Origin of the sequence: Adlercreutzia wanghongyangiae (assembly GCF_035989245.1) — a bacterium.
GTDB lineage: Bacteria > Actinomycetota > Coriobacteriia > Coriobacteriales > Eggerthellaceae > Adlercreutzia > Adlercreutzia wanghongyangiae.
Genome location: NZ_JAYMFF010000008.1, coordinates 1 through 57,494 on the forward strand (window position 1 = coordinate 1; position 57,494 = coordinate 57,494).

General features: G+C 65.5%; 53 protein-coding genes (1 of these 53 running past the window's edge). 18 read left to right on the forward strand and 35 right to left on the reverse strand.

The features are described from left to right. Window positions 1–89: 89 nt before the first annotated feature. From VIN30_RS04765 to VIN30_RS04775, 3 genes are read left to right on the forward strand one after another with little or no spacing between them, the layout of a single operon-like run. On the forward strand, window positions 90–383 hold the full coding sequence (locus VIN30_RS04765) for a hypothetical protein (RefSeq protein WP_338209719.1): 294 nt from the start codon (window positions 90–92) through the stop codon (window positions 381–383). A 2-nt stretch (window positions 384–385) separates the two neighbouring features. Beyond that, window positions 386–832, forward strand: a complete 447-nt coding sequence (locus VIN30_RS04770; RefSeq protein ID WP_326424282.1) for a PIN domain-containing protein — start codon at window positions 386–388, stop codon at window positions 830–832. Window positions 833–841: 9 nt separating this feature from the next. After that, window positions 842–2,464 (forward strand): DNA repair protein RecN, encoded by a 1,623-nt coding sequence (locus tag VIN30_RS04775; RefSeq protein WP_338209721.1) that lies wholly within the window; start codon window positions 842–844, stop codon window positions 2,462–2,464. A gap of 186 nt (window positions 2,465–2,650) precedes the next feature. Here VIN30_RS04775 and VIN30_RS04780 read toward each other — a convergent pair whose 3' ends face one another. Continuing rightward, the gene (locus VIN30_RS04780; protein ID WP_338209722.1) at window positions 2,651–4,264 is read right to left on the reverse strand and encodes a polysaccharide deacetylase family protein; all 1,614 of its coding nucleotides are present in this window, start codon (window positions 4,262–4,264) and stop codon (window positions 2,651–2,653) included. 159 nt (window positions 4,265–4,423) lie between these two features. Next, complete coding sequence (gene uvrB, locus VIN30_RS04785) at window positions 4,424–6,541, reverse strand: excinuclease ABC subunit UvrB (protein WP_338209724.1); 2,118 nt, start codon at window positions 6,539–6,541, stop codon at window positions 4,424–4,426. A gap of 254 nt (window positions 6,542–6,795) precedes the next feature. Between uvrB and VIN30_RS04790 the strand changes: the two genes are divergently transcribed. Continuing rightward, window positions 6,796–8,349, forward strand: a complete 1,554-nt coding sequence (locus tag VIN30_RS04790; protein WP_338209726.1) for an FAD-dependent oxidoreductase — start codon at window positions 6,796–6,798, stop codon at window positions 8,347–8,349. Here the strand turns inward: VIN30_RS04790 and VIN30_RS04795 are convergent. Next, window positions 8,346–9,227 (reverse strand): LysR family transcriptional regulator, encoded by an 882-nt coding sequence (locus VIN30_RS04795; RefSeq protein WP_338209727.1) that lies wholly within the window; start codon window positions 9,225–9,227, stop codon window positions 8,346–8,348. The genes VIN30_RS04790 and VIN30_RS04795 overlap by 4 nt on opposite strands. Window positions 9,228–9,372: 145 nt before the next feature. On the opposite strand from VIN30_RS04795, the gene VIN30_RS04800 reads away from it, so the two are divergent. Continuing rightward, window positions 9,373–10,884: an FAD-dependent oxidoreductase gene (locus tag VIN30_RS04800; RefSeq protein ID WP_338209729.1), complete on the forward strand. Its 1,512-nt coding sequence runs from the start codon at window positions 9,373–9,375 to the stop codon at window positions 10,882–10,884. Window positions 10,885–10,976: 92 nt separating this feature from the next. Further along, window positions 10,977–12,047 (forward strand): YeiH family protein, encoded by a 1,071-nt coding sequence (locus VIN30_RS04805; RefSeq protein ID WP_338209732.1) that lies wholly within the window; start codon window positions 10,977–10,979, stop codon window positions 12,045–12,047. A gap of 237 nt (window positions 12,048–12,284) precedes the next feature. Here VIN30_RS04805 and coaE read toward each other — a convergent pair whose 3' ends face one another. Continuing rightward, the gene (coaE, locus tag VIN30_RS04810; protein WP_326424286.1) at window positions 12,285–12,884 is read right to left on the reverse strand and encodes a dephospho-CoA kinase; all 600 of its coding nucleotides are present in this window, start codon (window positions 12,882–12,884) and stop codon (window positions 12,285–12,287) included. 107 nt (window positions 12,885–12,991) lie between these two features. After that, a complete protein-coding gene (rpsA, locus tag VIN30_RS04815) occupies window positions 12,992–14,218 on the reverse strand; it encodes a 30S ribosomal protein S1 (RefSeq protein WP_338209734.1) in 1,227 nt (408 codons plus the stop codon). A gap of 375 nt (window positions 14,219–14,593) precedes the next feature. Between rpsA and VIN30_RS04820 the strand changes: the two genes are divergently transcribed. Next, entirely contained in the window at window positions 14,594–15,178 is a 585-nt protein-coding gene (locus tag VIN30_RS04820) for a LysE family transporter (RefSeq protein ID WP_338209736.1), read from the forward strand. Between the two features lie 14 nt (window positions 15,179–15,192). Here the strand turns inward: VIN30_RS04820 and VIN30_RS04825 are convergent, their stop codons facing one another. Next, the gene (locus tag VIN30_RS04825; protein WP_326424289.1) at window positions 15,193–15,441 is read right to left on the reverse strand and encodes a TIGR03905 family TSCPD domain-containing protein; all 249 of its coding nucleotides are present in this window, start codon (window positions 15,439–15,441) and stop codon (window positions 15,193–15,195) included. A 122-nt stretch (window positions 15,442–15,563) separates the two neighbouring features. On the opposite strand from VIN30_RS04825, the gene VIN30_RS04830 reads away from it, so the two are divergent. Further along, a complete protein-coding gene (locus tag VIN30_RS04830; RefSeq protein WP_338209740.1) occupies window positions 15,564–16,610 on the forward strand; it encodes an inorganic phosphate transporter in 1,047 nt (348 codons plus the stop codon). A gap of 15 nt (window positions 16,611–16,625) precedes the next feature. On the opposite strand, the gene VIN30_RS04835 is transcribed toward VIN30_RS04830, so the two are convergent. The 7 genes from VIN30_RS04835 to VIN30_RS04865 form a co-directional block, all read right to left on the reverse strand. Next, window positions 16,626–17,480, reverse strand: coding sequence for a PhzF family phenazine biosynthesis protein (locus VIN30_RS04835; protein WP_338209742.1), 855 nt, complete (start codon window positions 17,478–17,480; stop codon window positions 16,626–16,628). Between the two features lie 61 nt (window positions 17,481–17,541). Further along, window positions 17,542–18,558: an ornithine cyclodeaminase family protein gene (locus tag VIN30_RS04840; RefSeq protein WP_338209745.1), complete on the reverse strand. Its 1,017-nt coding sequence runs from the start codon at window positions 18,556–18,558 to the stop codon at window positions 17,542–17,544. 75 nt (window positions 18,559–18,633) lie between these two features. Continuing rightward, window positions 18,634–19,710 carry a pyridoxal phosphate-dependent aminotransferase gene (locus VIN30_RS04845; protein WP_338209747.1) on the reverse strand — a complete coding sequence of 359 codons (1,077 nt, stop codon included), beginning with the start codon at window positions 19,708–19,710 and terminating at the stop codon, window positions 18,634–18,636. A 36-nt stretch (window positions 19,711–19,746) separates the two neighbouring features. After that, the gene (locus VIN30_RS04850) at window positions 19,747–20,877 is read right to left on the reverse strand and encodes an aminotransferase (protein ID WP_338209749.1); all 1,131 of its coding nucleotides are present in this window, start codon (window positions 20,875–20,877) and stop codon (window positions 19,747–19,749) included. Window positions 20,878–21,095: 218 nt separating this feature from the next. After that, window positions 21,096–22,211 (reverse strand): helix-turn-helix domain-containing protein, encoded by a 1,116-nt coding sequence (locus tag VIN30_RS04855; RefSeq protein ID WP_338209751.1) that lies wholly within the window; start codon window positions 22,209–22,211, stop codon window positions 21,096–21,098. Between the two features lie 140 nt (window positions 22,212–22,351). Then, entirely contained in the window at window positions 22,352–22,690 is a 339-nt protein-coding gene (locus VIN30_RS04860) for a P-II family nitrogen regulator (RefSeq protein WP_326424291.1), read from the reverse strand. An 87-nt stretch (window positions 22,691–22,777) separates the two neighbouring features. After that, window positions 22,778–24,103: an ammonium transporter gene (locus VIN30_RS04865; RefSeq protein ID WP_338209753.1), complete on the reverse strand. Its 1,326-nt coding sequence runs from the start codon at window positions 24,101–24,103 to the stop codon at window positions 22,778–22,780. 510 nt (window positions 24,104–24,613) lie between these two features. Here VIN30_RS04865 and VIN30_RS04870 point away from each other — a divergent pair. Then, window positions 24,614–25,279, forward strand: a complete 666-nt coding sequence (locus VIN30_RS04870) for a GNAT family N-acetyltransferase (RefSeq protein ID WP_338209755.1) — start codon at window positions 24,614–24,616, stop codon at window positions 25,277–25,279. A 70-nt stretch (window positions 25,280–25,349) separates the two neighbouring features. Here VIN30_RS04870 and dxs read toward each other — a convergent pair whose 3' ends face one another. Genes dxs through accB form a run of 6 tightly spaced genes read right to left on the reverse strand, consistent with a single transcriptional unit; the run spans window position 25,350 to window position 31,831 of the window. Beyond that, a complete protein-coding gene (gene dxs, locus VIN30_RS04875; protein WP_338209757.1) occupies window positions 25,350–27,227 on the reverse strand; it encodes a 1-deoxy-D-xylulose-5-phosphate synthase in 1,878 nt (625 codons plus the stop codon). A gap of 10 nt (window positions 27,228–27,237) precedes the next feature. Beyond that, window positions 27,238–27,624, reverse strand: a complete 387-nt coding sequence (locus VIN30_RS04880) for an exodeoxyribonuclease VII small subunit (RefSeq protein ID WP_338209759.1) — start codon at window positions 27,622–27,624, stop codon at window positions 27,238–27,240. 3 nt (window positions 27,625–27,627) lie between these two features. Continuing rightward, a complete protein-coding gene (gene nusB / locus VIN30_RS04885; RefSeq protein ID WP_338209761.1) occupies window positions 27,628–28,236 on the reverse strand; it encodes a transcription antitermination factor NusB in 609 nt (202 codons plus the stop codon). 9 nt (window positions 28,237–28,245) lie between these two features. Next, window positions 28,246–28,596, reverse strand: a complete 351-nt coding sequence (locus VIN30_RS04890; protein WP_338209763.1) for an Asp23/Gls24 family envelope stress response protein — start codon at window positions 28,594–28,596, stop codon at window positions 28,246–28,248. Then, a complete protein-coding gene (gene accC / locus VIN30_RS04895; RefSeq protein WP_338209765.1) occupies window positions 28,593–29,945 on the reverse strand; it encodes an acetyl-CoA carboxylase biotin carboxylase subunit in 1,353 nt (450 codons plus the stop codon). Before accC ends, VIN30_RS04890 begins: the two co-directional genes overlap by 4 nt. A 2-nt stretch (window positions 29,946–29,947) precedes the next feature. After that, window positions 29,948–31,831, reverse strand: a complete 1,884-nt coding sequence (accB, locus tag VIN30_RS04900; protein ID WP_338209767.1) for an acetyl-CoA carboxylase biotin carboxyl carrier protein — start codon at window positions 31,829–31,831, stop codon at window positions 29,948–29,950. 437 nt (window positions 31,832–32,268) lie between these two features. Between accB and VIN30_RS04905 the strand changes: the two genes are divergently transcribed. From VIN30_RS04905 to VIN30_RS04920, 4 genes are all read left to right on the forward strand, one after another. Next, the gene (locus tag VIN30_RS04905; RefSeq protein WP_338209769.1) at window positions 32,269–32,901 is read left to right on the forward strand and encodes a cytochrome c3 family protein; all 633 of its coding nucleotides are present in this window, start codon (window positions 32,269–32,271) and stop codon (window positions 32,899–32,901) included. Continuing rightward, window positions 32,891–34,615: an FAD-dependent oxidoreductase gene (locus tag VIN30_RS04910; protein ID WP_338209771.1), complete on the forward strand. Its 1,725-nt coding sequence runs from the start codon at window positions 32,891–32,893 to the stop codon at window positions 34,613–34,615. The genes VIN30_RS04905 and VIN30_RS04910 overlap by 11 nt, the downstream gene beginning before the upstream one ends. 147 nt (window positions 34,616–34,762) lie before the next feature. Continuing rightward, window positions 34,763–36,193 (forward strand): helix-turn-helix transcriptional regulator, encoded by a 1,431-nt coding sequence (locus tag VIN30_RS04915; protein ID WP_338209772.1) that lies wholly within the window; start codon window positions 34,763–34,765, stop codon window positions 36,191–36,193. A 431-nt stretch (window positions 36,194–36,624) separates the two neighbouring features. Next, on the forward strand, window positions 36,625–37,497 hold the full coding sequence (locus VIN30_RS04920) for a DegV family protein (protein ID WP_338209774.1): 873 nt from the start codon (window positions 36,625–36,627) through the stop codon (window positions 37,495–37,497). Window positions 37,498–37,727: 230 nt separating this feature from the next. Here VIN30_RS04920 and efp read toward each other — a convergent pair whose 3' ends face one another. The 5 genes from efp to VIN30_RS04945 form a co-directional block, all read right to left on the reverse strand. Then, on the reverse strand, window positions 37,728–38,291 hold the full coding sequence (gene efp / locus VIN30_RS04925) for an elongation factor P (protein WP_326424308.1): 564 nt from the start codon (window positions 38,289–38,291) through the stop codon (window positions 37,728–37,730). 135 nt (window positions 38,292–38,426) lie between these two features. Beyond that, entirely contained in the window at window positions 38,427–39,233 is an 807-nt protein-coding gene (locus tag VIN30_RS04930; RefSeq protein WP_338209777.1) for a YczE/YyaS/YitT family protein, read from the reverse strand. A 222-nt stretch (window positions 39,234–39,455) separates the two neighbouring features. Beyond that, entirely contained in the window at window positions 39,456–40,667 is a 1,212-nt protein-coding gene (locus tag VIN30_RS04935; RefSeq protein ID WP_338209779.1) for an ABC transporter permease, read from the reverse strand. Next, entirely contained in the window at window positions 40,654–41,841 is a 1,188-nt protein-coding gene (locus VIN30_RS04940; RefSeq protein WP_338209781.1) for an ABC transporter permease, read from the reverse strand. Before VIN30_RS04940 ends, VIN30_RS04935 begins: the two co-directional genes overlap by 14 nt. Window positions 41,842–41,849: 8 nt before the next feature. Further along, window positions 41,850–42,824 carry an ABC transporter ATP-binding protein gene (locus VIN30_RS04945; RefSeq protein ID WP_338209783.1) on the reverse strand — a complete coding sequence of 325 codons (975 nt, stop codon included), beginning with the start codon at window positions 42,822–42,824 and terminating at the stop codon, window positions 41,850–41,852. Window positions 42,825–42,942: 118 nt separating this feature from the next. Here VIN30_RS04945 and VIN30_RS04950 point away from each other — a divergent pair, with 118 nt between their 5' ends. The 4 genes from VIN30_RS04950 to VIN30_RS04965 all read left to right on the forward strand — a co-directional run bounded on the left by VIN30_RS04950 (window position 42,943) and on the right by VIN30_RS04965 (window position 46,572). Beyond that, window positions 42,943–44,061, forward strand: a complete 1,119-nt coding sequence (locus tag VIN30_RS04950; RefSeq protein ID WP_338209785.1) for a sensor histidine kinase — start codon at window positions 42,943–42,945, stop codon at window positions 44,059–44,061. Continuing rightward, window positions 44,058–44,759: a response regulator gene (locus VIN30_RS04955; protein ID WP_338209787.1), complete on the forward strand. Its 702-nt coding sequence runs from the start codon at window positions 44,058–44,060 to the stop codon at window positions 44,757–44,759. The genes VIN30_RS04950 and VIN30_RS04955 overlap by 4 nt, the downstream gene beginning before the upstream one ends. Window positions 44,760–44,920: 161 nt before the next feature. Beyond that, on the forward strand, window positions 44,921–45,703 hold the full coding sequence (locus VIN30_RS04960; RefSeq protein WP_326424322.1) for a helix-turn-helix domain-containing protein: 783 nt from the start codon (window positions 44,921–44,923) through the stop codon (window positions 45,701–45,703). Further along, entirely contained in the window at window positions 45,700–46,572 is an 873-nt protein-coding gene (locus VIN30_RS04965) for a DMT family transporter (RefSeq protein ID WP_338209790.1), read from the forward strand. Before VIN30_RS04960 ends, VIN30_RS04965 begins: the two co-directional genes overlap by 4 nt. A gap of 30 nt (window positions 46,573–46,602) precedes the next feature. Here VIN30_RS04965 and VIN30_RS04970 read toward each other — a convergent pair whose 3' ends face one another. Beyond that, window positions 46,603–47,625, reverse strand: a complete 1,023-nt coding sequence (locus VIN30_RS04970) for a DMT family transporter (RefSeq protein ID WP_338209792.1) — start codon at window positions 47,623–47,625, stop codon at window positions 46,603–46,605. Window positions 47,626–47,870: 245 nt separating this feature from the next. Here VIN30_RS04970 and VIN30_RS04975 point away from each other — a divergent pair, with 245 nt between their 5' ends. Then, window positions 47,871–48,770, forward strand: coding sequence for a LysR family transcriptional regulator (locus tag VIN30_RS04975; RefSeq protein WP_338209794.1), 900 nt, complete (start codon window positions 47,871–47,873; stop codon window positions 48,768–48,770). Between the two features lie 7 nt (window positions 48,771–48,777). On the opposite strand, the gene VIN30_RS04980 is transcribed toward VIN30_RS04975, so the two are convergent. The 10 genes from VIN30_RS04980 to VIN30_RS05025 all read right to left on the reverse strand — a co-directional run. Then, entirely contained in the window at window positions 48,778–49,725 is a 948-nt protein-coding gene (locus VIN30_RS04980) for a sensor histidine kinase (protein WP_338209796.1), read from the reverse strand. Further along, complete coding sequence (locus tag VIN30_RS04985; RefSeq protein WP_338209798.1) at window positions 49,722–50,573, reverse strand: ABC transporter permease; 852 nt, start codon at window positions 50,571–50,573, stop codon at window positions 49,722–49,724. Before VIN30_RS04985 ends, VIN30_RS04980 begins: the two co-directional genes overlap by 4 nt. After that, on the reverse strand, window positions 50,566–51,522 hold the full coding sequence (locus VIN30_RS04990; protein ID WP_338209801.1) for an ABC transporter ATP-binding protein: 957 nt from the start codon (window positions 51,520–51,522) through the stop codon (window positions 50,566–50,568). Before VIN30_RS04990 ends, VIN30_RS04985 begins: the two co-directional genes overlap by 8 nt. Before the next feature lie 229 nt (window positions 51,523–51,751). Continuing rightward, window positions 51,752–52,453, reverse strand: coding sequence for a response regulator transcription factor (locus VIN30_RS04995; RefSeq protein ID WP_338209803.1), 702 nt, complete (start codon window positions 52,451–52,453; stop codon window positions 51,752–51,754). A gap of 4 nt (window positions 52,454–52,457) precedes the next feature. Further along, a complete protein-coding gene (locus VIN30_RS05000; protein WP_338209805.1) occupies window positions 52,458–53,606 on the reverse strand; it encodes a M24 family metallopeptidase in 1,149 nt (382 codons plus the stop codon). Between the two features lie 200 nt (window positions 53,607–53,806). Continuing rightward, window positions 53,807–54,238 (reverse strand): type II 3-dehydroquinate dehydratase, encoded by a 432-nt coding sequence (gene aroQ, locus VIN30_RS05005; protein ID WP_338209807.1) that lies wholly within the window; start codon window positions 54,236–54,238, stop codon window positions 53,807–53,809. Beyond that, window positions 54,235–55,344, reverse strand: a complete 1,110-nt coding sequence (aroB, locus tag VIN30_RS05010) for a 3-dehydroquinate synthase (RefSeq protein WP_338209809.1) — start codon at window positions 55,342–55,344, stop codon at window positions 54,235–54,237. Before aroB ends, aroQ begins: the two co-directional genes overlap by 4 nt. Next, on the reverse strand, window positions 55,326–55,931 hold the full coding sequence (locus VIN30_RS05015; RefSeq protein WP_326424334.1) for a shikimate kinase: 606 nt from the start codon (window positions 55,929–55,931) through the stop codon (window positions 55,326–55,328). Before VIN30_RS05015 ends, aroB begins: the two co-directional genes overlap by 19 nt. A gap of 2 nt (window positions 55,932–55,933) precedes the next feature. Beyond that, window positions 55,934–57,100: a chorismate synthase gene (gene aroC / locus VIN30_RS05020; RefSeq protein WP_338209812.1), complete on the reverse strand. Its 1,167-nt coding sequence runs from the start codon at window positions 57,098–57,100 to the stop codon at window positions 55,934–55,936. A gap of 127 nt (window positions 57,101–57,227) precedes the next feature. Next, a protein-coding gene (locus VIN30_RS05025; RefSeq protein WP_338209814.1) for a shikimate dehydrogenase family protein crosses the window boundary here: on the reverse strand, window positions 57,228–57,494 show its end. It continues 666 nt past the right edge of the window; only the last 267 of its 933 coding nucleotides appear in the window; the start codon falls outside the window, past its right edge — the gene reads right to left on this strand; its stop codon occupies window positions 57,228–57,230.

Here is a 57,494-nt window from a genome sequence, read left to right on the forward strand (position 1 = left end):
CGTGTTATTGTTGTATTTCTCACGCCAATCCCCTATACTGGCGCAAACAGCCGATCCGGGCCCCGCGCCCGGTCAGACAAGGAGGGCCCATGCACGCGATGGTAACCGCCCGCGTTCCCGTGGAAATCCGCGACCAGGTAAACGCCCAGCTGCGCGAGATGGGATCGTCGGCCACTGAATTGGTGAACGCCGCCTACGACTACGTCCTGAAAACCGGCGAGCTGCCCGATGTAAACCGCGACGGGTCGCCGCTGCACATCGCGCTCACCGACGCCCAGGTCAACGAGCTGCGCTTCCGCCTGCGCCACGCAACCTGCGCCGTCCCCCGCTCGTTCTGGGACGAGCGGGCGGCCCTGCTGCGCGCTGAAGAGAAGGAGGGCTAGTCATGCGTCTGCTCATCGATGCCGACGTGCTGCTGGAATTCGTGGCCGAGCGCCAAGCGTCCGCCGAGGAATGGGGCAAGCTGCACGCCCTGGAGCTGACGGGCGCCGCCGAGCTGTGGGTGATCGCCTCCACCTACGACACCCTGCGCCGCGCCCTGGACGCCGTACTGCCCGACGAGGAGGTGCGGGGGGTGCTGCGCTCCACCATGAGCTTTTTGTCGGTGTGCTCGGTGGACGGCCCCGATATCCGCTTCGCCCTCGATCGCGGCTCCGTCCCCTTCCAGGCCGCTCTCACCGAATCCTGCGCCCGCAAGATCCAGGCCGACTTCATCATCACCCGCCAAGGTCCCATCGACCTGTCGCGGGCCATCCGCCGCGTCGCGCCCGATGAGCTGTTCTCGGTGCTGGAACAGGAACGCGGCATCGTCTTCGACCTTATAGAATGGTAGGGATCTCCCATGATCGACGAAATCAACGTGCGTGATATCGCCCTCATCCGCGCGGCGTCGCTCGCCCCCTCGCCACGTCTCACCGTGCTCACCGGCGAGACGGGCGCGGGCAAGACGGCCCTGGTGTCGGCTTGCAAGCTGCTCATGGGCGCGCGGGCCGACAGCTCCGTTGTGCGCGAGGGCGCGCCCGATGCCGAGGTGGCCGGCCGTATCTTCCGCAACGACGACCCCGCCGACGACATCGTCGTCAATCGCAGGGTGGGCGCCGACGGGCGCAGCCGGGCCACGCTGAACGGGTCCATGGCCAGCGTGGCGGAACTCGCGCGCACCGTAGGCCCCCTCATCGAGCTGTGCGGCCAGCACGAGTACCAGGCCCTGCTGAAAACTTCCGAGCACGGCCGCATTCTGGACAGCTGGCACGACGGCGCGGCCGAGGCCGGCGCACGCTACCGCGCCGCCTTCGAGGCAGCCCGCCAGGCCCAAGCCGCCCTCGATGAGATACAGGCCCAGGCGAGCGCCTCAACGGCCCAACTGGACGAGGCCCGCTTCGCCCTGCAGCAGATCGAGGCGGCAAACCCGCAGCCCGGCGAGTACGACGAGGTGCGCGACTGGCTGGCCAAGGCCGAGCACGCCGAGCTGCTCGCCCGCAACTCCCACGGTGCCGCCGAGGCGCTGTCGGGCGACGGCGGTGCCCTTGACGCCTTGAATACCGCCATCGCGCTCATCGACGAGGCATCCCGGGCCGACGAGGATCTGGCCCCCTACGCCCAATCCCTGCGCGAGACGTGCTTCGTCGTGGAGGACGTGGCCCGCGACATGGCCGGCTACTGCGACGATATCGAGTTCGATGCCGCATCCCTGGCCCAAGCCCAGGAGCGGCTGGGAGTCCTGGCGTCCCTCATGCACTCCTTCGGCCCCACCATGGAAGAGGTGTTCGCCCGTTGGGACGAGGCAAGCCGGCTCGTCAGCGCCGTCGACGATGCCGACGAGTGCGTGGCAGCGGCCACCGCGGCTCTCCAAGAGGCCGAGGAGGCCCTCGCCCGCGCGGCAGATGTCTACAATGAGCAGCGCATCCAGGCTGCCCCCGCTTTCGCCGAGGCCGTGGGAGCCGTGCTGAGCCAATTGGAAATGGGCGGTGCGGCCCTCGTGTGCACCGTGGCGCCGCTGCCCCGCGCCCAATGGACACGCCAGGGCGCGGCATCGGTGGTATTCGAGTTCAAGCCCGGCAAATCCATGCAACCGCGACCGCTGACCCGCATCGCATCCGGCGGCGAGATCAGTCGTGTGATGCTGGCCGTGAAGGTGGTGCTCGGCGCGAAGGACGGCACCGAGACCCTCATCTTCGATGAGGTGGATGCCGGCGTGGGCGGCAGCGCCGCCAACGCCCTGGCCGACGTGCTCGCCCGCCTGGCCGAAAGCCACCAGGTCATCGCCATCACCCATCTGGCCCAGGTGGCCGTGCGAGCCGACGCCCATTACGTGGTAAGCAAAACCAATGGCGACGAACCCCGTACCGAGCTGACGCTTGTGGAAGACGACGCGCGCGTGGCCGAAGTCGCGCGCATCCTATCGGGCAGCGCCACCGAGGCCTCCCTGGCCCACGCCCGCGAGATGCTCGCGCCCCACGCCTAACCCCGTCCCGTCACCCCCCCCGTAGGGGAGGGCTTCAGCCCTCCCTCATCCCGCCAGCCTCAAGGCGCCCTATCCGTAGGGGAGGGCTTCAGCCCTCCCGCAGCTGCCGGCACTCTTCCACCTCCAACGCAAAAAGGGACCCGGCTTTGGCCGGATCCCTTCCAATGCTCATCCCATCCGGGAAGCCTACTGGGCCTGCTGGCCCTCCTCCAGCGACTGGGCGATGGCCTTCACGTCGTCGTAGGCCATCAACTCGTCGATGGTCACGAACTTGAAGCCCTGCTCCTTCAGGTAGGGCAAGGCGATCTTCAGCGCCTCGATGGTCTGCGTGCGCGGACCGCCACCGTCGTGCATCAGCACGATGTCGCCCGACTTCACGCTCTCGATGCGCTGCACGATGGCATCCACTCCGGGACGGCGCCAGTCCTCCGTGTCCACGTTCCAGCCGATCTCTGCCGTCACGTAGGGCTGCAGCGTCCAGATGATCTCGTCGTGGTAATTGCCGCCGGGCGAGCGGAACACCTTAGACGCCTCCTGGCCCGTGGCATCGGTGATGGCCTGCTGGCCCTTCTGCACCTCGGCGATCTGCTCCTCGGTGCTCATGCGCGTCATATCGACCCCGCGTCCCGAACCCGCCGCGTGATCCCAGCTGTGGGTGGCAATCTGATGACCCGCCTCGGCCATCTGCTTCATGGTATTCGGCTGGTCGGCGATCTGCTCGCCGATGGTGAAGAACGTCGCCTTCACGTCGTATTCCTTCAGCACGTCCAGAAGCTCGCTCGTCGTGGCCCAGGGGCCGTCGTCGAACGTGAGGGCCACCACCTTCTCGTCGCCGGGGTTCGCGTCGTACTGCAGGTACACGTTGTTCTGCACCGGCTTGACCACCTCTTCGACGGTCTTTCCCGACACCTTGCCGGTGCGCTTCTCGGTCTGGCCGGCCTCGCCGGGAATGTACACATGAATGGCGCCCTGTCCCAGCTCCGCCTGGCCGGGTGCCGTCTCGACGGTTTCGGTGTCGTAGTCCTCGGTTATGTCCGATCCGTCGACGATCTGCACGGTGTCGCCCTTGTGGAGCGCCATGTTGGTATCGGTGATCTCGTTGCCGTTCACCGTGCCGCCGAACGGCGTGCCCGAGCCCTCTTCCAGCACCTCGCCGTCCACGGCCACCAAGTTGCCCGCCTTGGGACTCACCACACCATCGGCCACGATATCAGCTGTCGTGGTGCCCTGGTTCACCGTGCGCGTCATACCGTTGACCGTCACGTTGAACGTGGGCGGGTTCAAATAGAGGTAGGCGCCCACGCCGCCGCCCACCAGCAGCACCGCCACCAGCACCAACGAGATGATGCCGGCCTTCTTTTTGTTGCCCTTCTTCTTATAGCGGTCGAAATCGGCATAGGGAGCCGCCGGAGCGCCTACCTTATGGGCCGGCATCACCCGCGGGTTGCCGGCAGCCGACTGGGCGTAGCCCGCATAGCCCCCCTGCTGCTGGTAGCGTGAGCCGTATTGGGGCGGCACGGGCCCCGAAGGATGTGTCTGGGCCGGTGCCGCGGGATGGGGCTGGGCCGTCGCGGCCGCGTACTGCTCGTAAGCCGCCCGGGCGGCCGCCTCCTGGGCGGCGGCGTCCTGACCCGGGGCCACGCGGGCCGCATCGGGCGTCGGCGGCACTCCCCCCGCCGCAGCCGCTCCGGCCGCCGAGGGCGCTGCACCGTCGTGGCGTCGCACGGGCTTGCGGTGGTTGCGGGGATTGTTGCGCGGATTGTTCGCCCCGCCGGAGGCGGGCATCGGTTGATCGGGCATCGCTCTTCCTTCACGCACGGCTCAGGGCCGTTCGACAGCAGACAACAGGTAAGGGAATTATACGCGCTTCTCCCCGTTCAAGGTCATTGCGGCTGCTTACATTTCCGTAAAGTTCGCAAACCGTGCGATCTCCACAAAAATTCGCTGAGCGACGCCCTCCTAGTTGGCGCGGCTGCTGCCGTAGGCGGCGTGCTTGCGGTTGCCGTAGGCGCTCCCCTTGCGGGCGCTCTTCTTCAAATCCTTCAGCACGTCGTCCTCCGACTTGTCCTCCACGGTGCTCTTCAGCTTCACCACCTGGTCGCGCAGACGAGCCGCCTCCTCGAAGTCCATGTCGCGCGATGCGGCCGCCATATCGTCCTCCATGGACGAGATGAGGCGCAGCACCTCCTCGCGCGACAGCTCCGCGAGCTCCTTGTTCACCTGCTCGGCCGTGGTTCCCTCCACATCCTCGGTGATGAATCCCATGATGTCGTTGATGGCCTTGCGGATAGTCTGGGGCTCAATGCCGTGCTCCTCGTTGTAGGCCATCTGGATGTCGCGGCGCCGGCGCGTCTCGTCGATGGCCCGGCGCATGGAGTCGGTGATGCGATCGGCGTACATGATGACCTCGCCCGACACGTTGCGGGCCGCGCGCCCGATGGTCTGGATGAGCGAGCGGTGGTTGCGCAAAAAGCCCTCCTTGTCGGCGTCCAGGATGGCCACGAGCGACACCTCGGGCAAGTCCAGTCCCTCGCGCAGAAGGTTGATGCCCACGAGCACGTCGAACTCGCCGCGGCGCAGATCGCGCAGGATCTCGGTGCGCTCCAGCGTGGCGATGTCGGAGTGCATGTAGCGCGCCTTCACGCCCTGGTCCAGCAAGTGATCGGTCAGATCCTCGGCCATCTTCTTCGTGAGCGTGGTGATGAGCACACGCTCGTCGCGGGCCGCGCGCTCCTTCGCCTCGTCGATGATGTCGTCGATCTGGCTTTTGCTCGTGCGCACCACGATCTCGGGGTCCAAGAGGCCCGTGGGGCGAATGACCTGGTCCACCTGGGCCAGGCTCACCTTCTCCTCGTAGTCGCCCGGCGTGGCCGACACGTAGATGAACTGCGGGATGCGCTCCTCGAACTCGTCGAAGCGCAGGGGGCGGTTGTCCAGGCAGCTGGGCAGGCGGAAACCGTGCTCGGCCAGGGTGATCTTACGGGAGCGGTCGCCCTCGTGCATGCCGCGAATCTGAGGCACCGTGACATGGGACTCGTCGATGATGCAGAGGAAGTCCTTCGGGAAGTAATCGATGAGGGTGTAGGGCGGCTCGCCCGGCTCGCGCCCGTCCAGATGCCGCGAGTAGTTCTCGATGCCGGAGCAGAATCCCATGGTCTCCAGCATTTCCAAGTCGTAGTTCACGCGCATCTCCAGACGCTGGGCCTCCAGAAGCTTTCCCTCTTCCTTGAACTGCTGCAAGCGCTCGCGCAGCTCGTCCTGAATGGTGGTAAGCGCCTTGTCCATCTTGGGACGCGCCGTGACGTAGTGGGAGGCCGGCCAGATGGGCAGCGCCTCGAAGGAGTTCAGCACCTCGCCCGTGACCTGGTCGATCTCGTCGATCGACTCTATCTCGTCGCCCCAGAACTCGATGCGGATGGGATGGTCGGCGTAAGGCGGGAACACATCGAGCGCATCGCCACGCACGCGGAAGGTGCCGCGTTTCTGCTCGTAGTCGTTGCGGTCGTACTGGATGTCGATGAGCTCGTGGATGACCTCGTCGCGATCCATCTCCTTCTGCTTGTCCACGAACACCGCCATGCCGGCGTAGTCCATGGGGCTGCCGATGCCGTAGATGCAGCTGACCGACGCCACCACGATCACATCGCGGCGAGACAAAAGCGCGCTCGTGGCCGCGTGGCGCAGCTTCTCCACCTCCTCGTTGATGGAGGCGTCCTTCTCGATGAAGGTGTCGGAGGCGGGCACGTAGGCCTCGGGCTGGTAGTAGTCGTAGTAGCTGACGAAGTACACCACGGCGTTGTCGGGGAAGAACTCCTTCAGCTCGGCGGCCAGCTGGGCCGCGAGGGTCTTGTTGGGGGCCATGACGAGCGTGGGCTTCTGCACCGCCTCGATGGTCTTCGCCATGGTGAAGGTCTTGCCCGAGCCCGTGACGCCCAGCAGCGTCTGGTAGCGCAGGCCCTCCTCCACGCCGTGGGCGAGCGCGGCGATGGCCTCGGGCTGATCGCCCGACGGCTCGAAGGGCGAGACGACTTTAAAGGGGGTGTTGGCCAAGCGCACCTCGGGGAGCTTCCCCTCCATGGCCATGCCTTCTATATTGGAAAGATGAGTAGACACGCCCATCCCTTTCTCACGCAGTTTCGCTATAAGGAGAACAGTCTAGCACCTTCCTCAAGAAATGAACAGATGTTCGTTTGATTATCATGGTTTTGTTTGAGCAGCGTAACCGCCCGACACTTTGCTTGGGCACTAATCTCGAATCCCAATCGAATGAAGGAAGCCCCTAAAACGAATAAATAATACGGTAATTCCTCCTTTTGTAGACCGCTCCTACAATGGCAAAAGTTAGCGATCGCTTATTCAAGGAAAGGAAGAGACCCATGGACAGGAACCTATCGCGACGCAGCTTCGTGGCCACCTCTGTATTGGCGGGCATCAGTGCTGCTCTGGGCCTGCAAGGCTGTGCCCCGGAAGAACGGCAGCAAGCCGCTGAGGGCGAAGCGGCCGGCTCATCAGAGACGGCTGATGCAGTCATCGTCGGCGGAGGATTGGCCGGAATGATGGCCGCCATTACGTTGTCCGACCTTAAGCCTGAAGCAAAAATCATCCTTCTTGAGCAGCAAGACTCGCTTGGCGGCTCTTTGAAACTCTCGGATGGATACTTCGTCGGATTCTCGAAACGCTACAACGAGAGTCCCGCGGACTGCGCTTCCGCAGACGAGATCATCACCATGATCGATGCCGCAGCCAACGACGTGGAACGCCATGGCTACGCCGAGGAAAAAGGCTGCCTGAACAGCGCACTTCAGGAGAGCTACTTCAGCAGAACAGCAGAGGTAATCAAGGCCCTTATGGCCATGGGCGTCCCCTTCCCCGATTCCATCGACGTGGACGTCCCTTACGCTGCCGGCGCCTATGCAACCGACATCTTCGCCGCAGCTCCCGAAGGCAGCGGAGGCGCCTTCGCTGATGCCGTCATCAAACAACTCGAGAAGACCAGCGTCGACGTACGAACCGACTGCCAGGCCACGGCCCTTGTGGCCGAGGGAACCACCGTAACCGGCATCGAGATTGAGCAGGCAGGCAAGACCTCCGCCATCTCCTCCCGCGCGGTGCTGCTGGCAACCGGCGGCTTCGCGGCGAACCCGGACAAGATCAGCGAGCACTTGCCAGCCTTCAGCAAGTGCAACTTCTTACCCAACCCGGGCGCAACGGGAATGGCCATCGATTTCACGCGCCAATTCAATACGCCTCTCGTCTCCGACGGCGTCTACGGCGGAATGATCGCAGACGATGACACCATTGTCGTCACGGCATGCAATTTCCTCGTGAATGAAAAGGGCGAGCGCTTCTGCGACGAGACGGAGAACTGGTACCTCATCATGTGGCCCCTGGTGCAGCATACCGAGAACTCGTATGCCTGGTGCATTTGCGACAGCGACTACGTCGAGCAAAACGAGGAGGAGACCCGGCCGAAAATCGATGCAGGATCCCTCGTACCCTTCGACACCATCGAAGAGCTTTGCGCTGCCACGGGGATTGACGCAGACGCCCTCAAGGCAACGATAGAGACCTACAACGCAGACGCTACAGCAGGTCGAGAGCTCCCCTATGGCTTGCCGGCCGAATACGCTCACAAAGTGGAGCGCGCGCCATTTTACGCGGAAAAGGCAACCACCTATTGCTTCGGCACCATCAAAGGGCTGAAGATCGACGAAAACTGCCAAGTCGTGGCCGGCGACGGCGCGCCCATTACGGGTCTCTACGCCGCTGGCGAGGTGGCGGCCGGAAACGCGTATTTCGGTCAGTACCCCGCAGGAGGCGCGGGCAACAGCCTCGCCAGTCTCGCAGGGCACTTCGCCGCCATTCGCCTCTGCGACAATCTCTAGCTTTCGGCAAAGTAGCTCTTTGCATAATCGGCGAACGCACGCGCCGCTTGCCCGCAATCAGCCTTGGCGACAATGCCATAGCTGGCTTCGCCCCAATCCAAGGGAACGCAGGTAAGCGGCGGGGTGCACGCCGGCGCATACCGGGTCGGCACGGGCACAACTCCCCCCTCGAGTGCCACTCTCATAAGAAGCGCTGTACTGAAAACCGACTCGTCGAAAACGATGTCGAGGCGCTTTTCGGCGACCGTGCTCTCGAAAAGCCTCATCTGCGGCTCCTCGCGGTACATCGATTCGACGTAAACCGTCTCGCCGTCCAAGTCCTCAAGGCGAACGGTCTCGCGTTTCGTCAACCGATGACCTTCGCCGACGGCGCAGCAATACGTATCGCGGTACAGCTCGGTATAGCAGAACCCCGCATCCGCCAAACGCTCCATCCAAGGGAGGAAAACGATATCTATCGTTCCTTTTTCCAGCTCATCGAGTTGCTGGTCGTAAGGAATATCGACAAATTGGCACGTCACGCGTCTCTCTTCCCGCTCAAAACCCGAGCACAACTCGAGCAGCGAGATCGATGCGTCCCCATCGGCGCAGGCGATTCGCAGAACCTGGGATCGTTTTTTCTCCAGCGCTTGGCCCGACGCCCGACCTTCCTCGTATAGACGCAAGATTTCCCGAGCCGTTTGGTAGAAAGAGGCACCTGCCTCGGTAAGGGTCACGCCACTGGGACTTCGATCGAACAAGCTGAACCCCAGATCCCTCTCCAGCAAAGTGATCTGTTGGAGCAACGCGGGCGCCGAGATGAAGGACTTCGCCGCCGCTTTGGAAAAGCTTCCGTTATCGGCAGCAAGCAAAAAGGACCCCAACTGTCTCTCATTCATTGGCACCTCCTCTCTCTCCGCATTAAGTTTTAACATCATACTACTTAAGAGATGGATTCTTCCTCCCGCATCGGACAATCCCTAGAATCCCAATCGCAGGCTGGGATTCGCCCCACCTGGGAAACCACCAAGTGAGAGGGATATTATGACCATGGATCAGACTCGCCGTACCTTTCTCAAGAGCGGCGCTATCGCGGGAGCCGCCGTCGCACTTGGCGCACTTGCTGGATGCTCGCCCCAGGAAAAGGGGAAAGAAGGCAGCGAGCTCGCGCAAACAGCTGGATCGAACGCAGAGGAGGGCTCCGAAGCACTGCCCGAATCGGCAGACCTGTCGGCCACCGTGCTTGTCATCGGGTCAGGTATAGCGGGTACCGTAGCGGCGCTAGAGGCGGCGGAGAGAGGAATGGACGTACTCCTCGTAGAAAAGAGCGAGAACCTGGGAGGCACATCCGCCCTCTGCAGCGGTGCCTTCATGGCCGCCGGGACAACGCTGACCCAAAGCAGTGGGGTCACCCTCACGGTAAATGATTTCTACAACACGCTCATTTCCCTGGATGCCTCGTCAACCACCGATCGAGATATCATCCAGCGTTTCGCCTTCAATGCCGCCTCCGCCTGCCGTTTTCTCGAGGATCACGGTGTGACGTTCACCGAACTTACCAGCCCGCGGCTCGAGCTGCCCGCGATATCTCACATGACCGAGGGCGGAAGCGTCGTCATGGAAACTCTCGGTGCCCACCTGAGCGACAAGGGAGTGACCGTTGAGACCGGCTTGCGTGTCACCGATTTGGTCAAGGACGAAAGCGGCCGCATGATCGGTGCCTGGGGAGAACAAGCCGGTGATCGCGTCTCCATCCGCTCTCCTTACATAATTCTGGCCACGGGGGGTTTCGCGAGCGCCCAGGAAATGCTCGCGAAACACGCGACGCCACTCCTGTTGAGCAGCAGCACCATGAACCCTAACACCGGCGACGGATACCGTCTGGCGAAAGCGGCCGGATCGGCAATGCTCGATACCGACGCCGCAATCGTCACAACAAGCGACACCCAGGGAGAAAACTGGGTGGGGGCCTTCAGTGAAGACCTATTCTATGTAACAGACGAGGGCGAGCGATACTGCGACGAATCTATCAGCACCTTCGATCGCAGCTTCATCATGATGGCCCGGGGGATCACGACCGAGTACATTATCGCCACCGAAAGCCAGTACGAGGCATTCAAAGCCGATTTCGACAGCGCCGCTGCCGACGGCCGCTCTTTCTCGTCCGATGACCCCCGGGAGCTTGCGCGGCAAATGGGCATCGACCCCGACCGCTTCGCGCAAACCGTGCAGCGCTACAACGAGTTGTGCGACAAGGGCGTCGACGAGGACTACGGAAAAGACTCCCAGTACCTGACCAAGCTCGAAGGCCCTCTGCACTCCCTTACCTGCGCCTTTGATCTCACCGACACCGCAAGCGGACCGCGCATCAATAAGAACGCCCAGGTGATTTCCATCGACGGAACGCCAATCGAGGGTCTGTATGCCGCCGGAGCAGTCACCATGGCACAGCTATTCGGCCATGCCTATATAGGCACGGGATCCTCGATGACCAATGGGGCGGTTTTCGGGCGGGCCGCTGCGCAGCATATTTCCCAAATCAAGGACATTGCCTAAGGACATTTCCCGGCCACCCCGGGTCTCTTCCGCGGAATCCTCCCCAGGCTCTCTGCTACAATCATCGCGTCACCGAGTAGGAGGAGGATTCCGTGAATCCAAAGAACGTGGCGCCCGGCATCGGCATCTGCGCCGCCCTGGCGCTGCCCTGCTGGTTTCTCGGCGAGGCGCTGCCCGTGGTGGGCGCGCCGGTGTTCGCCATCCTGCTCGGCATGGCCGTGGCCCTCGCATGGAAGCAACCGACCCGCGGCGCGGTGCAGGACGGCATTGCCTTCACGGCGAAGAAGGTGCTGCAGTACGCCGTCATCCTGCTCGGCTTCGGGTTGAACCTGGCCCAAATCGCGGCCGTGGGCGCCGAGAGCCTGCCCATCATCTGCTCCACTATCGCCACGGCCCTCATCGTGGGATATATCCTCTACAAGGTGCTGCGCATGGACTCGGCCATCGCCACGCTCATCGCCGTGGGCTCGTCCATCTGCGGCGGCTCGGCCATCGCGGCCACCGCCCCGGTCATCCGCGCCAAGGACGAGCAGGTGGCCCAAGCCATCTCGGTCATCTTCCTGTTCAATGTGGCCGCGGCGCTCGTCTTCCCCACCCTGGGCGGCATGCTCGGCATGTCCAACGAGGGCTTCGGACTGTTCGCCGGCACCGCCGTGAACGACACCTCCTCGGTCACCGCCGCGGCGGCCGCCTGGGACGGCATGCATCCCGGCGCGAATGCCCTTGACGACGCCACTATCGTGAAGCTCACGCGAACGCTCGCCATCATCCCCATCACCCTCGCGCTCGGCATCCTCATGGCCCACAAGGACAATGCGGAGCTGGCCGCCCAGGCCACCGCCGCCGGAGCCCCCATCGTGCGCGAGGGCCTGCTCGGCAACTTCTCGCTCAAGCGCGCCTTCCCCACCTTCATCCTGTTCTTCCTGCTGGCGAGCGTTGCCACCACCGTCGCCGTGGCGCTGGGCGCCGATATCGCCGTGTTCGCGCCGCTGAAAACGGCGAGCAAGTTCTTCATCTGCATGGCCATGGCCGCCATCGGGCTTAACACCGACATCGTGAAGCTCGTAAAAAGCGGCGGCAAGCCCATCCTCATGGGCGCCATCTGCTGGATCTGCATTGCCGCCGTGAGCTTGGGCATGCAGCATATATTAAATCTGTGGTAGCGAACAACCAGGCGACGTAGGTTCGCCCAAGGGAGTCAGCGAGAGGCCCTGCCGCGTTTCAGATTCGTCCGCCTTTGGCCCAAGCGTACTTCGGTACGCGCCGTGGCCAAAACAGTGAACAGCCCGGTGGGCTGTTCAGCGCCTTTCAGGCGACCGAGAGGGAGCGTCCTGCGCAGCAAACTGCGCAGGACATGAAATGCGGCAGGGCCTCGTAGCGTCGGCATTGATCCTGTTGCGTTAGCAACAGGATTTATATTGGTTCCACCAGGCGAGCACTTCGTTGCGCAGCTCGTCGGGGGTGCCGTCGTTGTTGAAGACCACGTCGGCCGCCTCGATGCGGTCGGCATCGGTGATCTGGCGGGCGATGCGGGCGCGCACGTCCTCCTCGGGAAAGCCCGAGGCCACCGCGCGCTCGATGCGGGTCTCCAGCGGCGCCAGCACGGCGATGACCACATCGGCGCCGTAGGCCAGCGAGCTCTGGCGGTTGCGGAACACCGAGTACTCCACCACCACGGCGGGCTTGCCCTCGGCGGTGAACCCGTCGATGAGATCGGTGTAGCGCTCCTCGATGCGGGGCATGGTGATGGTGTTCAGCTTGCGGGTGGCCGCCGGCGTCGCGAAGGCCTTGGCCGCAAGGGCGCTGCGCACCACTTCCCCGTTCTCGTCGAAGATGTCATCGCCGAAAGCACCGCGCAGATCGTCCTTCACCGTATCCCACGTGAGCACCTCGTGCCCCACCTGGTCCAAATCGATCCACGCCAGGCCCTCGTCGGTCAGCGCCTTGCGCGCCGTGGACTTCCCGGCCCCCATACCGCCGATGAGAAACAGCTTCTTCATGTCGCACCTCTCCTTCGGAATTTCGAATTCGCTGGCATCATGATACACGAAAAAGAACGGGCCGCCCCGATGGGCGGCCCGTCAAATTCACGCTTTTGCGCTGGAAGCTACTCGGCGTCGGCGGTCTCCACCTCGACGACCTCGGCCTCGGCCTCGGCCGGAGCCTCGTCCTTCTTGCGGCGGGCCGGCTTCTCCTCGGCCTGCACCGACTCGTCCACGTCGATCTCGAAGCCGAGCTCCTCGGCGGCGGCCTTCATGGACAGGGAGATGCGGCGGCGGTCCGGGTTGATCTCCATGACCTTCACCTTCACATCGTCGCCCGCGTGCACGACCTGCGCCGGGGTGTCGATGTGGCGGCCGGCCATCTCGGAGATGTGCACCAGGCCCTCGATGGAGTCGCCCAGCTCCACAAAGGCGCCGAACGGGACGATCTTGGTGACCTTGCCGTCGACGATGGTGCCCACGGGGTAGTTCTCCACCAGCTTGATCCACGGATCGGGCGTGGTCTGCTTGAGACCGAGGGAGATGCGCTCACGCTGCAGATCGACGTCGAGCACCTCGACCTCCACCTCGTCGCCCACCTTGACGACCTCGGAGGGATGGTTGACGTGGTTCCAGGACAGCTCGGAGATGTGCACCAGGCCGTCGATGCCGCCCAAATCCACGAAGGCGCCGAAGTCCACGATGGAGGACACGTTGCCCTTGAGGCGCATGCCCTTCGACAGCTTGGAGAGGATCTCGGCGCGCTCGTTCTTGCGGCCTTCCTCCAGCAGCACGCGGCGGGACAGCACGACGTTGTTGCGGTTGCGGTCCATCTCGATGACGCGGGCCTCGATCTCGGTGCCCAGGTACATGTCCAGATCCTTCACGCGGCGCAGGTCCACGAGAGAGGCCGGCAGGAAGCCGCGCAGGCCGATGTCCAGGATGAGACCGCCCTTGACCACCTCGATGACCTCGCCGGTGACCACTTCGCCGGCCTTGAACTTCTCCTCGACGGAAATCCAGGCACGCTCGTACTCGGCGCGCTTCTTGGAGAGGATCAGGCGGCCGTCCTTGTCCTCCTTCTGGAGAACCAGAGCCTCGATCTTGTCGCCCAGGCTCACGATGTCGGACGGATCGGCGTCCTTGCGGATGGACAGCTCGCGGGAGGGGATGACGCCCTCGCTCTTGAAGCCGATGTCCACCAGCACCTCATCGTGCTCCAGCTTGACGACGGTGCCGTCGACGAGATCGCCCTCGTCGAACTCGGTCAGCGTGCCGTCGATCATCTCGTTCATCTGCTCATCGGAGATGTCGGAGAAGTCGATCACGGAGGTGTTCTTGATTTCGGTCAAAACGGACCCCTTTCAAAAACTAAATCGGGGACCCTTCGTCATGATGGTTGATACTTACCATGTTCGCTTGCAGAAGCAAGAGATCGCGGTGCAACAAACATGTCTCGGGGGCCAGCAGATACTTTCACTCGCCGGTTTCGGCAAGCCCGCCCAGTATAGCACCGCCGACCCATGAAGAATTGTGAATTTTGCCCGAGTGCCGACATTTTTCGCAGGGCGCCCACAGAGCTCACCGATGCTGCACGGCAAAGCCGCGCCAAACAGCGGGGAGCCCGAACGCAATGGCTATCGCCGCGAGCGATGCCGCTCCATCGCGAACAGGTATTACCCAACGGCAAAGGCCATCGGCTAGCATGGTATCAGGAGGTGCCGAACATGGAAACACAGGCGGCAGGGGCGTTTCTCATCTACTGCCTCGTCAACGCATTTACTCCCGGGCCGGGAAACATCCTCGCCCTCAGCACAGCGGCAAGCCACGGCTGGCGACGCGGGATGCCCCTGTACCTGGGCATTTTCTGCGGCTACTTCGCCGTTCAGGCGATCTGCGCGCTCACGGTGTTCTTCTTAGGCTCGGCCGTGCCCGACGCGCTCGGAATCTTGAAGTACGCGGGCGCCGCCTACGTGGTCTGGCTCGCCGTGCACATCGCGCGCAGTCGCCCCGAAGAGGACGGGTCGGGCGGGAGGCCCTCGTTTGTCCAGGGGTTCCTCCTGCAATTCGTCAACGCGAAGATATACCTGTTCGGCATCACGGCGCTCGTCGGCTTCATCGTCGGCCACGCGAGCGATCTTCCCACGCTCATGGTCGTTGAGATGGTGATCGCCTCCATCGGAACCGTGGCAACCCTCGTCTGGATCGCCTTCGGCGTGGCGCTCCAGAAAGCCTACCTGCGCCACTTCCGCGCCGCGAACCTCGTCTTCGCCGCTACGCTTATGCTCTGCGCCGTAGAGATGCTCGCCTGAACACCGCGCTTCCGCTACTCGGCCGCCTGGGCCTCGCGCAGGGCGTGCACAAGCTGGTCGGCGCAGGACGTGGAGCGCCGCCCGCAGGTGTTGCCCTCCAGAAGCGCGGCCACCTCGTCCACCTTCATGCCGGCCACCAACTTGGAGATGGCCTTCAGGTTGCCGTCGCAACCGCCGACGAACTGCACGTTTTGCACCGTGTCGCCGCTCACTTCAACGTCGATCTGACGGGAGCACACGCCGCGCGGAGTATAGGTATGCATAGCAGGTTCCTTTCTCTTGTCTTCTCTCGCACGCGATTGTACCGCAAGACGAGCGGAATACTTTGCGTTAGAATGATCGGACACGCTTCTTTGAATCGGGTTTCATCGAGATAAGGCTCCGCATGGAATTGACGCTTTCGGTATTCCTCGCACAGGCAGGCGACCATCCCGTTCTGCTCGGCATTCTGGCACTGGTCATCGGCGTGACCGTCATCTCGGGAGCCACTGATGCCCCCAACGCCATCGCCTCGGCGGTGTCCACCCGCTGCCTCTCGCCCGGAGTAGCGCTCGGCCTCGCCGCCGTGTTCAACTTCGTCGGTCTGGTGGGCATGACCTACATCTCCACCGCCGTCGCCCACACGATGTTCAACATGGTGGACTTCTCGGGCAACACCCACCAGGCGCTGCTCGCCCTCATAGCCGCCATGATAGGCTCTATCGGCTGGGGCGTGTTCTGCTGGTTCTGGGGCATCCCCGCCTCGAAATCCCACTCGCTCATCGCCGGGGTCACCGGCGGGGCCATTGCCCTGAACGGCCTGGCGGGCGTGGTGCTCTCCGAGTGGATGCTCGTCATTTACGGCATGGTGTTCTCGCTGGTGGGAGGCTTCATTCTCGGCATGGCAACCACCAAGATCATCGAGTTTCTCTTCTCCTGCGTCGACCGACGCCGCGGCGACAAGGTGTGTGTGGTGCTGCAGGACATCTGCGCCTGCGCGCTTTCGTTTCTGCATGGCGCCCAGGACGGTCAGAAGTTCATGTCCATCGGGCTTTTGGGCATCGCGCTGGCCTTCGGCATGGAGACGAGCGGTGCCACCGACTTCCCCCTGTGGCTGATGATCATCTGCTCGCTGGCCATGTCGCTGGGCACGCTGCTCGGCGGCAAGCGCATCATCAAATCGGTGGCCATGGACATGGTCTCGCTCGAGAAATACCAGGGCGTGGCCGCCTCCGCCTCCACCGTTATCACCCTGTTCGTGGCGTCCATGACCGGCATGCCCGTGTCCACCTCGCACTGCTCTACCGCCTCCATCATGGGCGTGGGCGCCTCGCGCAGCTTCAAGCGCGTGAACTGGGGCGTGGCCCGGCGCATGGTGTGGGCCTGGGTGCTCACCTTCCCCTGCTGCGGCTTCATCGGCTGGGGCCTGGCCAAACTGTTCATGCTGTTCTAAGGGCATCCCCGATCCTCAACCGAGCCAAACGCCCTTTGCAACGGTGCGCGCCTTGCCGCCGACCTCGATGCGACAGCACTCGCCATCCTTCGCGGCCCTGACGTAGAGCCTCGATGGGCGTCCCACATCAGCGCCCTGCGCCACAGTATACGCCAGATCGGCACTGCCGAGCGTTTTGTGGCGCAGCAGATAGGCAGCCAGACAGCCGTTGGCGCTCCCCGTGGCAGGATCCTCCGGAAAGCCCGAATCGTCCATGAATACGCGCACTTCAATTCCCTCTTCCGTCGGCACGAAGACCAGCACGTTGCATTTGCAATACCGCTCGTGCACAAGACGAAGTGCGTCATAGTTAACATGGCTGCGACGCAAGGCGTCCAAAGAGGCCAATGGCGCGATAATGGCCTCCAGTCCCGTTGACACCAGCTCAACAGGCGCACCCGCGACGACATCGGACACTTCCAAGGAAAGAGCGCGTGCTACATCGGCAGAATCAACCGAAAGACCGAACTCTGGCTGGTTCTGAGTCATGAAGAGCAGCTCGCCCTCACCGCGCACAGGAATCTTCCCCGCGGGCAGATCGAGGTAAATCGTCTCATCGGAGGAAATACCGTACACCTCGCGTAGCAGATGAGCTGTGCCCAACGTAGGATGACCCGCAAAAGGCACTTCGACATCCGGCGTGAAGATGCGCACATCGAAGGTGCAATTGCCCTTATCGCCGGAACAGACGAACGTCGTCTCCGAGAAGTGCATTTCCTGAGCGATGGCTTGCATCTCTTCTGTAGCCAGCTCTCCTTCAGAAAAGAAAACGGCCAACTGATTGCCTTGATATTTTTCCTCAGCGAAGCAATCAACGATGTAGAACTCCATGGACCTCCCCTTCTTCTCGCTATCAAATCTGCTGTGAAAGCAAAACCCGCTCGATCCGGCGCTAGAGCGCTGCCACGGTGCCGAGCCCGTGCTCGGCGGCAGCATCGAGGGCCATCTTGGCGCAGGCGATATCCAGCAGCGCGGTGCCAGCTGAGTCGAACACCGTCACCTCGTCGGGGTCGGTGCGGCCCTCCACCTTGCCCGCAAGCACTTCGCCGAGCTCGCCGGCCACGTGGTCGGCATCGAAGACGCCCTGGGCCAGCCCGAGCTCGATCTCGCCGTTGCCGATGCAATTCGCCGTATCGTCGGCGAACAGGCGCCCACCGGCAATGATGGCCGGGTCGATTTCCTGCTTGCCCGGCATGTCGGCGCCCATGCAGGAGAAATGCGTGCCGAAGCGCACCCAATCCGCATCAATAAGCGGTGTTGTGGACATCGTAGCCGTGATGACGATATCGCTCGCATCCACCGCCTGGGCGAGGTCGCCTGCCGCCTCGAAGCGCACATCGGGGCGCTCGATGCGGAACTGGTCGGCCAGCTTCTGCGGCAGCCGCTGCGCCAGATCGCGGGCACGGTCGGGGTTGTGGGGATTGGCAACGCGCACGGTCTTAATGCTATCGAACAGCGAGAGGGTGGCCGCAACCTGGTAGAGCGCCTGGTGCCCCGCGCCCACCATGAGCAGGCTCTCCGATTCGGGATTGGCAAGAACGTGAGCGCCTAGGGCTCCGGCCGCACCGGTTCTCATGCCCGTGATGCCCGCTCCGTCAACAACGCCCACCGGCTCGCCGGTCTCGGCGGAAAGCACGACGATGAGGCCGTACAGGTCGGGCAGGCCGCGGGCGGGGTTCTTCGAGAACCACGCCACGGTCTTGTGCCCGAACACGCCGGCACCACCCAACACACCGGACTTGATGTCCATGTCGGCCACGCCGGGCTCGAAGGCATGGTAGACCATGGGCCACGCCTCGGCCGCCCCCGTCGCCTTCTGCTCGTAGGTCGCGCGCACGGCGTCGATCACCTCGCCCATGGTGAGGCAGGCGGCCACGTCCTTGGCGGACAAAATGCGAATCTCGCTCATGTTCATCTCCTGTTCCGGGACGCAAGCGCGCCCCTTAAGCGGGCGGGACGTCGTGCCAGCGTCCCGCGCAATCGTCTAACGAAGTCCCACGGCCTCGAAGAGGCAATCATCGAGAGCATCAAGCAAAGCTTCGTTCTCCTCCGGCGAGCCCACCGTGATACGCAGCCAGTCCGCGATACGCGGCTGATCGTAATGGCGGACGAGCACGCCGCGGCGCTGCAGTTCGCGGCACAGCTCTGCGGCGCCCATGCCGACGGGCCTCGTGAAGAGGAAGTTGGCCTTCGAGGGAAGCACGGTAAAACGGCGCCAGCGCAGCTCGTCGGCGAGAAAGGCGCGCTGTTTCGCCACCGCCTCCATGCACTGCTCCAAATAGTCCGTGTCCTTCACGGCCGCGATGCCCACAGCGGCGGTAAGCGCGCTCACGTTGAAGGGATTGGTGCTGAACTTGATGTCGCGCATATCGTCGATAATCTCCTTGCGGGCCACGGCGAACCCAATGTGGGCGCCGGCCAGGTTGCGCGACTTCGACATGGTCTGCACGACGATGAGGTTCCTATAGCGCCTCACCAGCGGAAGACAGGTCCCGTCGCTGTAATCGACATAGGCCTCGTCGACGATTACCAACCTGTCCGGCCTCGCCCGCACGATGCGCTCGATATCCTCGATCGGAAGGGCGATCCCCGTCGGAGCGTTCGGGTTCACCAGCACCACAGGGCCTTCGAACGCCTCAAGCGCCCGCACGTTCACCGTGAAGTCCTCGTTCAGGGGCACCTCCGTAAAGGGCGTGCCGAAGGTGGTGCACCAATCGCGGTAGAAGTTGTAGGTGATATCGGGAAAGGCAACCGGCGTCTCGTCGTCGAAAAACGTGCGGAAGGCGATGGCGAGCACCTCGTCGCTGCCGTTGCCCACGAACACCTCCTCGATGCTCACGCCAAGAACCTCCGCCACAGCCTCCCGAAACGCGAGGCAATGGGGATCGGCGTAGCGCCCGAGCCCGTCGATGAGCGCGTCAGTGAGCGCCGCGCGCACGGCGGGCGAGGGCGGCATCGACGTCTCGTTGGCGTTCAACTTCACATAGGGCCGGTCGTGGAGCTGCAGGCCCGGCCGGTAGGGCTGAACGTTGGTGTAACGGCTGCTGAGGAACTGGCTCACGGCGCTCACCGCCTTCCGGTTTCAATTCGGCGTAACTTACTCCAGCGTGCGCAGATACTCGCTGATAGCGAGCAGGCCGCTGCGCAGGGCATCGGGGTCGTCGGAGTAGCCGTAGCCCACGCGGAAGCTCTTCGGCTCCTCGAAGCAATCGCCCGGCGTGACGAACGCGCCGTTGAACTTCACCATATCGGTGCAGAAGTCATAGGAGGGAATATCGTAGTCGTAGTAGACGAGCGCCGTGGTGCCGGCCTCGGGCTTCACGATGGACAGATGCGGCTCGGAATCGACCCACTCCAAGAGAGTGGCGAGGTTCTCGCGCACAATGCGACGGCTGCGATCGAGAATCGCGTCGGCATGGGCCAAGGCGTAGGCCGCCACCGCCTCGTCGAACATGCCGCAGGAGATGAGGTTGTAATCACGGTGGGACAAAAGATCGCGGCGCAGCTGCTCGTCCTTAGTGATGCACCAGCCCAAACGGATGCCCGCCAGCGACCACACCTTGCTCATAGAGCTGGTGGTGATGCCCTTCTCGTAGAGGTCGGCAACAGACTCGGCGTACTCGTCGGTCTGGTTCAGATGACGGTACACCTCGTCGCAGTGCAGCCACGCGTCGTTCTTGCGCGCCACCTCCACGATGGCTCGCAGCGTCTCGCCATCGAGCAGGGCGCCGGTGGGGTTGTCGGGGTTGTTGATGCAGATGAGCTTCGTCTCCGGCGTGCACAGAGCATCGAGCGCCTCGACATCCACATGGTAGCCGTTCTCCTTCTCGAGATGCAGCACGTCCACCTTGGCGCCGCACATCTCGGGAATGGAATAGAGCTGCTGGTAGGTGGGCATAACCGACACCACATGGTCGCCGGGATTCACCAGCGTCGAGAGCACGAGCGAGTTGGCGCCTGCGGCACCGTGGGTGGGGATAATGTGCTCGGGCTCTACCGTGCGGTAGAGCTTCGCGATGCCGGAAAGCAGATCGGGACGGCCCTCGATGTCGCCGTAGGTGAGACGGCGCGTCGCGAAGGCGTCCAGAAACGCCTGCTTGTCGCCACCGGTAAGCTCGAAGAGCTGGTCGAGGGAAAGCGAGTACACGCACGTCTCGGCGACGTTGTAGGTGCACTTGGTCTCCCAGAGGTTCATCCACTGCTCGACTTCGAAATCCTTGATCTCCATGGGTGTTCTCCTTCTGCTGGTTTCCGGTCTCTCCGTTGGGAACGTGGTTCCAGCATAAAAGGCGAAGCAGGAGCAGAGGGTGGAGGTAGTCACAGGCTCTGGGACCAGCAATTGTGAGCAGCCACAACGGCACGCGCGGCCGGCTGGGGTCGGCCGCACACGGCGCGCAGACGAGCCGCGCGCCGTGTCGCTCGCAGCGCTCTGCGAAGGCGCGATGCCTAAAGGAAAATCATCGACAAATAGGCGAACAGCTGCTTGTCCGTGGCATTCTCCATCGCCAGCACCGCGCGAGCGCGGTTGACGCGGTTGCGCACCGAGTTGGGGTGCTGGCAGAGGCGCTCGGCCGCAAGCGTCGTCTCTCCCCCGCACTCCACGTAGGCGCGCATGCTCTCGACAAGATTGGAGCCCGTTTCCGCATCGGAGGCGACAAGCCGGCCAAGGCCCGCTGCGCACGCGCGCTCGAGCAGCAAGCCGTTCCCCCGCGCAATACGGAAGGCATCCGGGCCCAGCGTCCCCCACGACACAACAAGCCGTGAAGTTGCCCGAGCGATAGCGCAGCAGCCGAGAGCCTCGGCTATGGCCCCATCAGCCCAATCGACGCCCAGCGCCTCGGAAAGCCCCGCAGCGCAACGCGTCCCGAACCCAGCCGTCAGCGCCTCCGCATCAGCCTCCCCCAGAGGAGCAAGGTCGTCGCTGGCCAACAGAGCCAGCAGACCGTCCCCGAACCGCGTGACAAAGCACGGGGAAACCTTCGGAAGGACCCAGGCAATCTGGTTTTTCAACGCGGCGAGCACAAGGGGATCGCCCTCGTCGGCGACAAGGGCCACGGCTTGCACCACCGAACCCCCAAGTCCCGTGACGTCGGCAAAACGGCGGCGCAAATCGCACGTCCCGCGCAGCTTCATCAGCTGACGAAGCTGCTCCTCGGCGCGATCATCGCGGGCGTCTTCGGCGATAAGGCTTCTCGCCTCCGAGATGATCTGCTCCAGCGGCCCGGAACCGTAGCGAACGAGGGGCACCCTGCGCCGACAGCTTGCAGCGATAACCCGCTCTGACGGTTCGTAGGGAATGGCGCCCTTTATAAAGATGCAGGCTACGTCGCGGCCGATCAGACCGAGAATCGCCTCATCGATAAACGCCTCGTTGCCGCCGGAGAACCCAAGGGACGAGAAAACGGCATCCCCCGGATAGAAACTGTCGTAATCGCCCGTCAGGGCCTCGGCATCCAGGATGGCAATCTCCTTCACCGCGCGATGGGGCGTAGCCTCGGGCGCCGCGAGGACGACGACATCCCCGATAACAGGCAGGTTGACGAGATCCTTAGGCGTGATCACGAAAGTTCCTTTCGAGCGCGAGCGTTGCGGAGCCATCCTCGGGGAAGGGTCATTCCGATCCTCCTCTTTTACGGGATTGTACCGTATTTTCAGATGTCCCCGAAACCGAGGACATCGCCGGGCTCATCGCAAGCGCGCTCCTACACTGCCGCCGCGCCGCGCTCGCCGGTGCGGATGCGCACCACCTCTTCCACCGGTGCCACGAAGATCTTGCCGTCGCCCACCTCGCCCGTGCGCGCCGCGTCCACGATGATGCCGACCAGCGCATCCACCGCACTGTCCTCAACCACGATCTCAAACTTCACCTTCGGCACCATGTTCAGCAGCACCTCGGTGCCGCGCACGTACTCGCTCCAGCCGTGCTGGGCGCCGCAGCCGTGCACCTGGGATATGGTCATGCCGCTCACGTTCGCCGCGAACAGCGCCTCCTTCAGCGGCTCCATCTTCTCGGGCCGCACAATGGCCGTCACTCGTTTCATGGTATCCTCCTATTGCGCTATCTAACTTTCTTGGCAAAATCAGCGAGGGCCTGACAAGTCCGTTCGTGTCGCAGGACGAACGGACCCTTAGTCCAAGCCCAAGTAGGCCGGATAGGCCGACTCCCCGTGCACGGCGACATCCAAACCCGACGCCTCCTGCTCGGCACTCACCCGCAAACTGCCCTTGAAGCACGCCCGCACGATCAGCGCCAGCACCATGTCCGCCACGGCCACGAAGGCGATCGTCACCAAGATGCCCAGCACCTGCGCGCCCAACAGCGTCCAGTCGCCGGTGTACAGCAGCCCGCCGTGATCGGTCCAGGAAAGACCGGGCACGCAGAACAGGCCCGTTAGCACCCCGCCCACGACGCCGCCCACGCAGTGGCAGCCGAAGGCGTCCAGCGCATCGTCGTAACCCAGACGCCGTTTAGCCTGGGAGATGGCCAGGTACACCACCGGGCTCACGATCAGTCCCATCACAACGGCCGCCCACGGCTCCACGAACCCGGCTGCCGGCGTGATGGCCACCAGCCCCGCCACCAGGCCGGTGGCCGCGCCCACGAGCGTGCACTTCCCCACACGCACCCGCTCCACAACCATCCAGGAAAGCACGCCGGCGGCACTGGCCGCCGCCGTGTTCAGCAGCGCGAGCGCCGCCACGCCGTCGGCGGCGAACTCGCTGCCCGCGTTGAACCCGAACCAACCGAACCACAGAAGCGCCGCGCCCAGGGCCACGAAGGGCACGTTGTGCGGGCGGTAGCTCATGACCGCGAACCCCTTGCGCCGCCCCAGCATCAGGCAGAGGATAAGCCCCGTGAGACCCGAGGAGATGTGCACCACATCGCCCCCGGCGAAATCGAGCGCGCCGATCATCTCTCCGATCAGCGACCCTTCCCCACCCCACACCATATGCGCGAGCGGCGCGTACACCACGATCACCCACACGGCCACAAACGCGCACACAGCACCGAATTTCATGCGCCCGGCCACCGCGCCCGTGACAATAGCGCAGGTAATCATGGCGAAGGCCATCTGGAACACCACATCGAGCAAGGCCGGGTAAGCCGCGCCCAGGGCCGGGTCCACGGCAAGCGCGCCCTGATCGGCCAGTACCGCAAAGGCAGTGGGCACCGCCTGGGCCTCAGCCACCATATCGTTCACCGCCGACAGACAGCCGATCTGATCGAGGCCACCGAAAAACGGCAGGGACCCGTCGCCGCCGTAGGCGAACGACCAACCGCACACCACCCACGCCACACCCACGATGCCGATCACCGCAAAGATCATGACCATGGTGTTCACCACGTTCTTGCGGCGCGACAGCCCTCCGTAGAAGAATGCGAGTCCGGGCGTCATGAGCAGCACCAACATGGTGCACACGAGCATGAACCCGGTCGATCCGGTGTCAAGCATGGCAATCAGCCTCCTTTGCGCGGGGCCCGGTGAGAAGAGGCGGGAAGGCTCCTGTGGCGTTCCGAAAGAGAAAGAGAAGCCGCGCCGGCCTTCCCACCCCTTGCCACCTGTCGGCCCGATAACCAGGGACACGTCGATTGTTCCACGGCGCACGCGAACCTTTCAGGTCATCGATGATTGTTAACCCCCTCAAAAAGAAGTGTTAACACCCGCGACCATTCCTTGTTACTGCGAGGAAACAAATCGACTCCTATCGCGCGATGGACCCCCAATGCCCTACAATGAAGGAGTCGCTTTGCATGAGATCGGCGCAATTTTGGTCACAAAATCGAGTTTTGGTTCTTCGGAAGCGTCAAAATGGAGAGAAAACCCTATGATTTATCGTGATTCGATACATTATAGGGACCCAAAACCTTTCGTTGGCTCGTTTTTCATCCAAAAGAGGCGCAAAACTCGACTTTGTGACCATTTTTTTCAAAATGCTTTGTCATACCGCGGAAGGATGTGCCCATGAGCGTTACATTTCGACAGGTTGAGCGCGACGAGGAAGTCGAGGCCCTGGCCCACATGGCCCATCATATTTGGAACGAGTACTGGCCCGCGTTGATCGGCCAGGCCCAGACCGACTATATGGTGGAGAAGTTCCAGAGCCTGAACGCCTTCCGCGCCGATATTGCCGACAACGGCTACGAGTATTTCTTCATCATGGACCGCGAGAACGCCACGCCGCGAGAACTCGACCAGGCCGTTCACGGGGCCGATATCCACGATGAGGGCCGACCGGCCCCCGCGGGCGCCCCCGATGCTGTGGAATCCGACCGCGACGGCGAGCTGGCCCACGACGCCGAGGACTTCGCCCACGAGGCCGCCAAGCCGCGCATCATCGGCTACACCGGCGGCCACGCCGAGGCGGACACGAACCGCTTCTTCATCTCGAAGATCTACCTGCTGAAGGAGCATCGCGGCCGCGAGCTTGCCGGCTCCGTCGTGCACTTCTACGAGCGCATCGCCCGCGAGCGCGGGCTGGATGCGCTGTACCTCACCGTGAACAAGCAGAACAAGATGGCCATCCGCGCCTACGAGAAGCACGGGTTCAAGACCATCGACGCCGTGGAAACCGACATCGGCGAGGGCTTCATCATGGACGACTACGTCATGGAGAAGAAGCTGAAGTAGCCCGGCACCCCCGAACATGCGAAGGCCCGCGATTACGCGGGCCTTTTCGTGACATAGGTTGTTGCGTGCGCTACTTCAGGCGAGCCCGCACCGTGGTCGCAATGCCCTCGGCGTCAAGGCCGAGGTCGGCGAAAAGCTGGCTCACGGGCCCCTGCCCCACGAACTGGTCGGGGATGCCCAGGGCCACAGCGGGAACGGTCGCGCCCTGGCGCGCCAGCACCTCCAACACGCCCTCGCCCGCGCCGCCGGAGATAACGCCCTCCTCCAAAGTGACCACCAGGCGCGTCCTCGCCGCCTCGGCGATGGCCTCCTCATCCAGGGGCTTCACCCAACGCATGTCCACCACACGGCACTCGATACCATCGGCGGTCAGCAGCTCGGCGGCCTTCTTGGCCTGGCCGACCATGCGCCCGAAGGCGAGCAGGGCCACATCGTCGCCCGCGCGCACCACGCGGGACTTCCCCACCTCCAGCACCTCGGGCCTATCGGGCAGCACCGCGCCCTCGGCCTCGCCGCGCGGATAGCGTAGGGCCACCGGGCCGGGCAGTGCGAGCGCCGTGTGCAAGGCGCATGCCAGCTCGGCCTCGTCGGAGGGAGCGAGCATCCGCATGTGCGGCACCATGCGCATGTACACCATGTCGAACACGCCGTGATGCGTCGGGCCGTCATCGCCCACTAAACCGGCGCGATCCAGCGCGAACACCACGTTGGCATCAGGCAGCGCGCAGTCGATGATCATCTGGTCCACCGCCCGCTGCATGAAGGTGGAGTACAGCGCCGCCACCGGCTTCTTGCCGCCCGCGGCCAGACCAGCCGCCATGCCCACGGCCTGCTCCTCGGCGATGCCCACGTCCACGAAGCGCTCGGGGAACTCGGCAGCGAAGGTTTTAAGCCCCGTGCCGCCGGTCATGGCGGCCGTGATGGCAACCACATCGGCATCGTGGGCCGCCTCGTCGGCCAGAGCCGCGCCGAACACCTCGGTGTAGGTGGGATGCTTGGCAGCCTTCTTTATGGCATTGCCCGTGGCAATGTCGTAGGGCCCCGTGCCGTGGAACGCTTCAGGGTCGCGTCGGGCGGGTTCGTAGCCCTCGCCCTTGCGCGTGACCACGTGCACGAGTGCCGGACCGTCCATCTCCAACACCAGCGAGAGAATGTCGCGCAGCTCGGCGATGTTGTGGCCGTCGATGGGCGCAGTGCACACGATGCCCAGCGCCTCGAACAGCATGCTGTGGGGAATCACCATCTGCTTCAGCGATTCCTTCATGTTCTTCCCCAGGCTGAGGAACCCGCGCGTCACCGGACCGCCGGCCTCCATGGCCTCCTGCAGGCTCTCGCGCGCTTCGCGGTAGTGGTTGTTCGCGCGGATATTGCCCAGATGCTTCATGAGCGCGCCCACGTTGCGCGAGATGGACATCTCGTTGTCGTTCAGGATGATGACGAGCGGCAGCTGCTCGTTGCCCATGTAGTTCAGCGCCTCGAAGGCCATGCCGCCCGCCAAGGACGCGTCGCCAATAACCGCCACCACCTTCTCGTGGGTACCCTTCAGCTGGCGCGCCTTCGCCAAACCTGTGGCGATGGACAGCGAGTCGGAGGCATGGCCGGAGAAGTGCACGTCGTACACGCTCTCCGTGGGCTTGGTGAAGCCGGAGATGCCCCCGTAGGTGCGCAGGGTCTTGAACGCCTCGCGACGGCCGGTCAGCAGCTTGTGGGCGTATGACTGGTGCCCCACATCGAACACCACACGGTCGCGTGGCATATCGAGCAGGCTCTCCAGTGCCACGATGATGTCCACCGCGCCGAGGGACGAGGCCACATGACCGCCCGTCACCGAGGTGGTGGCGACGATCTCCTGGCGAATCTCAGAAGCGAGAATGGCCAATTCCTCGTTGGTGAGCACCTTCAGGTCGGCGGGAGAGTTGATGGCATCGAGAATACGCGGGACATCCATAGCTTATCCTTTAGGCCTCGTTGGGCGCGAGCGGAACAGCGAGAAAGGCCGTATCGGTTGAATCCGTGGGGGCGGTGCTTGCGCCGCCCTCCTCGACTGAGGAAACATCCGCACTCGTAGCCGAGGGGCGACCGAGGTCGCCCCCTACGGGATCGGTCCCGATATCGACCGCCGCGGCGGATTCGACCCCGGTATCGGTCGCCGAGGCGGGCTCGGATCCCCGATAGGCGTCGATGTCCTGCTCGGACAGATCGCAGGCCGAAAGCCCCAGCTTCACGGCCTCCTCGTACAGCTTCAGCGCGTCGTCCAGGGAAATATCCTCTGCGGACACCTCGTCGACGATCTGCGCCAAGCGCGTCTGCACGTCCTCGAAGTTGCGCCCGGCTTCATCGGCCATGGCCTACACCCCCACCTGAACGCATGCGGCGGCGCCCGAGGCGCCCACAAGAGCGCCCGCGGTCTCGGTGGAGACCTCCGGCGCACCCTCCACGGCAGTACCGGCGACGCCCTCGGGCGGCATTTCGTCCATGGTGCGGGCGATACGGCCCAGCACGCCGTTCACAAAGCGCGGCGAATCCTCCTCGCCGCCGAAGTCCTTCGCCAGCTCCACCGCCTCGTTGATGGACACCGACACCGGCACGTCCTCGCAGTGCAGCATCTCGTAGACGGCCAGGCGCAGGATGGAGCGGTCCACGATGGGCATGCGCGAGAGCGCCCAGTTCTCGGACGCCCCCTCGATACGCGCATCGACGGCATCCTGGTTCGCTTCCACCCCGCGAATGAGACCCAAGGCGTAATCGGTCAGCGCGCCCTCGCGGATGCGTCCGAACTCGGAAGGCGCCTCATCGGGCGCCGCCTCGGGGGCGGGCTCGGGGGCCATCTCGGTGGCCACCAGGCAGCGCCCCTCGTCCAGCAGCTTCGAGGGCGACTCGCCCTGCAGCTCGCTCGTGTAGAGAACCTGCACCGCGAAGGCGCGGTCGCGAGTCCTCTCGTGTTTCCTTGAAGCCATCGACGCTCCCTAGGATTTGAACTGGATGCCGTCGACGTACACATCCACCGCCGACACCTCGACGCCGGCCTGAGTGGCCAGCGACTCGGCGATGGCGGTGCGCAGGGCGCTTGCCAGCTCGGGCAGCACAAAGCCGTAGTACACTTCCACGTGCACGGCCACGTACAGCTTGCCGTCGTCGCCCATCTTCGTCTCGATGCCGCTCGTGGAGGGCTTGCTCGCCAGCATGGAGCGGATGCCGCTCGTGGCGAAGTTGCCCAGCGAGGCGACGCCGTCCACCTCGCTGGCGGCCACGGAGATGATGGTCTCCATGACGCCCGGGGCAATCGACAGTCCCTCGACGTTCATTTCATTGGTCATAGTACGTCTCCCATCTGGGTTTCGATGAAGTCCGTCGTGGCGTCGCCGGCCAGGAACACCTCGTTTTCCAGCACGCGCTGGTGGAACGGGATGGTGGTGGCAATGCCCTCGATCACGAACTCGTCCAGGGCGCGGCGCGCACGGGCCACGGCCTCTTCGCGGTCCTGTCCATGCACGATAACCTTTGCGACGAGGGAATCGTAGTGCGGCGAGATTTTAGAACCAGGCCGTAAATAAGTTTCCACGCGCACGCCCGGGCCCGCCGGCGGGATGAAGGCGGTCACCGTTCCCGGGCACGGGCGGAAGCCGTGGGCCGGATCCTCGGCGTTGATGCGCAGCTCGATGGCATGGCCCGCAGGCGCAAAGGGCGCGCGGGGGGCGCAGCTCATGGGCTCGCCGGCGGCGATGCGCAGCTGCTCCTTGATGATGTCGGTGCCGGTGATCTCCTCGGTGACGGGGTGCTCCACCTGCACGCGGGTGTTCATCTCCATGAAGTAGAACTCGCCGCGCTCGTCCAGCAGGAACTCGATGGTGCCGGCATTGCGGTAGTCCACGGCGCGCACGGCCTTCAGGGCCGCCTTGCCCATGGCGCGGCGCAGCTCGTCGGTCAGCGCCGGCGAGGGGGCCTCTTCCAGAAGCTTCTGGTGACGGCGCTGGATGGAGCAGTCGCGCTCGCAGAGCGCCACAGCGTTGCCGTGGTCGTCGGCCAGCACCTGCACCTCCACGTGGCGGGGGCGCAGCACGAGCTTCTCCAGGTACACGCCGTCGTTGCCGAAGGCGGCGCCCGCCTCGGTGCGGGCGGCCTTGTACTGGGCAGCCAGATCGGCCGGGTCGTGCACCTCGCGCATACCCTTGCCACCGCCGCCGGCCGTGGCCTTGATGAGCACGGGGTAGCCCACCTGCTCGGCAAAGGCGGCCGCCTCCTCCACGGTATCCAGGCAGCCGTCGGACCCGGGCACCGTGGGTACGCCGCAGCCCTTCATGGTCTCACGGGCACTGGACTTGTCGCCCATGCGCTCGATGCACTCGGCGGCCGGACCGATGAACACGATGTCGTTGTCGGCGCAGGCGCGGGCGAAATCCGCGTTCTCGGCCAAAAAGCCGTAGCCGGGGTGGATGGCCTCGGCGCCGGTGTTCTTCGCCGCCGCAATGATGGACGGCATCACCAGATAGCTCTTGGCCGACTGAGCAGGGCCGATGCACACGGCCTCGTCGGCGTACTGCACCGGATAGGTGTCCGCGTCCTCGGTGGAGTACACGGCCACGGTCTTCACGCCCAGCTCGCGGGCGGCGCGCATGATGCGCAGGGCCACTTCGCCGCGGTTCGCGACGAGAATCTTGTTGAACATGATTAGTTCTCCGGCAGGGTCGGCACGGGCTCGTGGGGCTCCACGTAGAAGAGCACGGTGCCGTACTCCACAGGCGTGGCATCCGACAGGCACACCTCGCGCACGGTGCCCATCTCCTCGGCGGTGATCTCGTTCATGAGCTTCATGGCCTCCACGATGCACAGCGTCTCGTTGGCGGCAACCTCGTCGCCCACCTTCACGAAGGGCGGCTCGCCGGGAGCGGGGGCCTCGTAGTAGGTGCCCACCATGGGGGCCACCACGGGCTTCCAGCTGGCCGGGCGGTCGTTGGCCGGCTCGGCGGCAGGCGCCGGGGCAGCAGGCACCGGCGCGGCCTGGGCCACGGGAGCCGCGGCAGCCGCGGGGGCGGCAGCGGGCGCGCCCTGACCGGGCATGCGCACCGCGATGCGGACGCCCTCTTCCTCAACTACGATCTCGCCGACGCCGCTCTCCTCGGCAACGCGAACCAGCTCGCGAATCTGATTGATATCCACGTAATCGTCCTCCTTGGTGCCGCTGGATTCCTGCTCCAGCATGAAATCGACCTTCTCGGAAACACGGTGCTTGGAAAGGTAGGTGCGGGCCTCGTTCGGGAACAGGGCGTACATGAGCACGTCCTCCTCGCTGTGGGCCAAGTCCCCGATCTCCGCGGCCACCTCGTCGTAGGTGGTAGTCACCAGCGTGCCCGGCGCGATGTTCGGATCCAAGATCTCGGAATCGCCGGCCACCTTCGCCACGATCTCCTTGTCCATGTGGCCCGGCGCCTTGCCGTAGTAGCCGCACACGTAGTCCTTCATCTCCTTGGAGATGACGCTCCAGCGCTTGCCGGTGAGCACGTTGAACACCGCCTGGGTGCCCACGATCTGGGACATGGGGGTCACGAGCGGCGGGTAGCCCACCTCGGCGCGCACCTTCGGGATCTCCGCCATAACCTCGGGCAGGCGGTCGACGGCCTTCTGCACCTCCAACTGGCTGATGAGGTTACTCATCATGCCACCGGGCACCTGGTGCGAGTACACCTGCATGTGGATGAGCGACGACACGCCGCGCTTGTAGTGGCCGCGCTTGCGCATCTCCTCCCAGTACTCGGAGATCTCGAACAGCAGGTCCAGGTCCAGGTCGGTGTCGTAGCGGCTCTCCTTCAGAGCGGCCACGATCATCTCGACGGCCGGATGCGAGTTGCCGAAGGCGAGCGGCGCGTGGGCGGTATCGGCCACGGCCACACCGGCCTCGGCGGCCTTCAGGATGTTGGCCGGGGCCATGCCGCCGACGTAATGGCAGTGAATGTGCACCGGCAGGCCGATTTCCTCGTTGAAGGCCTTCACCATGCGCTCGGCACGGTAGGGCGTCAGCATACCGGCCATGTCCTTGATGGCGATGGTGTCGGCGCCCAGGTCCTTCAGCTGCTGGCCGTACTCCAGGTAGGAGTCCAGCGTGTGCACCGGCGAGATGGTGTAGGAGATGGCGCCCTCGAACAGCCCCCCGTGCTCCTTGATGGCCTCGGCGTTGTCCACCACGTTGCGGATGTCGTTCAGCGCGTCGAACACGCGGAAGACCTCGACGCCGTTGCGATGGGCCGCTCCGATGAAGCGGTTCACGATCTCGCGCGAGTAGTGCTTGTAGCCGACCAAGTTCTGGCCGCGCGACAACATGGCGAGCGGGGTGTTGGGCGTGTTGGCCTTAATGGCGCGCAGGCGCTCCCAGGGATTCTCGTCCAAAAAGCGCAGGCACGAGTCGAACGTCGCACCGCCCCACGCTTCGATGGCCCAATAGCCCACGCGGTCCATCTTCGGCAGAATCGGCAGCATGTCGCCGATCTGCATGCGGGTGGCCCACAGGCTCTGCTGACCGTCGCGGATCGTCGTATCCATGATCTGAAGCCGTGGCATGAACTCACACCTCCTTATAGATAGTCAAAGATCAATTGTTGCATTATAGGGGACGCCTGCCACGGCCCGACCCGCGATGCCGCGATTTGCCGACAAGAAACATCAACGAAGCGGCGGAAGGAGGGCCGCGAGAGAAAAGGAGCAGCCCAGCCCGCCGGCTGAGGGGGGGCCGGCGGAAGGCACGCGGCTGAGGGGGGCCGGCGGCAGGCAGCCCGGGCGCCCGCCTCGTCCCTGCCCGGCGCTCGCGGATGCAAAGGCACCCCGAGCTTTTCCTTCGCTGGGGCCGAAAGGCGTAAGACGAGCATCTTGCATTTTATACCCCGCTCTCATCAGGCTAAACACAAAGTTTACCCCGCTGGGGTAATGGCTTTTCGCCCTCGGGCGGCGCACACTGGGCGCATCGTCTCCGAGGAACATCAGGAAGGGAGGATGCGATTATGAGCATCGAAGAGAACGAGGTCGCGCAGGCGACCGGGACGCCGACGGAGGGAGGTACCTCGCCGCGAAGGCCCCGCAAGCGCGGGTGGATCGTCGCGGGCGTCGTGGCGGCCGTGATCATTGTGGCCGGTGCTGGGTTCTGGGTGTGGCACGAGCAGCCGAGCTTCTGCAACGCCATCTGTCACAGCCCCATGGACTACTACGTGGAAACCTACGAAAGCGACAACCCGCAGCTGGGCGTGACGGCCCACGCCGAGGCCGGCGAGGCGTGCCTCGACTGCCACACCGCTGAACTGACCACGCAGATATCCGAGGTCATGGCCTGGATGTCGGACAACTACCCCATGACCGAGGACGGCACCATGCTCGCCACAGGTAAGGAATTTGCCAGCGAGGAGTTCTGCGCCCGCCCCGAATGCCATCACGCCGCCGGCACCTCCTTCGATGAGATCACGGCGAATCTGTGGGGATTTGCGGGCAACGACGAGAAGTACAACCCGCACGCGAGCCATCAGGACATGGCCCTTGAGTGCGGCGACTGCCACAAGATCCACGAGAACCAGGTGCTCGTGTGCAACGAGTGCCACGACCTGACCCTGCCCGAAGGATGGGAGGCCCCCCATGCAGAGTAACGTTTCCCGTCGCAGCTTCTTCAAGGGCGCGGGCCTGGCGGCCCTGGGCGGCCTTTCCGCCGCCGCGCTTTCCGGGTGCGGCCACGGCTACGCGGCCGAGGAGCCCGCAAACCCCCGCACCGGCGACTTCGGCGGCCCCTCGTGGCTGGGCGCACCGCCCGAGATTCTGGAGTCCGACATCGCCGAGACCCTGGAGACCGAGGTGCTCGTCGTGGGCATCGGCACCGGCGGCATCCCGGCCATGATCTCGGCCGCCGAGAACGGCGCGAAGGTGCTCGGCATCGACCGCCAGGGCGAGCCGAGGAACGTGCGCGAGGACATCGGCGCCATCGACTCGCGGCTGCAGCAGGCGTCCTTCGACGAGTTCCCCCAGTTCTGCATCGACAAAATGGAAGCCATGGAGGACATCGTCCGCTACGCCAACGGATTTGTGAACTACGATTTGGTGAAGCTGTGGGCCAACGAGTCCGGTGCCATGGTGGATTGGCTCACCGACATCGTGCAGCGCGACGGCAAGATGGTCATGGAGTTCGAGGGCGGCGTGGGCGACATCTCCGACCCCGGCCGCGACAAGGCCTACGCCACTGGCCACAGCCCGCAGCTGACCGACGCGGTGGGCGAGGACGAGGAATGGGGCTTCGCGGAGTCCATCCTGGCCTACGCCGCCGAGCAAGGCGCCGAGGTGCGCTGGTACTGCGAGTTCATCAAGTGCGAGACCGATGATACGGGACGGGTGACCGGCGTCATCGCCCGCGACGTGAAGGGCGACCGCCACTACCTGCGCATCAACGCCAGCAAGGGCGTGATCCTGTCCACCGGCGGCTACAGCAACAACCTGGAGATGATGGAGGACCGTCAGGCCTGGAACCAGAAGATCCGCATCGCGGCCCCCGGCTCCGGCGGCAACCCCACCGGCAGCGGCATCAAGGCGGCGCTGTGGCTCGGCGCCACCATGGACCCGCTCGGCGCGGCCTGCACCTTCAACCGCGCCTGCGTGAAGCCCGACCAAACCGCCGGCGACGGCGTGCTCGGCCGCTGGTTCTGGTTCGGCGAGCAGCCCTTCCTCAAGCTGAATTTGAAGGGCGAGCGCTTCTGCAACGAGAGCGGCCCCTACGACTACATGCTGCACTCCACCATCATGCAGCCGCACCAGACCTACGTGGACATCTGGGACGCGAACCACGCCGCCCAGGCCGAGGCCATGGACGAGGTGGGCTGCTGCCGCCTGTTCCCCTTCGACAACGGGGCCAGAAACAACATCCCCATGCAGGTGGTGGACGGCATGATCGAGAAGCTCATCGAGGACGGCTACGTGCAGAAGGCCGACACCATGGAGGAGCTGGCCGAGAAGCTGAACCTGCCCGTGGACGCCACGGTGGCCTCGTGGAAGCGCTACAACGAAATGGCCGCCGCCGGGGTGGACGAGGACTACAACAAGGAGAAGCACCGCCTCATGGCCATCGACACGCCGCCGTTCTACGGCGTGCGCACCGGCGCGTGGTTCCTGGCGACGCTCGACGGCGTCACCATCGACACGAACATGCACCCCTGCGACGAGAACGGCGACGCCATAAAGGGCCTGTACCTGACGGGCAACGACTCGGGCGGCTTCTTCTCCGTGAGCTACCCGAACCTCATGACCGGCCTGGCCTGCGGGCGCACCATGACCTTCGGGCGCCGCGCCGGCATGCTGGCCGCCACCGGGCAAGCCTAAAGCCTGCCTTTCCCCTCTCGCCCTTCCAGGGATGCCGCCGGTTGCCTCCCCCTCCAGTGACCAGCGGTTATAAAACGCAAGACCCCCCATCCCGCGCGGATCGGGGGTCTTCGCGTGTACAATGGAGGAAACGGGAAGGGAGGCGCCATGGAGGCGTTGCAAGAAGAGAAGCGCCCCGCCGGGGCCATCCGCGGGTTCGCGGCGCTGCTGCTGGCGTTGGGGGCCACCACACTCATGAACGGCTCCATCTTCCCGCAGTTCGACGCCATTTTCATGTTCGCCCGCGACATCTCCGTCACCTGCTCGGCGGTCACGCTGCTGGGGCTGGGCCTGGCGGCCTATCGGATGCCCCATATGCTGCGACATCGGGCATTGGTGGGGGCTGCAGCAGGCTGTCTGGTAGTCGGCGGCGCTGTGCTGGCCGCAGGACTCGCGCTCGCCTCGCCGGCAGCCCTGGTGGCCGGAGCGAGCATCGTGGCGGCGGGAAGAGCCGTGGCCACGGTGACGACGGCCCTCTTCGTGGCGCGGCTGACATCGCACCAGGCGGCCGTAGTGATCGCCGCGGCTTACACGCTGCAGCTGGCCGCGAGCCCCGTCGCGGGAGCGGTCTCGCCGGCGGTCGCCACCGTCCTCTTCCTCGCCTTCCCGCTGGCGGCGCTCGCCCTTACAGCCCGCGACGCCGGCTTCTTCTTCGACGCCGCCTGCCACCGTCCCTCTCCGAGCGACCTGTCCGTCACGCGGCCGGCCTCGTTTTTGGCCCCGTTCTCGGCGCTGTTCGGCTGCCTGTTCCTGTTCCAGGTGGCCTTCGGCTTCGCGCTTCGCTTCGACGAGGTGGCGGGAGCGCCTCGCACCTCGCTCTTCTCGGCGGTGCCGCTGGCGCTTGTGGCCCTCTACGTAGTCTTCTCGCGGCGGCGCTTTCCTGCCGACGGCGTGGTGCAGCTGTCGGCACTCGTGGTGATGGCGGGCTTTCTGCTGTCGACCCAGCCCCTGCTCGCCGCCGACGGGCCCGCGGCCGACGTGGCGCTGCTGAACGCCGGCAACGGGCTGTTCTCCATGGCGGCCCAAATGGCGCTGGTGGCCATCGCCGCCCGCAACCCTCTGGGAGCCATCACGACGGTGGCCTGGGGAAACGGCGTGTCGGCCCTGGGATCGCTCGTGGGGGCGGCGGCCGGCATGATCGCCAACGGGGCAACGGCGGGAAACCCCCTGCTGCGGGCAGCTATCCCCGCCGTGCTGCTGCTGGTGTTCGCCGCCTACGTGATGGTGGGCCTGAAGCGCTTCACCTTCGCGGGCGCCATCGACGGCATCGAGCCGGTAACCGCCGATCCAACGGCGTCGGAGGCGGCCCAAACGCCCGAGGAAGCCTTCGCCGCCCGCTGCGAGACCGTGGCCGCCGAGTACGCGCTGACCCCGCGCGAGGCCGAGGTGTTCGCCATGCTGGCCCGAGGGCGCGACCGCAGCTACATCGAGGAGGCGCTCGTGGTGTCGCGCAACACCGTGAAGGCCCATGTAAAGCACGTCTACGCGAAACTCGGCATCCACTCGCACCAAGAGCTCATCGATCTGGTGGAGGGCTAGGAGGCTGAGGGGCACGAGGGACGGAGGCGCGGGCAGCGAAGGCCGAAGGTGGGAGGCGGAAGAAACAGAACGGGCGCCGAACACACTTTCCGCCGTCTGAGGTAAGAAAAAGTGCGATTGTGCGAGTTTTTCACTGTTCAAAACTCGCACAATCGCACTTTTTCTTGCATCCGTCGTCTCTCTAGACGCAAAATACTCGCACAATCGCACTTTTTCTTACATGAAACGCGAGAAACCTGTCCTCGGACAAAAAGAAGCGGCCCAGATGGGGTCGCTCTCGTCTTTGTCCCCAGCGGCCACTTTTGCGCGGGTTTGTCAATCGAGAAACCGTCTGCGAATTATGAACAATTTACTCGCCTTTTCGAGGATTTGGCCGCCCAGCGCCCCTGCACTATAAAATACGGGGAAGCAAACGCAACTTTGGAGGCAGCATGGCCATTCGCATCATCGTGGACTCGTCGGCAGACATGGAAGAGGAGTACGCCGCCGCTCACGGCATCCAGATCATCCCCATGACCATCACCTTCGGCAACGAGGAGTTCGCCGAGGGCGTCGATATCTCGCGCACCGAGTTCTTCGAGCGCCTCATCGAGAGCGACGAATTGCCCCGCACGAGCCAGATCCCGCCCATGGTGTTCCAGGACATCTTCGCCGAGGTGGTGGCTGCGGGAGATACCGCTGTGGTCATCACGCTTTCGAGCCATATCTCGGGCACCTACCAGAGCGCCTGCATCGCCGCCGCTCCCTTCAAGGAGTCCATCTTCGTGGTTGATTCCGAGAATGCCACCGTGGGCGAGCGCCTAGTGGCCGAACGTGCCTGGGCCCTGCGCGACGAGGGGCTCGCCGCAGCCGACATCGCCTACTGCCTCGATCGGGAAAAGAAGGACATCCGGCTCGTGGCGGCCCTCGACGGCCTGGAGTACCTGCGCCGCGGCGGTCGCATCTCGGGCGCCGCGGCGGCCATCGGCGGCCTGCTCTCCATCAAGCCCGTAGTGGGCGTGGTGGACGGCAAGGTGGTGGTGCTGGGAAAGGCCCGCGGCTCGAAGGCCTCGCGCTCCATGGTGTTCGAGGAGATCGAGAAGGCCGGCGGCATCGACTTCACGCGCCCGGCATGGGTGGCTTATTCGGGGCTGTCCGACAAAATCGGCCGCAAGTACATCGCCGACTCACTGGAGCGCGCCGCCGCCGAGGGCATGATCGCCACGCAGGACGCGGTGGAGCTGCCCCTCACGCTCGTGGGCGCCGTCATCGGCACCCACGTCGGCCCCGACGGCGTCGCCTTCGCCTTCTTCGCGAGGGAATAGCAGAAACCGTAATCGAACATTCTGTTTGCGACTCCCCCTAATCGGAGGTGGCGGGTATTCCCATTCGCTCAAACAGTCCTCGCTCTGCGAGACAGGACATTAAGTCCTGTCTCGTTCGCTGCGGAACTCGCTCGGTGGAAACACCCGCCACCTCCTCTACGCTCCGCCATAGCTGAAATAGAAAAGCCTCCCGAAGGAGGCTTCCTCAACCTGCGATTTTTCCGCGACTGCTAGACGCGCTTGATGACGCGGCCGTCGCGAGTGTCGATCTGCAGGACATCGCCGATCTCGATGAAGGTGGGCACCTGCACTTCCTTGCCCGTCTCCAGGGTGGCCGGCTTCAGCGTGTTGGTGGCGGTGTCGCCCTTGAAGCCCGGCTCGGTGTGGGTGACCTCCAGCTCGACGAACATCTGCGGCTCCAGGCTGATCAGCTCGTCGCCGGCGTACAGCAGCGTGACCTCGTCGTTCTCCTTCAGCCAGTCGGACACCGAACCCACCACGTCGGCAGCGATGGGCATCTGCTCGAAGGTGTCGTTGTCCATGAACCAGTAGTCGGCGCCATCGTTGTACAGGTACTGCATCTTCTTGGACTCCAGGCGCACCGAATCGAACTTGGTGCCCGCGTTGAAGGTGTAGTCCACCACGCGGCCGGTCTTGATGTCCTTCAGCTTGGTGCGCACGAACGCACCGCCCTTGCCCGGCTTCACGTGCTGGAACTCGACGATGGTGCACATCTTGCCGTTGTTGATGATGCACATGCCGTTCTTGAAATCGGCGGTAGAAATGCTTGCCACGGATGTTTCCTTTCATGTTCACGCGCCGTGGAAACCTCTTGCTCGCACGTCGCGCCTGACTCAAACCGTTACAGTATAGCCGTCTTGCGGGCATTCTGCAAAGACCGGAGCCACCGCCGTTGCCCGTGCCGTACGTCAGCCGGCTCGCAAGCCGTCGCATCCGGCAAGCTCGCGGGCCTCCTCTGGTACGGGGGCCTCGGCGACTCTCGGCCCGGGGGTTGTCTGCGGGCGCGGCCGATGGCGGCGAACGGCGCTCCGCAGCTTCCCGTACAGATCCATGTACCAGTTCACCACCACCCCGGTGAACGCGGCGCAGACCAGGGTGCCCTCACGCACGCCGGCCAGATGGCCCACGAACAGAAACGCGCAGATGCAGCCGAGCAGCGCGCAGGACAGGTCGAATAGCACCTTGCCCGTGCCGAAGCGGATGCCCGTCTTGCGCACCACGGCCTGCACCACAGCCTCGCCGCAGTTCATCACCGTGCCCGACACCACCGTCATCACAACGCCCAGGGCGAGCACCGCCATGCCGACGGCAAGCCACAGCCACGACGCCACATAGCTTGCCGGCTCGGCCGGCCCGATGAGGGCCATGAACCCGTCGATGCACACGCCGAAAAACACCGAGATGGGAATCTGCCACAAGTCGACCAGGCGGAACTCTCGCCGCAAGATGGCCACCTGCACCAGCACGAGGAAGCACTGCCACCCCAGCATGAAGGTGCCGAAGCTGACGGCGGGAAACCCGATGCTGAGCACGTTGGGCGTGGCCGAGATGGGGGAATTGCCCAAATCGGCCTTCACCACGACATCGATGCCCAAAGCCATGACCGCGATACCCGCCAGCATGAGAGCAACGCGCCCGGCCATGAACAGGGCGGCTCTGGCCGAGAACGAACGCGACGGCAGACGCGACGGGGCGCCGGAGCGATCACGCCCCATGGACTTGCCCTTGGTCCGAATCTCGCTTCCCCGATTGATCGCAGACCGTATCGCCATGTCATCACCGTCCTCTCGCTTACGTTTTACTATGACTCTTACAGTTATAGCACTGCGAGAAGAACGCCCACGGGCACGATTACGCGAAGGAGGGGAAGGGCGGGGCGCATGGCCATTCCCCTTTCCTATGGCGCCATAGGAGCCCTTCGGCAGCAGGCTCCTCCCCTAGCGCGGGGTCGCGGCAGCCGCGTTGCCCCCGGCCTCGCTCGTCTGGGCGCGCAGGCGGCCGGCCACCAATGCCACGGCGAAGATGGCCGCCGCGAACAGCACCATCACCCCCGCGCAGAGCAGCACCTCGCCCGCCGGCGCCGATGCGGCCGCGGCATTCAGCCCCGTGCCGAGCCAGTGCACCGGCGTGAACATGGACGCGGTGCGCACGGCTTCGGGCATGAGGTCGGTGCTGACCCACACGCCGCCGAGAAACGTCAGCACCATGCCGGTGATATTCCCCACGGTGTTCGACACGTTCTCGCCGCAGCCCAGCTGCCCGAGCAGAAACGCAATGGCCAGCGGCACCAGCAGAAACGCCAGCACGAGCCCCAGCACGAAGGCCAACGCCCCCGCGGGAAGCGCCGCGGCCGCATCGCCGAAGAACACCAGGCCGATGCCGACGATAACCGCGCACACCCCGAGGGCCACCACGAGCCCCGCCAGGGCCTTCTGCAGTCCCATGGACAGCCCCGATGCGGGCGATACGGCAACGCGCCGGCGCACGTCGGTGCGGTTGAATGCGCCCATGAGAATGCCCACCGACACCACCACGGCCACCGTGAGGGGGTACGCGCTCCACTGCAGGTAGAAGATGAAGGCCTCGCAGCCGGACACCTCGCCGGGCGCGGCCACCTCGCGGATGGTCGCGGTCTTCTCGGATGCGGCCTCGGCCTGGGCCACAACCGCTTCCGCATCGGCCGTCGGTTTCAGGGCAGCGGCGGCGCGAACCAGCTGCAGATACTGGCTCACCTGGGTATCCACCAGCGTCGCCCCCATCGATTCGAAGCTGAACACCGTCTCAAGGCGCGGCGAGGCGGTACCTTCACGGGCTGCCTTAAGAAAGCTCTCCTCGAATCCCTCGGGCACGATGAGCAGATAGCGCACCTCGCCCGTGGCCACGGCGTCCTGGCACGCCCGCAGCTCGTCGGGCACCTCCACCGAGGGACCCTGCTCGGTCAGAAACGCCGCCACCGAGCGCGAGAGGTCGGACTGGTCGCGGTCGATCACCGCGAAGGGAATCTCGGCCGACTCGTATTCTCCCGATGCGGCCGGCGGGTACAGACCGCTCGTCACGAACAGGCCCATGAGGCTTAGGAACCCCACGTATATGATGAGGTAGATGGGATGCTTCGCCACTATCTCCAATGCGTATCTACAGGCTCGCATAGCGCTGCCTCCTCATGAACAGGGCGCCCACGGCGAACAGCACCGCCGCAAAGACGCCGATCTCGGCCACGTTCGCCGCGAACACTTCCAACCCGTCGTAGTAGTACAGGCTGTAGAACATGTCGCAAATGGCCTTGGCGGGATTCAGCGACGCCAGCACGGGAAACTCACGCGCCACCAGATCGGCCAGCTCCATGCAGGGCTCGCCGTAGAGCCCCGTGAACAGCGACAGCAGGCACACGATACCGGTGAGAATGCCCGTCTTCGAACCCAGGTCGATCTTGGGAAGGGCCCCGAGCGCCGTGCCCAGCGCGCAGGCCAGAAGCGCGGCGGCGCCCAGCCCCGCAATGCACCACCCCTCGCGGCCGGCGAAATCGACTCCCACCACCAGGCGCGTGTACAGAAACGCGATAACCAGACAGCCGAAGCTCACGAGCCAGCAGGCCGCGAGCGTGGCCGCCAGGGTGCGCGTGCGCCCGATGGCCCCCAGCGCCCGGCGCGCGCCCAAAGGCGACAGGTTCGGCTGGGTCCAGCAGATGGCGAACACGGAAATCTGGGCCCCGAACAGGGCGGCCATAGCGAAGAGCGCGTAGTAGAAGCGCACAGTCTGGGCCGGGGCGTTGCGGGTGAGCGACACCTCCTCGGTGACATCTCCCCCGCTGAAGGCCGCGGCAACACGGTCGGGATCGGCGAGCAGGGCCGGGTCGGCCATAGCAAGGGATGCCATGAGGTCGGCATCGCGCACATACGCCGTCACCACCGACTCCAAGATGCTGCGATTGACGGCATCGGCCGAGGTGCTGGCCCCTATCTGGAGTCCCGGCGACAGCGCCAGCTCCGGCTCGCCGCCCCCGTCCACCGAAAGCACCCCCATCACTTCCCCGCTCGTCAGAGCACGAAGGGCCTCCTCGGAATCGGCGAAGGGGCGCACATCCAGCAGCTGGTCGTCGCCCGGCTCGCCGAGGGCCTCCACCACTTGTGCGAACGGCGACGCCTCCCACGCCTCATCGGCCACCACGGCCGTGGGCACCGGGTCGAACGCGGTGGCGTCCTCGATGCCCGCGAACATGAACATGAAGATGGTCGCCATCAGCATGGGGAAGGCGAGCGACCAGATGAACAGCCCCTTCTCGCGCAGCAGCGCGCGCAGGGTGCCGGCAAACAGCGTGCCCATAGCGCCCCCTAGTCTCTCAGCGCTTTGCCGGTGATTTCCAGGAACACGTCGTTCAAGGTGGGCGGCTCGGCGTACACGCGGCCCAGGGGCAGCCCCGCCGCCGAGAGCACCGCCAGCACGTCTCCCACGTTGTGCGCGCCCTGCTCGCACTGCACGACCAGCTCCGACTCGGTGTAGGTCACGCGCCGCACATGCGGCAGCGCCTCCAGCTGGCCGCGCGCCCCGTCGGGAAGGGCCGCCACCTCTACGAGAATGCGCTCGCCGGCGCCGACCATGGCCTTCAGCTCGGCATTGGTGCCCACGGCCACCGAGCGACCCCGGTCCATGATCATGATGCGCGAGCAGATCTCCTCCACCTCTTCCATGTAGTGGCTCGTGTACACCACGGTGCAGCCCGCCTCGTTCATGGCGCGGATGCCCTCTAAAATGGCGTTGCGGCTCTGGGGGTCCACGGCCACCGTGGGCTCGTCGAAGAACGCGAGGCGGGGCCTGTGCGCGATGCCGCAGGCGATGTTCAGGCGCCGCAGCAGGCCGCCCGACAGCTTCCGCGGGCGAAACGACGCGTAGTCCTCAAGCCCCACGAATGCGATGGCCTCGTCTACCAGGCGTGCCCGCTCGCGGCGGTCGCCCACGTACAGCGCGCAGAAGAAGTCGATGTTCTCGCGCACGGTAAGCTCCTCGAACAGCGCCACGTTCTGGGGCACCACGCCGATCATGCGCTTCAGATCGTAGCGGGTGGGGCCCATGGGCTGCCCGAACAGCGAGATGGAGCCCTTGTCGTAGGTGAGCAGCTGCAGGATGCAGTTGATGGCCGTGGTCTTGCCCGAGCCATTGGGCCCGAGCAGCCCGAATATCTCGCCCGGGGCAATTGCCAGGTTGAAGTGATCCAGGGCCACCACGTCGCCGTAGCGCTTCACCAGGTTCTCCACCACCACGATATCGCCTGCGGCCCGTGCGCCGTCGGATGCTGCGCGCTCGTCCACGGGGCCTCCTTCCTTCGTCAGGTTCACTGGTTGCATTATTTCAAGGGAGCGGGCGCGGCAGAAGTGCCAAATGTCACGGTTTTCGCCTAGCTCGGCGACGCGCCCTTATAATGGCCCCATGGATCGCGCCATCGACAACACCGTGCTTCTGGCCCTGGGCATTCCCGTCATGCTCCTGGCACCGGTCGGGCCTGCAAGCGTCGCCGCGCTGCTTTCGGCCGTGTGCGCGGCCTGCGCCCTGGAACTTGCCCGACGCGCGCCGGTGCGCATCACCGTGGCCATCGTCTTGCTCGCGGCAGCGGCGGTCGTACCCCCGCTGGGCGCTTTCGCAGCGATCGCGGCCTACGCTGCCTGGGCCTTCCACCTGCGCGGCCTGCGCTGGGCGTGGCCGCTTCCGCTCGCCTGCACTGCGGCGGCGGGGCATTTCACCCTGGCCGCAGCCGCGCTGGCCTTAGGACTGCTCGCCTGCCTTATGGGATGGCGCGCCCGGCGAAACGCCGAGGAGCGGGAACGTTTACGCTCGCTGCGCGATGCCGTGCAGGAAGAACGGCTCGTCCTTGCCGAGCGCGCCCGCGACCTGGCCGAACGGCAGGATCTGGAAGTTAACTGCGCGGTACTCGATGAGCGGGCGCGCATTGCGCGCGAGATCCACGACAACGTGGGGCATCTGCTCACCCGCTCGGTGCTGCAGGTGCAGGCCGCCGGCGTGGCCCACGGAGCCGATGCGCCCGTGGCCCGCGATTTGGATGCGGTGACGGCAACCCTGCACGAGGCCCTGGACACCGTGCGCGCCTCGGTGCACGACCTGCACGACGCGGCCCTCGATACGCGCACGGCCCTGGAGGCGCTGGTCGCGGAGTTCCCGGGTGTTGCCGGCACCCTCTCGTTTCAGGCCGGCGCCCTGCCGCGGCCCATAGGCCTCGCCGTGCTCGCCATCGTCCGCGAGGCCCTCTCCAACGCCGCAAGCCACGGGCAGGCGCGCCATGCCACGGTGCGCGTCACGGAATTTCCCCGCTTCTACCAGCTTGTCGTGGAAGACGACGGGCGCGCTGGCAGTGCGAGCGCGGGCAGTGCGGCCTCGACCGATGCGAGCGCAGCGGCTGCGGGCCTCGGACTCACTTCCATGGCCGAGCGGGCGCACGCCCTCGGAGGCACCTTCTCCTTCACGCCGCTTGCCGCCCCGCGCACGGGCAGCCGCGTGTTCGCCACCTTCCCCAAGCCCCAGGAGGACGCATGAACGCCGAGACCAGTAGCACCCGCAGCACCGGCAACGCCGACACCAACCGCCCCGGCAACTGCACCGGCAACGCCCACGCCATCACCGTGATCCTCGTCGACGATGACCCGCTCATCGTGCAGTCGCTGCGCACCATCCTGGAGGCCCGCGACGCCGTGCAGGTGGTGGGCACGAGCACCGAGGGCTGCGCGGCCGCAGGCCTGTACGCCGCAAGCCGTCCCGACATCGCGCTGCTGGACATCCGCATGCCGCATACGTCGGGCCTGGCCGCGGCCGAGCGCATCCTGGCTAGCGACCCCGATGCCCGCGTCGTGTTCCTCACCACCTTCGCCGACGACGACTACATCGTGCGCGCCCTGGCCCTGGGCGCCCGCGGCTACCTCATCAAGCAGGATGTCGCCACCCTGGAAGGCGCCCTGCGCGCCGTGATGGACGGGCAGATCGTCATGGGAGCCGAGGTGAGCGGGCGCGTAGGGGCGCTCGCGGGCCGCAGCCTGGAAGGCGGCAGCGCCCTGGCCGGCAGCCTAACCGAGCGCGAGCGCGAGGTGGCCGAGCTTATTGCCGAGGGGCTCGACAACCGCGAGATAGCCGCCGCGCTGTACCTGTCCGAGGGAACCGTGCGCAACCACATCTCGGCCATCCTGCAGAAATGCGGCCTGCGCAACCGTACGCAAATCGCCATCGCCTGGTGGCGCTAGCAACGAGCCGTCACCTCGGCCCCTGCGCCCGTCAGCCTGGCTCCCTTCGCCGCTTCGCTATCGCGACCGCCAGCCGGATGCGCACCGGGCGCCCCTCACCGCCCGACACCCTGCAATTTCGTGCAAGAAATCGGCGGCGGAACGCCTATCATGGTCACGTTATGGAAGCAGCCCCCGCCCCACATACCGAATCGGTGCGCCGTACCCTGAACGGCACGATTGAGCTGCGCCGCTTCGCCGGCCTCGACCAACCGTTCGCGCCCCATGCCCACGATTACCCGGTCATCGGCCTTATGCGGCAGGGACACCGCCTCATGGAATGCAACCGGCGGCGCTACCGTCTGGGGCCGGGGCACCTGCTGGCCCTGAACCCCGGCGACGCCCACGGCTGCACGCAGGAGGGCGCCTCCCCTCTCGCCTACGACAGCGTGGCCCTCATCGGCATTCCCGACTGCCCGCCGCTCGCCGGCCCCGTTGCGAACGACCCCGAGGCCGCGGCGTACATGGGCGCTGTCGTCGCGTTCATGGAAGCGCCCGAGCCCGATAACGCACGCATCGAGGAGGCGCTCTGCCTGCTCGTGGGACGGCTCGCGTCAGCGCCGGCAACGGCGCCCGACGACCGCGCGGCACAGTCCATGGCCGCATATTTGCGCGACCACGCGTCGCAGAGCGTGCGCCTGGAAGAGGTGGCCCAGGCCGCCGGCCTCGACAAGTACCGCGCCCTGCGAACCTTCAGCAGCACCTTCGGCCTCACGCCCATGCGCTACCTGGCATCCCTGCGGGTGGAACGGGCCCGCGAGCTTCTGGTCGCCGGGGCGAGCTGCGCCGAGGCCGCCTGCGCGGCCGGCTTCTCCGACCAGGCCCACCTGACGCGCGCCTTCAAGGAGCGGCTGGGCACGACGCCGGGCCGCTACCAGCGCGCCGTGAGGGGGAACGCGCGATGAAGGCCCATGCGTTGGCGGCGCTCACAGTGTTCGTGTGGGGCATCACCTTCGTGTCCACCAAGGTGCTCCTCGTTGACTTCGCGCCCGTATGGATCCTGTTCGTCCGTTTCGCCCTGGGCTTTCTCGCCCTGTGCTGCGCGCGCCCGCACCTGCTGCGCTTGCAAGAGCGGCACCACGAGCGGCTCTTCGCCCTGGCGGGACTTGCGGGCGTGGCCTGCTACTTCCTCATGGAGAACGTAGCACTCACCTTCACGAGCGCCACCGCCGTGGGGGTCATCGTGGCCACCTCTCCGCTCTTCTGCGCCCTCATGAGCTGGGCGCGCGGAAATCGCGGGGCCCTCACCGTTCGCTTCGTTGTCGGTTTCGCGCTGGCCATGGCAGGCATCGCGCTCGTCAGCTTCGCAAGCGGCGGCGCCATCGGCGGCAGCCCGCTCGCCAACCTCGCAGGGTGCAGCCTCGCGCTGGGCGCGGCGCTCGTGTGGGCCGCCTACTCCACCATCGTCGCGCGCATCGCCGAGGCCGGCTACGAAACTCTGGCCTCCACCAAGCGCATCTTCGCCTGGGGCCTTCTGTTCATGCTGCCGGCGCTGCCCTTCGGAGGGCCGCTGCCAAATGCGGCGGCGCTTACCGACCCCGTCAACCTGGCCAACCTGGCCTTCCTCGGCCTGGGAGCCTCGGCCGCCTGCTTTGCCACCTGGGGATTCGCCGTGAAGCATTTGGGCGCCGTCACCACAAGCACCTACATCTATCTCGTGCCGGCCGTCACCGCCGTCACCTCGGTCATCGTGCTCGGCGAGCCCTTCACCGCCCCCATAGCCGCCGGCCTCGTCCTCACCATCGCCGGCCTCGTGCTGTCGAACCGCCCCTGACAAACGCTCCTTGCAGGAGGGCTTCTGCTATTAGGCGGCCATGCGGTCCTTGCGGCGGCCGGGCACGAGCAGCCGCGGGCGCGGCATGACGCGCGGGGAGACGGCGGCAGGAGCGGCCGCCAGGGCGCCGGGTGTCGGAGACGGCACGGGAGCAGCGGGGGCAGCCGGCGCGTCCTTGCGGCCGTCCACGTAAGTGGCGGCCACCACCGTGCCCACGATGAGCGCCGCGCCGGCCAGGCCCACCGGCGTAAGCGTCTCGCCCAGGAACAAATAGGCGAACAGAGCCGTGAACACCGGCTCGCCCGTGAGCAGCAGCGACACCGTGGTAGAGGTGAGGCGGCTCAGCGCCAGGCTCTGCAGGAAGAACGCCAGGCAGGTGGACAGCAGGGCCAAAAACGCGATGATGCCCCAGGCCACCGGTTGCACCGCCGCCACGTTCAGCGCCGGCTCCCACAGAAGCGCGCAGCCCAGGCACAGCGCGAAGGCCACGGCGATCTGCGTGCCCGCCACGGTGACGGCGTCCAGCTCGGCCAGGGCCTGCTTGCCGAACACGAGCGCACCGGCCAGCGCCACCGAAGACGCCAGCGCCATCAGCTCGCCCGGGCCCACCGCAAGGCTTCCGCCCTGGCTGCACAGCAAATACAGGCCGCCGGCCACGCCCACCTGGAAGGGAATGACAGCCCGCGGGTAGCGCCCGCGCTCCACCAGCGTGGAGAGGAAAGGCGCGAACACCACCGGCAGCGCCACGAGGAAGCCCACGTTGGTGGCGGTGGTAAGGTCGAGCGCCACGTTGCAGCACAGATACGACACCGCCATGCACGCAGCCTGGGGCAGCCACGTGCGCACGCGCACCTTCCGCAGACCGCGCGCCATGCGACGGCCGAAGAAGAGGGCGAACACCACCGTGGCCAGGCCGAAGCGGACAGCCAGACACCACAGGGGCGTGATGGACTCGTAGGCGAACTTCGTCACGGCGCTTCCCGATCCGAAGATGACCACTTCAATGAGCACGAAGGCCACAAACGGCCAGCGTGCTTGCTTCCAATGGCTCATGGCTCCTCCTTTCGGCCTCATCGCGCGGGGCACCTCGTCGGCGCAGGGCCGCCGTCCCAGCAGCCGCCCGCTCCAAAGCGCACGATTCCAAGCCCCCGCAAGGGCGTTTTCTTTCTGGATTAGGAACGATTGACATACTAATCTCGTCACCAATGAAAGTAAAACGAGACTTCTTGTAAAACTTTTCAAGAAAGTCTTATACTGGTGCAACTGCACCACAAAACGAGGCGACAAGGAGGCCCGCTGTGGCCAATCAGAAATACGATGCGTTCCTGACGGTGGCGCGCCTTGGAAGCTTCAAGGCAGCCGCCGAGGAATTGGGCTATACCCAGGCGGGAATCAGCTATCTGGTGAACGCGCTGGAAAAGGAGCTCGGCCTCACCTTGTTCGTGCGCGAGTACGGCGGGGTGCATCTGACCGGCGAGGGGCGCGAGGTGCTCGGCCTTGTGCAGGCGATCAACGCCGACGAGCACGCACTTGCCACCCGCGTGCGCGAGCTGAACGACCTCGAAGGGGGCCTCGTGCGCGTGGGCTCGTTCACGAGCGTGGCCATCGAGTGGTTCCCCGGCATCGCCAAGGCGTTCTTGGACCGGTATCCGAAAATCGACCTGAAGCTTTTGTGCGTGGACGACGAGGAGGAGCTGCTGGATGCCGCCTGGGAGGGCCGCGCCGACTGCGCGTTCTCCGTCGCGCCTCAGAAGCGAAACCTGGACGCAGTGCCGCTGCACACCGATCCCCTGCTTGTGGTACTGCCGCCCGACCATCCCCTGGCCGACGCCCCCGTGTTCCCCACCGAGGCCCTGGCCAGCGAGCCCTACATCCAGCTGCAGGGCAACGCGCGCCCCTCCGAGATGGAGGCCCTGTTCGAGGCCAACGGCGTGACCCCCAGCGTGCGCTTCACCGTGGACTCCGACTACGCCGTCATGTCCATGGTAAGCGCCGGGCTGGGCTTCTCGGTGCTGCCGAGCCTCATCCTGCGGCGCACGCTGTTTCCCTTGGCCGTGCTGCCGGCCGAGCGCGAATGCGCCCGCGAGATATCGCTGGCGGTACGGTCGCAGGACACCGCCTCGGCGGCCACCCGCGCCTTCGCCGAAGTCACCCGCCAATGGGTGGCCGAGCAGTACCCGAGCGCCATGGCCCGCTAGCCCCCGCTCAGCGACAGCTGCCGGACAGCGTCACCGCGAAGGTGGCATCGGCAACAGAGGCTTCCAGTGCCAGACCCGAAGCACGTGCCAGGCCGAAGGCGATGGCCAGCCCCAGCCCGCTGCCGCCTGCGCGGCGTGAGGCGTCGCCGCGATAGAAGCGCTCGAACAGACGGCCCTCGTCCACCCCGTCCAAGCCCTCGGCGCGGTTCGACACCGCCAAGACGAATCGATAACCGGCCGGCGCAGTGCCGCCAGGCAACATCGACTCCGCATCGTCGCCAACCGTCGCAGCGTCGCACAACCTCAGCTCTATCACGGGCGCGGCGCAGCCGTGGCGCAGGCAGTTCGCGAGCAGATTCTCCACGATGCGCCCCAAGGCCCCAGGGTCAACCTCGGCCACCACGCCCTCGGCAAGCGACACCGCGGGCTCCCAACTGCGCGCCACGAAGGCGGGATACAGCTCGGCCAGCACCCCGGCCACCAACTCGCCGACATCCACCGGCTCCTGCGCCAACTCACGACCGCCGTCATCCACCTTCGCAAACTCGAAGAGGGCATCCACAAGCCCCCTCATCGCGCCCAGACGCTCGGCGGCGGCCGCCACGCACTCGTCGCGCTCCTCATCACCAGCCGCCACGCCATACAGCTGCAGGAAGCCCTGAGCGCCGGCCAGCGGCGTGCGCACGTCGTGGGAGAACGACGCCAGGTTCTCTCCCAGAAGCCGCCGCTCCTCGGCCGCTTCCCGACGCGCGGCATCGGCCTCGTCGATAAGCCCGTTGGCCTCCCGCGCCAAGGCCCGGGCTGCCGGCGTGGGGAACCTGAGCCGCAGCCGCCGCAGATCGCGCCCGCGCACGGCCAGAGCGTCGGCCATCGCACGCATCTGACGCTCAGTGGCCGCCACGTACCCCACCAGCGCCACCGCCAGCAGCAGGCAAAGCGCGCCCAGCCAGATCACAGGGCCCTCCTTCTCACCGCGAACCACGCCACCGCAATCGCCACTGCTGCCAGCAGGGCCACCGGAGCCACATCGGCCGCCGTCGGGGTAGCGCCCTCGCCCATCATCCACTGCAGCTGAGCCGCGGGCAACCACGAGGGCAGCATCGCCGGGCTGTCGAAGAACGCCGCTGCCACCCCCGACGCGCCCGGCAGCGCGGGAAGTCCCGCCAGCTGCGCCACCTGGTCCGCAATCACGTACCCGTTCGCCAGCAGTATCTCGAACTGGCCCGTTCCCAACAGAAGGGCTGCCAGCAGCGTGGGCCCGAGCCGCTTCGTCGCTGCCGCCACGGCTATCGTGAGCATCCCGTATCCTTCCAGAGCGAGCACCATCTGCGCAGCCCACCGTGCAAAGCGGCCCATCTCGTCGCCCACACCCAGCAGCGGAAACCAGGGAATAACAGCCCGTACCGCCACCCAGGCAACGACGATGAACAGCAGCGTAATCAGCGCTACCGTAAGCGCCGAAGCCAGCACGTAATCGCGCCGGAACGAAGGTGCGGCGGCCAGCGACCGGCACGCGCCCTCCCGCCACTCCTCGGCGAACAGCGATGCCACGAGCAGCAGCACGAGCGTCAGCAGGAAGTAACCGACGCCGCCCTTGCCCAAATACGCCCCTGCATCCAAGTTCACCTTCACGCCGTCCTGACCGATCGGCGGGATGCCGTCGAAATAGCCCTCCTGCCCATGGTAGTTCTGCCCAACGGAAACCATATCCCACGCCATGATGACGGCGAACGTGATAAGCAGCCCCCAGAACGCGCGATTGCGAACAATGCGATACCACTGGGCACGCAAGACATTAAGCATGGCTCCCGCCCCCTTTCGTGTCGGAATACCTTGACGGACCATCGACGACTTCCGCACCTCCCATGAGGTCGACGAAATAATCCTCGATATCGCGAGCGTGGACGTACAGCCCGCTCACGGGCATATTGGCCGTAAGAAGGACACGGCCTACTGCCTCGGCGTCGAGGCCGGCCACCCGGATGGCGTCATCGGGCATCACCGTAAAGACGGCATCGGGGAATGCCCCTTCGAGTACCGCCAAGGCTCGTGGCGTCTCCGGCGTTTCCACGCACAGATAGTCGGCGCAGGCATCTTCCACTTCCTCTGCGGTCATCTGGATCGCCAGACGTCCATCGCGAAGGACTCCGTAGCGGTTCACCAAACGCTCAAGCTGATCGAGCACATGAGAGCTGATGAGCACGGCGCACCCCCGCTGCAAGGCAAGATCGGCCAGCAGACATCGAACCTGACGCACCCCCTCCGGGTCCAACCCGTTGAAGGGCTCGTCCAAAAGCAGCACATCCGGTCGCCCCACCAGCGCAAGGGCCAACCCGAGGCGCTGCTTCATGCCAAGGGAATAGCCCCGCGCGCTCTTGTCGGCCACCAAGCCGAGCCCCACGGCCTCCACCACTTCGGCCACCTCGGCCTTCGGATTCGCAAGCCCCTGGGCCAGCGCCCGCACCATCACGTTCTGGAACCCCGTAAGCCCGGGATTCACGGCGGGATGCTCGATGAGGCAGCCCAGACGAGCGCTCGTCTGGCAGGGTCCCAAAATCTCACCGCACACCGCCACCGTGCCGGCAGTGGGCGCGAGGTAGCCCGCGATAAGCTTCAGCAGCGTGGACTTGCCGGCCCCGTTGCGCCCCACAAGGCCGTAAACGTCCCCCGCCGCAAGGGAAAGCGACACATCGTCCACCGCTCGCTTCGTGCGAAAGACGCGGGCGAGGCGGTCGCAGCGCAGTGCTTCCATGAGCACGTCCTTTCTCTGATAACCAGCGATTTCCATCTTAGGACGCGTGCGCCCAGAAACCTCCCAGGAAGCTCCAAGAAAGTGCCAAGATAGGCCGGATGTCCGAGAAACGTGATTTTTTTCCGCGTCAAGACAGGGGAAATGACCTGCGGTTTCCCATTGTTTCAGCAGGTCATAAGATTGGTACAGAAATGACGTTTCTCAGACATCCACCCGCGGAGCCGAGGCCTCAAACACCGTCGCGCAGCTTGAAGCCGACGCCCCAGACGGTCTCCACGTAGTCCTCGGTGCCGGTGCCGCGCAGCTTGGCGCGGATGTTGCCGATGTGGGTGGCCACGGTCTTGTCCTCCAAGGCCGCCGCGTCACCGCCGGCCGCCGCCGACAGGGCTCGCTTGGTGTGCACCTGGCGGGGCGCGGCCATAAGCGCGCGCACGATCTCGTACTCGGTGCGCGTCAGGCGTACGGGCACGCCGGCGACCACGAAGCTGCGGGCGTCCTCGTCAAGCTCCCACACCCCGAAGCGCAGCATGCCCGGCACCGAGGAGCCCGGGGCCGTCACGGGCGTGACCCGGCGCAGCACCGCCTCGCAGCGGGCCGCCAGCTCCTCTAAATCAAAGGGCTTCGTGAGATAGTCGTCGGCGCCGAGGCGCAGAAGCCCTACCCGGTCAGCCACCGTAGTCCGGGCAGACAACACGATGACGGGAACACCGCCCGCGCGGGCAGCGCTCACCACTGCCTCCCCGCTTTCCCCCGGCAGCATAAGATCGGTGATAACCAGATTGAAAGGCGCGCCGCCCTCCAGATGCATAAGGCCCTCGGTGCCGGAGAAGGCCGCCGTGGACGCAGCACCCCGCTTTTCCGCATAGGAGCAGACGACGCGGTTGATGGCCGCGTCGTCTTCCACCACCAGTATGCGCGCGCCCGCCAGCACGAGGCTAGATGACCACCATGTCGTGGGTCGACTTCGTGAACACCTCGAAGCCGTCGTCGGTGATAACGCCGAAGTCCTCCAAGCGCATGCCGAACTTGCCCGGCAGGTAGATGCCCGGCTCCACGGTGACCACGTTGCCGGCCACGAGCGGCTCATCGTTGCGCGTCGAGAGCACCGGCTCCTCGTGAATGTCGAGCCCCACGCCGTGGCCGAGCCCGTGGCCCATGGCGCCGGCGAAGCCGCCCGCGGCAAGCACCGCCTCGGCCCGCTCGTGCGCTTCCTTACCCGTCACGCCGGGGGCGAGCATGGCCTCCACGGTCTCGTTGGCCTCGCGCACCGTGCGCCATGCATCGCGCATCTGCCCCTCGGGCTCGCCGAGGAACACCGTACGCGTCATGTCCGAGCAGTAGCCGTAGGACTTCGCGCCGAAATCGAGTACCACGCACTGGCCGGCCTCCAACATGGCGATACCGGGCACCGCATGGGGGTTCGCCGCGTTCTCGCCCGTGGCCACGATGGTGGCGAAGGCCAGGCCCTGGGCCCCGTGGCGCAGCATCCACTCGTCCAGCTCCAGCTGCACCTCGCGCTCCATCATGCCGGGACGCATGAACTCCACGATATGGGAGAAAGCCGCATCGGTGATGGACTGGGCCCCGCGCATGCGCGCCACTTCATAGCGCTCCTTCACCGCGCGCAGCCGACGCACCACCCCGTCGGTCTCGCCGATGGGAAACTCGGGCGGGAAGGCCTTCTGCAGGGCGCGGTACTCGGCCAGGGTAATGGTGTCCTCAATCTGCAACTCGGCCCCGGGCATGCCGTGCAACCATGAGCCGTTCCACTGGCGCGCCACAAAGCTTGCATGGCTCTCGCGCGTCTCGTCCACGCGCACCGGCGTGCGGCGGGCAGCCTGCTCGCAGACCTTGGCGTAGCGCGAGTCGGTGTGCAGCACCACGCGGTCGGGGGCCACGTACAGGGCATGGGCCTGCTCGTCGTCGAACACGCCGTCGAAGGCCGTGAGCCAGCGGATGTTCGAGGTGTCGCGCACCACCATGGGCGAGGGGCGCCCGTCGCGCAACTGGTTCATGGTGCGCAGAAGCTGGCCGATGTGCCACTCGCAGGCTACCGGATTGTGCAGTTCGTCGAAGACGGTCATGAGTCTTCCTTTCTCGACCGAGTACAGGCAGGCCGTTGCCGGAGGGATGTCCGGGCGGAAGGGCGGCAGGCCGCTGGCGGGGCGGGGCTGCCCGCGCGCAGGTTGCGCAGCGAACGGAACAGTCCAGTGGACTGTTCCGCCGAGCGAGCCATTGCTTGAGCACGGGTAGTCCCGCCCCGCCAACGGCCGGACGGACGGATCTACCCCTCTTCCAGCAGTATATCCAGCGCGCGCAGATAGCCGTCCTTGCCCAAGCCCTTCACCTGGGCGATGCAGGCCGGCGCGATCACCGACGTGCGGCGGAACTCCTCGCGCTGGGAAATATCCGAGATGTGAATCTCCACCACCGGCACATCGATGGTCTCCACCGCATCGTGCAGAGCGTAGGAGTAGTGGGTGTGAGCGCCCGGGTTGTACACGATGCCGTCGTAGTTGCCGTGGGCGGCATGCAGCCGATCGATGAGCGCGCCCTCGTGATTCGACTGAAAGCAGTCCACTTCCACGCCGCGCTCGGCCCCGTAGGCGACCACCATGGCCTCGATGTCGGCCAAGGTATCGGTGCCGTAGAACTGAGGGTCGCGCTGCCCGAGCATATTCAGGTTCGGCCCGTTCATCAGCAAAATCTTCTTCACTTCGACGCCTCCCACTGCCGCAGCTGCTCCAGAATCACGTCGTCGGGAACGGCGACGAGCTCCCAATCGCCGATGTCGCGGGGCACCACGAAGCGCACCTCGCCGGCACGGGTCTTCTTGTCGCGCTTCATGGCCGCCAGCATTTGGTCGGCCGGAGCCGACCAGGCAAGCGCCGGCAGGCCGAGCGCGTCCAGCAGGTCGTCCTGAGCGGCCACCAGCTCCTCGGAAGTGCCCGCCACCCGAACGCCCAGGCGCGCGGCGAAGCGCATGCCCTCGGCCACGGCCGCCCCATGAGAGAACGTACCGTAACCGGCCAGCGCCTCCACGGCATGCCCCAGGGTGTGGCCGTAGTTCAGGCACTCGCGCACTCCGCGGCTCTCGGTTTTGTCCTCGGCCACCACATTGGCCTTGAACACCACCGAGCGCGCGATGGCCTCGGACACTGTCTCGGGCTGTCGGGCCGCCAGGGCCTCGGCGTGGTCCAGCATCCAGAAGAAGAACTCGTCGGAGTCGATCACCGATGCCTTGGCGATCTCGGCGCAGCCGCAAGCCCACTCGCGCTCGTCCAGCGTGGCCAAGGTAGCCGTGCAGGCGGCCACGTAGGCCGGCTGCTTGAACGTGCCCACCAGGTTCTTGCCCGCGTCCAGGTTCACGCCGGTCTTGCCCCCCACCGAGGAGTCCACCATCGCCAGCAGCGTGGTGGGCACCTGCACGAAGGAAATGCCGCGCATGTAGGTGGAGGCCACGAAGCCGGCCAGGTCGCCCACCACGCCGCCGCCGAGGGCCACCACGGCGCAGTCGCGCGTGAGGCCGAGCCCGGCCATGGCGTTCCACACCTCGCCGGCCACGGCAAGCGATTTCGCATCCTCGCCGGCGGGCACCACGATGTCGCTCACGCGGAAACCCGCAGCTCGCAGCGACGCCTTGGCCTCCTCGACGTACAGGGGGCCCACGTTCGTGTCGGTCAGCACCAGCAGGTGGGGTGCCGACGCCACCGCCGGCAGCTTCTTCAGCGAGGCCCCCAACCCCTCGAGCACCGTGTCGCCAATGCGCACGTCGTAGGGCGTCTCGCCGGGGATGTTCACCACTATTTTGGTTGCGGGCACAGGATACCCTCCTTTTCAAGAACGCGCTGCACTTCACGGGCGATAGCCGGCACCGACTTGCCCGCCGTGTCCACGGTCGCATCGGCCACGGCCTCGTACAGCGGCAGGCGCTCGGCGATGCGGGCGCGGGCCGCCTCCAAGTTCTGGAACAGGGGGCGGGTTGACGTGTCGCTGATGCGGCTGGCGGCCTCGTCGGCCGTCACCTGCAGATACACCACGAACCCCGCATCCTCGAAGATGCCGTGGTTCTCGGGCGTGACCACCACGCCGCCGCCGCACGACACCAGCATCGGCGCCTCGGCGGCGCCCAGCTCGCGCAGCACCTCGGTCTCGATGGCGCGGAAGCCCTCCTCGCCCGAAGCCGCGAAAATATCCTTCACGCGGCAGCCCTCGCGTCGCTCGATGTAGGTGTCCATGTCCACCGAAGCCACCCGGCACGTGCGCGCCAGGCGCCGGGCCACCGAGGTCTTGCCCGCTCCCATGAACCCGACGAAGAACACCGGGCGCGTCAACGTCATGGGCTCGGCCGCCATGGGCCGTGTCGCCGGCCGCCGGCGCGGCGCTCTTTCCTTGTTTTCCTGATCCATCGCTACCGTCCCATCGTGCGCAAGCGCTGCTTGTAGGCTTTGATCGAGGCCTTGATGTCGGCCATGCAGGTGTTTCCGAAGGCTTCGATGTAGGCGTTGGCCAGGGCGAAGGCCACCTCGCCTTCGGCCACCACGGCCGCTGCCGGCACCGCGCACACATCCGAGCGCTCCTTGGAGGCCTCCTCCACGGCCAGCGTGTCCAGGTTCACCGTTTGAAGCGGCGTCATCAAGGTTGGGATGGGCTTCATGGCCGCCGTCACAATGAGCGGCATCCCGCTCGTCATGCCGCCCTCCAGGCCGCCGGCGTTGTTCGACGCGCGAATGAAGTCGCAGCCGTCCAGAAGGATGGGGTCGTGCACCTGGCTGCCGGGACGGACCGCCGCTTTAAAACCGAGGCCGAATTCCACGCCCTTGATGGCGGGGATGGAGAACAGCGCCGCCCCGATGCGCGAGGTGAGGCGATCGGTGCCGGTGGCGTAGGTGCCCAGGCCCGGCACCAGCCCCGTGGCCACGATGCGGAAGGTGCCGCCCAGGCTCTCACCGTCGGCCTTGGCCTTGTCGATGGCCTTCTTCATGGCCACCGTAGCCTTCGCATCGGGGCAACGCATCTCCGAGAGCTCGATATCGAGCGGCTTGTGCTCGGCCGCATCGGCCATGGACTCCTCGGCCATGGACACATCGCCCACCGACACCACATAGCTCATGATGTCCACGCCCAACTCGGCCAGAAACTCTCGCGCGATGCCGGCGGCGGCCACGCGGGCCGCCGTCTCGCGGGCGCTCGCCCGCTCCAGAATATTGCGGCAGTCGTCGGTGTTCGTGCGCAGGGCGCCCACCAAATCGGCATGACCCGGACGCGGCGTCACCTCGCGCACCAGGTCGGACGGAGCGTTTCCGAAGGCGGCCATGCGACAGGTCCAGTTCTCCCAATCGCGATTGGCCACGGTAAGCGCGATGGGGCTGCCGATGGTGCGCCCGAAGCGCACGCCGCTCGTCACACATACCTTGTCCTTCTCGATGGCCATGCGACCGCCGCGGCCGTAGCCGGCCTGGCGGCGCGCCAGATCGGCGTTGATGTGCTCCTCCGACACGGGAAGCCCGGCCGGCACGCCGGTCACGATGGCCGTAAGCTCGGGACCGTGGCTCTCGCCCGCTGTGATGTACTCCATAGATGCAGCTTTCTCGCAGGGCGCGCGCAGCCGGCGCCCAGAACAGATCGCACCCATTGTAGCGCAGCTGTGCCCGCCCCGCCGTTTCGAGACGGTAAAGTGCGCAGCGATGCCCCGCGTGGAAGCGCTATCGTGCCAGATCGAAACCGGCGGCGGCCGCCATGAGGGAGAACAGCTCGTCCTCGGGCATACCTAAGGCCTCCTCGCCGGTGATGTCGCGCAGAATGCCCACGGTGACCACAGCTTGCCCCACCAGCATGCCGGCGCCATCGAGGAAGGCGCAGCCGGCCGCCCGGGCCGCATGCGCCAGCGCTGTCTCGCCATGGCCGTACACCACATCGAACACCGTCTGACGCGCGCTCAGCAGCGCCGGGTCGAAAGGCGCGCCGTCGCC

Coding starts and splice junctions, on each gene's coding strand:
- VIN30_RS05000 (WP_338209805.1), bottom strand. CDS start 53,606: ATGACCGTCTTCGACGAACTGCACAATCCGGTAGCCTGCGAGTGGCAC.
- VIN30_RS04860 (WP_326424291.1), bottom strand. CDS start 22,690: ATGAAACGAGTGACGGCCATTGTGCGGCCCGAGAAGATGGAGCCGCTG.
- VIN30_RS04850 (WP_338209749.1), bottom strand. CDS start 20,877: ATGGAGATCAAGGATTTCGAAGTCGAGCAGTGGATGAACCTCTGGGAG.
- VIN30_RS04905 (WP_338209769.1), top strand. CDS start 32,269: ATGAGCATCGAAGAGAACGAGGTCGCGCAGGCGACCGGGACGCCGACG.
- VIN30_RS04765 (WP_338209719.1), top strand. CDS start 90: ATGCACGCGATGGTAACCGCCCGCGTTCCCGTGGAAATCCGCGACCAG.
- VIN30_RS04775 (WP_338209721.1), top strand. CDS start 842: ATGATCGACGAAATCAACGTGCGTGATATCGCCCTCATCCGCGCGGCG.
- VIN30_RS04770 (WP_326424282.1), top strand. CDS start 386: ATGCGTCTGCTCATCGATGCCGACGTGCTGCTGGAATTCGTGGCCGAG.
- VIN30_RS04910 (WP_338209771.1), top strand. CDS start 32,891: ATGCAGAGTAACGTTTCCCGTCGCAGCTTCTTCAAGGGCGCGGGCCTG.
- VIN30_RS04830 (WP_338209740.1), top strand. CDS start 15,564: ATGGAATTGACGCTTTCGGTATTCCTCGCACAGGCAGGCGACCATCCC.
- VIN30_RS04990 (WP_338209801.1), bottom strand. CDS start 51,522: ATGGAAGCACTGCGCTGCGACCGCCTCGCCCGCGTCTTTCGCACGAAG.
- VIN30_RS04955 (WP_338209787.1), top strand. CDS start 44,058: ATGAACGCCGAGACCAGTAGCACCCGCAGCACCGGCAACGCCGACACC.
- VIN30_RS04965 (WP_338209790.1), top strand. CDS start 45,700: ATGAAGGCCCATGCGTTGGCGGCGCTCACAGTGTTCGTGTGGGGCATC.
- VIN30_RS04935 (WP_338209779.1), bottom strand. CDS start 40,667: ATGCGAGCCTGTAGATACGCATTGGAGATAGTGGCGAAGCATCCCATC.
- VIN30_RS04960 (WP_326424322.1), top strand. CDS start 44,921: ATGGAAGCAGCCCCCGCCCCACATACCGAATCGGTGCGCCGTACCCTG.
- VIN30_RS04890 (WP_338209763.1), bottom strand. CDS start 28,596: ATGACCAATGAAATGAACGTCGAGGGACTGTCGATTGCCCCGGGCGTC.
- VIN30_RS04915 (WP_338209772.1), top strand. CDS start 34,763: ATGGAGGCGTTGCAAGAAGAGAAGCGCCCCGCCGGGGCCATCCGCGGG.
- VIN30_RS04930 (WP_338209777.1), bottom strand. CDS start 39,233: ATGGGGCGTGATCGCTCCGGCGCCCCGTCGCGTCTGCCGTCGCGTTCG.
- dxs (WP_338209757.1), bottom strand. CDS start 27,227: ATGGATGTCCCGCGTATTCTCGATGCCATCAACTCTCCCGCCGACCTG.
- VIN30_RS04840 (WP_338209745.1), bottom strand. CDS start 18,558: ATGAGCGAGATTCGCATTTTGTCCGCCAAGGACGTGGCCGCCTGCCTC.
- VIN30_RS04940 (WP_338209781.1), bottom strand. CDS start 41,841: ATGGGCACGCTGTTTGCCGGCACCCTGCGCGCGCTGCTGCGCGAGAAG.
- aroC (WP_338209812.1), bottom strand. CDS start 57,100: ATGGAGTACATCACAGCGGGCGAGAGCCACGGTCCCGAGCTTACGGCC.
- VIN30_RS05015 (WP_326424334.1), bottom strand. CDS start 55,931: ATGGATCAGGAAAACAAGGAAAGAGCGCCGCGCCGGCGGCCGGCGACA.
- VIN30_RS04950 (WP_338209785.1), top strand. CDS start 42,943: ATGGATCGCGCCATCGACAACACCGTGCTTCTGGCCCTGGGCATTCCC.
- VIN30_RS04920 (WP_338209774.1), top strand. CDS start 36,625: ATGGCCATTCGCATCATCGTGGACTCGTCGGCAGACATGGAAGAGGAG.
- VIN30_RS04865 (WP_338209753.1), bottom strand. CDS start 24,103: ATGCTTGACACCGGATCGACCGGGTTCATGCTCGTGTGCACCATGTTG.
- VIN30_RS04825 (WP_326424289.1), bottom strand. CDS start 15,441: ATGCATACCTATACTCCGCGCGGCGTGTGCTCCCGTCAGATCGACGTT.
- VIN30_RS04970 (WP_338209792.1), bottom strand. CDS start 47,625: ATGAGCCATTGGAAGCAAGCACGCTGGCCGTTTGTGGCCTTCGTGCTC.
- accC (WP_338209765.1), bottom strand. CDS start 29,945: ATGTTCAACAAGATTCTCGTCGCGAACCGCGGCGAAGTGGCCCTGCGC.
- VIN30_RS04795 (WP_338209727.1), bottom strand. CDS start 9,227: ATGAATGAGAGACAGTTGGGGTCCTTTTTGCTTGCTGCCGATAACGGA.
- uvrB (WP_338209724.1), bottom strand. CDS start 6,541: ATGGAGGGGAAGCTCCCCGAGGTGCGCTTGGCCAACACCCCCTTTAAA.
- VIN30_RS04835 (WP_338209742.1), bottom strand. CDS start 17,480: ATGGAGTTCTACATCGTTGATTGCTTCGCTGAGGAAAAATATCAAGGC.
- VIN30_RS04800 (WP_338209729.1), top strand. CDS start 9,373: ATGACCATGGATCAGACTCGCCGTACCTTTCTCAAGAGCGGCGCTATC.
- VIN30_RS04780 (WP_338209722.1), bottom strand. CDS start 4,264: ATGCCCGATCAACCGATGCCCGCCTCCGGCGGGGCGAACAATCCGCGC.
- VIN30_RS04820 (WP_338209736.1), top strand. CDS start 14,594: ATGGAAACACAGGCGGCAGGGGCGTTTCTCATCTACTGCCTCGTCAAC.
- nusB (WP_338209761.1), bottom strand. CDS start 28,236: ATGGCTTCAAGGAAACACGAGAGGACTCGCGACCGCGCCTTCGCGGTG.
- coaE (WP_326424286.1), bottom strand. CDS start 12,884: ATGAAGAAGCTGTTTCTCATCGGCGGTATGGGGGCCGGGAAGTCCACG.
- accB (WP_338209767.1), bottom strand. CDS start 31,831: ATGCCACGGCTTCAGATCATGGATACGACGATCCGCGACGGTCAGCAG.
- VIN30_RS04985 (WP_338209798.1), bottom strand. CDS start 50,573: ATGCTTAATGTCTTGCGTGCCCAGTGGTATCGCATTGTTCGCAATCGC.
- VIN30_RS04870 (WP_338209755.1), top strand. CDS start 24,614: ATGAGCGTTACATTTCGACAGGTTGAGCGCGACGAGGAAGTCGAGGCC.
- VIN30_RS04790 (WP_338209726.1), top strand. CDS start 6,796: ATGGCAAAAGTTAGCGATCGCTTATTCAAGGAAAGGAAGAGACCCATG.
- VIN30_RS04880 (WP_338209759.1), bottom strand. CDS start 27,624: ATGGCCGATGAAGCCGGGCGCAACTTCGAGGACGTGCAGACGCGCTTG.